General features: G+C 60.4%; 52 protein-coding genes and 5 pseudogenes (1 of these 57 cut by a window edge). 24 read left to right on the forward strand and 33 right to left on the reverse strand.

Going from position 1 to position 57,241, the window contains the following annotated elements:
• Positions 1 to 5,034 (reverse strand): AAA family ATPase (locus tag ABIA90_RS44880; RefSeq protein WP_354122298.1); only part of this gene is annotated, 5,034 nt, incomplete at its 3' end.
• 787 nt (positions 5,035 to 5,821) lie between these two features.
• On the opposite strand from ABIA90_RS44880, the gene ABIA90_RS44885 reads away from it, so the two are divergent.
• The 3 genes from ABIA90_RS44885 to ABIA90_RS44895 all read left to right on the forward strand — a co-directional run bounded on the left by ABIA90_RS44885 (position 5,822) and on the right by ABIA90_RS44895 (position 7,214).
• On the forward strand, positions 5,822 to 6,037 hold the full coding sequence (locus ABIA90_RS44885) for a hypothetical protein (protein ID WP_354122297.1): 216 nt from the start codon (positions 5,822 to 5,824) through the stop codon (positions 6,035 to 6,037).
• 354 nt (positions 6,038 to 6,391) lie between these two features.
• Positions 6,392 to 6,577 (forward strand): hypothetical protein, encoded by a 186-nt coding sequence (locus ABIA90_RS44890; protein WP_354122296.1) that lies wholly within the window; start codon positions 6,392 to 6,394, stop codon positions 6,575 to 6,577.
• A gap of 16 nt (positions 6,578 to 6,593) precedes the next feature.
• Complete coding sequence (locus ABIA90_RS44895; RefSeq protein ID WP_354122295.1) at positions 6,594 to 7,214, forward strand: methyltransferase domain-containing protein; 621 nt, start codon at positions 6,594 to 6,596, stop codon at positions 7,212 to 7,214.
• 380 nt (positions 7,215 to 7,594) lie between these two features.
• Here ABIA90_RS44895 and ABIA90_RS44900 read toward each other — a convergent pair whose 3' ends face one another.
• Entirely contained in the window at positions 7,595 to 7,837 is a 243-nt protein-coding gene (locus ABIA90_RS44900; RefSeq protein WP_354122294.1) for a hypothetical protein, read from the reverse strand.
• A gap of 365 nt (positions 7,838 to 8,202) precedes the next feature.
• Here ABIA90_RS44900 and ABIA90_RS44905 point away from each other — a divergent pair, with 365 nt between their 5' ends.
• Both ABIA90_RS44905 and ABIA90_RS44910 read left to right on the forward strand, forming a co-directional pair.
• Positions 8,203 to 9,576 carry a helix-turn-helix domain-containing protein gene (locus ABIA90_RS44905; RefSeq protein WP_354122293.1) on the forward strand — a complete coding sequence of 458 codons (1,374 nt, stop codon included), beginning with the start codon at positions 8,203 to 8,205 and terminating at the stop codon, positions 9,574 to 9,576.
• A gap of 561 nt (positions 9,577 to 10,137) precedes the next feature.
• The gene (locus ABIA90_RS44910; RefSeq protein WP_354122292.1) at positions 10,138 to 10,938 is read left to right on the forward strand and encodes a YiiX/YebB-like N1pC/P60 family cysteine hydrolase; all 801 of its coding nucleotides are present in this window, start codon (positions 10,138 to 10,140) and stop codon (positions 10,936 to 10,938) included.
• Between the two features lie 286 nt (positions 10,939 to 11,224).
• On the opposite strand, the gene ABIA90_RS44915 is transcribed toward ABIA90_RS44910, so the two are convergent.
• Both ABIA90_RS44915 and ABIA90_RS44920 read right to left on the reverse strand, forming a co-directional pair.
• Positions 11,225 to 14,404 (reverse strand): efflux RND transporter permease subunit, encoded by a 3,180-nt coding sequence (locus ABIA90_RS44915; RefSeq protein WP_354122291.1) that lies wholly within the window; start codon positions 14,402 to 14,404, stop codon positions 11,225 to 11,227.
• Entirely contained in the window at positions 14,401 to 15,540 is a 1,140-nt protein-coding gene (locus tag ABIA90_RS44920) for an efflux RND transporter periplasmic adaptor subunit (RefSeq protein ID WP_354122303.1), read from the reverse strand. Before ABIA90_RS44920 ends, ABIA90_RS44915 begins: the two co-directional genes overlap by 4 nt.
• Before the next feature lie 1,261 nt (positions 15,541 to 16,801).
• Between ABIA90_RS44920 and ABIA90_RS44925 the strand changes: the two genes are divergently transcribed.
• The 5 genes from ABIA90_RS44925 (at position 16,802) to ABIA90_RS44945 (ending at position 20,705) form a co-directional block, all read left to right on the forward strand.
• Positions 16,802 to 17,311: an OsmC family protein gene (locus tag ABIA90_RS44925; protein ID WP_354122290.1), complete on the forward strand. Its 510-nt coding sequence runs from the start codon at positions 16,802 to 16,804 to the stop codon at positions 17,309 to 17,311.
• Positions 17,312 to 17,846: 535 nt separating this feature from the next.
• Positions 17,847 to 18,764, forward strand: coding sequence for an NADP-dependent oxidoreductase (locus ABIA90_RS44930; RefSeq protein WP_354122289.1), 918 nt, complete (start codon positions 17,847 to 17,849; stop codon positions 18,762 to 18,764).
• A 184-nt stretch (positions 18,765 to 18,948) separates the two neighbouring features.
• Positions 18,949 to 19,584, forward strand: coding sequence for a nitroreductase family protein (locus ABIA90_RS44935; RefSeq protein ID WP_502916700.1), 636 nt, complete (start codon positions 18,949 to 18,951; stop codon positions 19,582 to 19,584).
• A 35-nt stretch (positions 19,585 to 19,619) separates the two neighbouring features.
• Positions 19,620 to 20,165, forward strand: a complete 546-nt coding sequence (locus ABIA90_RS44940) for a carboxymuconolactone decarboxylase family protein (protein WP_354122287.1) — start codon at positions 19,620 to 19,622, stop codon at positions 20,163 to 20,165.
• Between the two features lie 258 nt (positions 20,166 to 20,423).
• A complete protein-coding gene (locus ABIA90_RS44945; RefSeq protein WP_354122286.1) occupies positions 20,424 to 20,705 on the forward strand; it encodes a DUF427 domain-containing protein in 282 nt (93 codons plus the stop codon).
• A gap of 119 nt (positions 20,706 to 20,824) precedes the next feature.
• Here the strand turns inward: ABIA90_RS44945 and ABIA90_RS44950 are convergent, their stop codons facing one another.
• From ABIA90_RS44950 to ABIA90_RS44975, 6 genes and pseudogenes are all read right to left on the reverse strand, one after another.
• Positions 20,825 to 21,019 carry an L-histidine N(alpha)-methyltransferase gene (locus ABIA90_RS44950; protein ID WP_354122285.1) on the reverse strand — a complete coding sequence of 65 codons (195 nt, stop codon included), beginning with the start codon at positions 21,017 to 21,019 and terminating at the stop codon, positions 20,825 to 20,827.
• A gap of 2 nt (positions 21,020 to 21,021) precedes the next feature.
• Positions 21,022 to 21,338 (reverse strand): annotated as a pseudogene (locus tag ABIA90_RS44955) (L-histidine N(alpha)-methyltransferase).
• Positions 21,339 to 21,511: 173 nt separating this feature from the next.
• Positions 21,512 to 21,919, reverse strand: a complete 408-nt coding sequence (locus ABIA90_RS44960; protein WP_354122284.1) for a cupin domain-containing protein — start codon at positions 21,917 to 21,919, stop codon at positions 21,512 to 21,514.
• Positions 21,920 to 22,233: 314 nt separating this feature from the next.
• Complete coding sequence (locus ABIA90_RS44965; protein ID WP_354122283.1) at positions 22,234 to 22,767, reverse strand: peroxiredoxin-like family protein; 534 nt, start codon at positions 22,765 to 22,767, stop codon at positions 22,234 to 22,236.
• A 182-nt stretch (positions 22,768 to 22,949) separates the two neighbouring features.
• Entirely contained in the window at positions 22,950 to 23,867 is a 918-nt protein-coding gene (locus tag ABIA90_RS44970; RefSeq protein ID WP_354122282.1) for an NADP-dependent oxidoreductase, read from the reverse strand.
• 424 nt (positions 23,868 to 24,291) lie between these two features.
• The gene (locus ABIA90_RS44975) at positions 24,292 to 24,747 is read right to left on the reverse strand and encodes a DUF3788 domain-containing protein (protein WP_354122302.1); all 456 of its coding nucleotides are present in this window, start codon (positions 24,745 to 24,747) and stop codon (positions 24,292 to 24,294) included.
• Between the two features lie 256 nt (positions 24,748 to 25,003).
• On the opposite strand from ABIA90_RS44975, the gene ABIA90_RS44980 reads away from it, so the two are divergent.
• A complete protein-coding gene (locus ABIA90_RS44980) occupies positions 25,004 to 25,345 on the forward strand; it encodes a hypothetical protein (protein ID WP_354122281.1) in 342 nt (113 codons plus the stop codon).
• Between the two features lie 274 nt (positions 25,346 to 25,619).
• On the opposite strand, the gene ABIA90_RS44985 is transcribed toward ABIA90_RS44980, so the two are convergent.
• From ABIA90_RS44985 to ABIA90_RS45005, 5 genes are all read right to left on the reverse strand, one after another.
• Positions 25,620 to 26,564 carry a hypothetical protein gene (locus ABIA90_RS44985; RefSeq protein ID WP_354122280.1) on the reverse strand — a complete coding sequence of 315 codons (945 nt, stop codon included), beginning with the start codon at positions 26,562 to 26,564 and terminating at the stop codon, positions 25,620 to 25,622.
• Positions 26,565 to 27,117: 553 nt separating this feature from the next.
• Positions 27,118 to 27,519: an SPW repeat domain-containing protein gene (locus tag ABIA90_RS44990; protein WP_354122279.1), complete on the reverse strand. Its 402-nt coding sequence runs from the start codon at positions 27,517 to 27,519 to the stop codon at positions 27,118 to 27,120.
• Between the two features lie 322 nt (positions 27,520 to 27,841).
• Positions 27,842 to 28,387, reverse strand: coding sequence for a DUF1993 domain-containing protein (locus tag ABIA90_RS44995; protein WP_354122278.1), 546 nt, complete (start codon positions 28,385 to 28,387; stop codon positions 27,842 to 27,844).
• 372 nt (positions 28,388 to 28,759) lie between these two features.
• Positions 28,760 to 29,422, reverse strand: coding sequence for an antibiotic biosynthesis monooxygenase family protein (locus ABIA90_RS45000; RefSeq protein WP_354122277.1), 663 nt, complete (start codon positions 29,420 to 29,422; stop codon positions 28,760 to 28,762).
• Between the two features lie 663 nt (positions 29,423 to 30,085).
• Positions 30,086 to 31,114: an ATP-binding protein gene (locus ABIA90_RS45005; protein ID WP_354122276.1), complete on the reverse strand. Its 1,029-nt coding sequence runs from the start codon at positions 31,112 to 31,114 to the stop codon at positions 30,086 to 30,088.
• Positions 31,115 to 31,951: 837 nt separating this feature from the next.
• On the opposite strand from ABIA90_RS45005, the gene ABIA90_RS45010 reads away from it, so the two are divergent.
• Positions 31,952 to 32,326: a DUF1003 domain-containing protein gene (locus tag ABIA90_RS45010; RefSeq protein WP_354122275.1), complete on the forward strand. Its 375-nt coding sequence runs from the start codon at positions 31,952 to 31,954 to the stop codon at positions 32,324 to 32,326.
• Positions 32,327 to 32,432: 106 nt separating this feature from the next.
• Positions 32,433 to 32,846, forward strand: coding sequence for a cupin domain-containing protein (locus tag ABIA90_RS45015; protein WP_354122274.1), 414 nt, complete (start codon positions 32,433 to 32,435; stop codon positions 32,844 to 32,846).
• A 24-nt stretch (positions 32,847 to 32,870) separates the two neighbouring features.
• Here ABIA90_RS45015 and ABIA90_RS45020 read toward each other — a convergent pair.
• From ABIA90_RS45020 to ABIA90_RS45030, 3 genes and pseudogenes are all read right to left on the reverse strand, one after another.
• A pseudogene (locus ABIA90_RS45020) lies at positions 32,871 to 33,068 on the reverse strand (peptide-methionine (S)-S-oxide reductase); the annotation flags it as partial.
• A gap of 22 nt (positions 33,069 to 33,090) precedes the next feature.
• A pseudogene (locus tag ABIA90_RS45025) lies at positions 33,091 to 33,270 on the reverse strand (IS630 family transposase); the annotation flags it as partial.
• 149 nt (positions 33,271 to 33,419) lie between these two features.
• Entirely contained in the window at positions 33,420 to 33,962 is a 543-nt protein-coding gene (locus tag ABIA90_RS45030) for a hypothetical protein (protein WP_354122273.1), read from the reverse strand.
• Positions 33,963 to 34,039: 77 nt separating this feature from the next.
• Here ABIA90_RS45030 and ABIA90_RS45035 point away from each other — a divergent pair, with 77 nt between their 5' ends.
• Positions 34,040 to 34,177, forward strand: a complete 138-nt coding sequence (locus tag ABIA90_RS45035) for an HAD family hydrolase (RefSeq protein ID WP_354122272.1) — start codon at positions 34,040 to 34,042, stop codon at positions 34,175 to 34,177.
• Positions 34,178 to 34,698: 521 nt separating this feature from the next.
• Here the strand turns inward: ABIA90_RS45035 and ABIA90_RS45040 are convergent.
• The 3 genes from ABIA90_RS45040 to ABIA90_RS45050 all read right to left on the reverse strand — a co-directional run bounded on the left by ABIA90_RS45040 (position 34,699) and on the right by ABIA90_RS45050 (position 37,083).
• Positions 34,699 to 35,793: a DUF7482 domain-containing protein gene (locus ABIA90_RS45040; RefSeq protein WP_354122271.1), complete on the reverse strand. Its 1,095-nt coding sequence runs from the start codon at positions 35,791 to 35,793 to the stop codon at positions 34,699 to 34,701.
• Between the two features lie 66 nt (positions 35,794 to 35,859).
• The gene (locus ABIA90_RS45045; RefSeq protein WP_354122270.1) at positions 35,860 to 36,435 is read right to left on the reverse strand and encodes a cytochrome P460 family protein; all 576 of its coding nucleotides are present in this window, start codon (positions 36,433 to 36,435) and stop codon (positions 35,860 to 35,862) included.
• Between the two features lie 9 nt (positions 36,436 to 36,444).
• Entirely contained in the window at positions 36,445 to 37,083 is a 639-nt protein-coding gene (locus ABIA90_RS45050) for a cytochrome P460 family protein (protein ID WP_354122269.1), read from the reverse strand.
• A gap of 349 nt (positions 37,084 to 37,432) precedes the next feature.
• On the opposite strand from ABIA90_RS45050, the pseudogene ABIA90_RS45055 reads away from it, so the two are divergent.
• The 4 genes and pseudogenes from ABIA90_RS45055 to ccmB all read left to right on the forward strand — a co-directional run.
• Positions 37,433 to 38,326: pseudogene (locus ABIA90_RS45055) on the forward strand (transposase); the annotation flags it as partial.
• Positions 38,327 to 38,921: 595 nt separating this feature from the next.
• Positions 38,922 to 40,172, forward strand: a complete 1,251-nt coding sequence (gene hemA / locus ABIA90_RS45060) for a 5-aminolevulinate synthase (protein ID WP_502916701.1) — start codon at positions 38,922 to 38,924, stop codon at positions 40,170 to 40,172.
• Positions 40,173 to 40,471: 299 nt separating this feature from the next.
• Complete coding sequence (ccmA, locus tag ABIA90_RS45065; RefSeq protein ID WP_354122267.1) at positions 40,472 to 41,098, forward strand: heme ABC exporter ATP-binding protein CcmA; 627 nt, start codon at positions 40,472 to 40,474, stop codon at positions 41,096 to 41,098.
• A gap of 127 nt (positions 41,099 to 41,225) precedes the next feature.
• Entirely contained in the window at positions 41,226 to 41,897 is a 672-nt protein-coding gene (gene ccmB / locus ABIA90_RS45070) for a heme exporter protein CcmB (RefSeq protein ID WP_354122301.1), read from the forward strand.
• A gap of 186 nt (positions 41,898 to 42,083) precedes the next feature.
• Here the strand turns inward: ccmB and ABIA90_RS45075 are convergent, their stop codons facing one another.
• The 8 genes from ABIA90_RS45075 to ABIA90_RS45110 form a co-directional block, all read right to left on the reverse strand.
• Positions 42,084 to 42,566, reverse strand: coding sequence for a cytochrome c-type biogenesis protein (locus ABIA90_RS45075; protein ID WP_354122266.1), 483 nt, complete (start codon positions 42,564 to 42,566; stop codon positions 42,084 to 42,086).
• Entirely contained in the window at positions 42,563 to 44,560 is a 1,998-nt protein-coding gene (locus ABIA90_RS45080) for a heme lyase CcmF/NrfE family subunit (RefSeq protein WP_354122265.1), read from the reverse strand. The genes ABIA90_RS45075 and ABIA90_RS45080 overlap by 4 nt, the downstream gene beginning before the upstream one ends.
• Positions 44,561 to 44,602: 42 nt before the next feature.
• Positions 44,603 to 45,058, reverse strand: coding sequence for a cytochrome c maturation protein CcmE (gene ccmE, locus ABIA90_RS45085; protein WP_354122264.1), 456 nt, complete (start codon positions 45,056 to 45,058; stop codon positions 44,603 to 44,605).
• 73 nt (positions 45,059 to 45,131) lie between these two features.
• The gene (ccmI, locus tag ABIA90_RS45090; RefSeq protein WP_354122263.1) at positions 45,132 to 45,950 is read right to left on the reverse strand and encodes a c-type cytochrome biogenesis protein CcmI; all 819 of its coding nucleotides are present in this window, start codon (positions 45,948 to 45,950) and stop codon (positions 45,132 to 45,134) included.
• 212 nt (positions 45,951 to 46,162) lie between these two features.
• On the reverse strand, positions 46,163 to 46,786 hold the full coding sequence (locus tag ABIA90_RS45095; RefSeq protein ID WP_354122262.1) for a DsbE family thiol:disulfide interchange protein: 624 nt from the start codon (positions 46,784 to 46,786) through the stop codon (positions 46,163 to 46,165).
• Positions 46,783 to 46,932, reverse strand: a complete 150-nt coding sequence (gene ccmD / locus ABIA90_RS45100; protein WP_354122261.1) for a heme exporter protein CcmD — start codon at positions 46,930 to 46,932, stop codon at positions 46,783 to 46,785. The genes ABIA90_RS45095 and ccmD overlap by 4 nt, the downstream gene beginning before the upstream one ends.
• A 7-nt stretch (positions 46,933 to 46,939) precedes the next feature.
• Complete coding sequence (locus ABIA90_RS45105) at positions 46,940 to 47,713, reverse strand: heme ABC transporter permease (RefSeq protein ID WP_354122260.1); 774 nt, start codon at positions 47,711 to 47,713, stop codon at positions 46,940 to 46,942.
• 482 nt (positions 47,714 to 48,195) lie between these two features.
• Complete coding sequence (locus tag ABIA90_RS45110; RefSeq protein WP_354122259.1) at positions 48,196 to 48,354, reverse strand: ATP-binding protein; 159 nt, start codon at positions 48,352 to 48,354, stop codon at positions 48,196 to 48,198.
• A 1,261-nt stretch (positions 48,355 to 49,615) separates the two neighbouring features.
• Between ABIA90_RS45110 and ABIA90_RS45115 the strand changes: the two genes are divergently transcribed.
• Complete coding sequence (locus ABIA90_RS45115; protein WP_354122258.1) at positions 49,616 to 50,437, forward strand: caspase family protein; 822 nt, start codon at positions 49,616 to 49,618, stop codon at positions 50,435 to 50,437.
• A 356-nt stretch (positions 50,438 to 50,793) separates the two neighbouring features.
• Here ABIA90_RS45115 and ABIA90_RS45120 read toward each other — a convergent pair.
• Positions 50,794 to 51,320: pseudogene (locus ABIA90_RS45120) on the reverse strand (transposase); the annotation flags it as partial.
• 169 nt (positions 51,321 to 51,489) lie between these two features.
• Here ABIA90_RS45120 and ABIA90_RS45125 point away from each other — a divergent pair.
• From ABIA90_RS45125 to ABIA90_RS45145, 5 genes are all read left to right on the forward strand, one after another.
• Positions 51,490 to 52,023, forward strand: a complete 534-nt coding sequence (locus tag ABIA90_RS45125) for a hypothetical protein (protein ID WP_354122257.1) — start codon at positions 51,490 to 51,492, stop codon at positions 52,021 to 52,023.
• A 47-nt stretch (positions 52,024 to 52,070) separates the two neighbouring features.
• The gene (locus ABIA90_RS45130) at positions 52,071 to 52,229 is read left to right on the forward strand and encodes a hypothetical protein (protein WP_354122256.1); all 159 of its coding nucleotides are present in this window, start codon (positions 52,071 to 52,073) and stop codon (positions 52,227 to 52,229) included.
• A 232-nt stretch (positions 52,230 to 52,461) separates the two neighbouring features.
• Positions 52,462 to 52,923 carry a hypothetical protein gene (locus ABIA90_RS45135; protein ID WP_354122255.1) on the forward strand — a complete coding sequence of 154 codons (462 nt, stop codon included), beginning with the start codon at positions 52,462 to 52,464 and terminating at the stop codon, positions 52,921 to 52,923.
• 290 nt (positions 52,924 to 53,213) lie between these two features.
• A complete protein-coding gene (locus ABIA90_RS45140) occupies positions 53,214 to 53,399 on the forward strand; it encodes a hypothetical protein (RefSeq protein ID WP_354122254.1) in 186 nt (61 codons plus the stop codon).
• Between the two features lie 122 nt (positions 53,400 to 53,521).
• Positions 53,522 to 54,055, forward strand: coding sequence for a cytochrome b (locus ABIA90_RS45145; RefSeq protein WP_354122253.1), 534 nt, complete (start codon positions 53,522 to 53,524; stop codon positions 54,053 to 54,055).
• 353 nt (positions 54,056 to 54,408) lie between these two features.
• Here ABIA90_RS45145 and hemC read toward each other — a convergent pair whose 3' ends face one another.
• The 3 genes from hemC to ABIA90_RS45160 all read right to left on the reverse strand — a co-directional run.
• On the reverse strand, positions 54,409 to 55,386 hold the full coding sequence (hemC, locus tag ABIA90_RS45150; RefSeq protein WP_354122252.1) for a hydroxymethylbilane synthase: 978 nt from the start codon (positions 55,384 to 55,386) through the stop codon (positions 54,409 to 54,411).
• An 86-nt stretch (positions 55,387 to 55,472) separates the two neighbouring features.
• Positions 55,473 to 56,837 (reverse strand): MFS transporter, encoded by a 1,365-nt coding sequence (locus tag ABIA90_RS45155; RefSeq protein ID WP_354122251.1) that lies wholly within the window; start codon positions 56,835 to 56,837, stop codon positions 55,473 to 55,475.
• Between the two features lie 99 nt (positions 56,838 to 56,936).
• On the reverse strand, positions 56,937 to 57,241 hold the 3' portion of the coding sequence (locus tag ABIA90_RS45160; protein WP_354122300.1) for a redoxin domain-containing protein. 205 nt of this gene lie beyond the right edge of the window; 305 of the gene's 510 nt are visible here — the last part of the coding sequence; its start codon lies off the right edge, out of view; its stop codon occupies positions 56,937 to 56,939.

The raw sequence follows: 57,241 nt of genomic DNA on the forward strand, positions 1-57,241 counted from the left end.
GCGTGCTTCGGTCCCATAGGGAACGCCGGCGGCGATCGATTTTGTGAAGACTTCAGCGAGATGGGGAAGATCATCGGGATGTATCGTTCCGTTTGCGCCCCAGTTCCTCAGCTCTTCCAGTGACTGACCGCAATACTCAAAGATTTGATGATTTACGGCTTCGAGGTCACCATTCGGGGCCCAGACCGCAACGAGGCCCGGTATCCCGTCAATTGCAGAGCGCAAACTTCGCTCGCTTTCACGGAGCGCCTCCTCGGCACGTTTGCGTTCGGTCAAATCGAGCACGAATGCGAGGCCCTCGTCGCCTCCTTCTTTGAACAGAGTGGCGCCAATAAGCACAGGAACGCGGCTACCGTCTTTCCGAACATACTCCTTCTCGAAGGGCTGAACTATTCCGGTTGAGTTCAGTTCTGCCCGGGTCAACATGTCGCGCTCGCGCCATTCGGGCGGGGACAGCTCGGTCCAGTGCACGCGGCCCGAAACCAAGTCCTCGCGGTCATATCCTACGATATGTAGAAACGCGTCATTGGCCTCGAGGATCCGCCCTTCGCGGTCGGCAATGAGGATCCCAATGATGTTAGCATCGACCAAACTCCTGATCTTCCCTTCCCGATCCGCGAGGTCGTCATAAAGCCGCGAATTTTCGAGCGAGACTGCCGCCTGCGACGCAAGTACCTTCAACACTGTGACGCGGTCAGGTGTGAAAACGCGGGCCGTCAGGTTGTTTTCGAGGTAGAGTACACCGGCCAGTCTGCCGTGTTTGAGCAACGGCAGGCAGAGAATTGAACGGGCGTGATGCTGATGAATGTACTTATCGGCAGAAAACGGGTTCGCGGCTGCGGCATCGTGGAGAAGAACGCTCTCTTTCGTCCGGATCACGTAGTGTAGGATGGATTCCGGCAGATCCGCAGCGGTTACACTTGCTTGTCGCAGACTAACGGTCACCGTGTTATTGCCGGTCGTGACTTCCGCCTCAATCCGATACCCAATACCTACCGCAAGGATCAACAGACCTCGCTCGGCACCAGCGTACTCAATCGCTGTGCGCATCAGCGTGTCGATCAGCTTTTCTAGAACGATCTCGGCCGACACTGCTTGCGAGACTTTGATAACAGTAGCTAGATCCAGTTGTTCGACGGGTGCCCCGATCGTGCTTGTGGGGCCGGCAACCGGCTTTTCCTCCCTGAGGTGCGGAAACAACTCGTCGAGTTGGCGTACCTTGCCGTCGGCTCCCCAACGGATGTATGCGTACCGCGCGTCCTGCAGATAGGCATGCGCGATCTTCTTGAACCCGCGTGCGGCATAAAAGCGAGCGGCGACTTCGTTAGCGAGTGCCTCGTTGTGGACCAAGTCGTGCGTGTGTGCCGAGTGGATAGCGTGCTCGTAAAGACGTTCGGCATCGAGCGCGCGGCCTTCGATCCGGGCGATCTCCGCCCCGACGAGTGCGGCCCGGTTCTCGAAGTTCTCCGGGCAAGCCGTCGCCCAGACCTCGAGCTGTCGATGGTGCGCGGCTAGTGCCTTGACATGCTCCTGCCATTGGCCGGCCGCCGCGGGCTCGCAGGATGCCGCTCTGGAGAGCGCGCTGTAAAAGTGATATTCCGCGCATTCGAAAAAAGACGCCGATGTCGGCTGCAGCTGTTGCGCCCTCAATGAGGCCTCGAGAGCACCCGCATAGTCGCCAGCAAAGAAGCGTGCCTGCAGCTTGCGGGTCCAATACGAGCCCTCGGCCAACGCCAGATCCGGGTTCTTGCGGAAACGGGACTCCAGTAGGAGTTCGTCAAACTGCCCATCGTCAAAGCAACCGAAAATCGGCGTCAAGCCGCGGAGTGTCCGAATCAACCCAAGCTGGCCGGCGATGGAGTCAATCGCAAAGCCGAACCGCATGTTCCGCGCGAACGCAAGACCATGCTCGACCTCGACTTGCACGATATCGAGCGGGTCGCCCGCCGCGAGAAGATACGTGTTCAGGTGGGTGTAGTAGTACGCCGCAAAAGTGAGGTCACCTATCTGGTTTGCCGTCTCAAACGCACGCCGCAGCAGATCACGACCTTCCCGGACATGTCTCGTCCAGAACATGAGTAAGTATCCAAAGTTCAAATAGGTCCTAGCCTGGAAGCGCTTTAGCCCGCGCCGTTCGACCAGTTCATAGCCGAGACGGCCGAATTGAAGTCCCGCCTGGTAGTCGCCGAATTCCGGTCCAGCAAGCCTGGCAAGCACTGCATAGGCGTAGCAGGAGCCGTCACAATTGCCGCCCTCGAGGCTGAGATTGACTGCTCGACAGATGACCATCGAACGTAGTTTCGCATCCGTATAGTGGGCAGGCGGCCCGAGCTTCGTCAGCACATCGAGGGTCGCGAGCGATACGTCATCACTCATCAAAGGCAGATCAATCAGGCTTTCTATCGCGCGGGAGCCGAGTTGGGACCAGATCCGGTCATACTCGCGCCGAGCCTCGTCTTCCGTCGGGTGCGCCGACCAGTCGATACCCAGGTGGCGGAGATAGTCGAGACCGACTGCGATCGCGCGGCTGCCCTGATCCAGGGTCGTGTAAAGATCCACCTGCAGGCACGTGACGCGGGCTCGTTCGATCGTCGTTGCGGCACGGGCCGACAGCACCGCCAGGCGCTGCTCGGCTTCCGCCAGTGCACCAGTGAGAAACTCGCATTCGGCCCGGTGCAGCTCCAGCTCAAAGATCAGGTCGTGCTGGCGCTCCCAAGAGACTCCTGGCAACAGCGCCGCGCCGGAAAGCAGATAGCTCAGCGCCGAGGCATACGCTGTCGAGGTCTTGGCGCGTCTACCTGCTATGAGATTCAACCTCGCGACCCGCTCAAGCTGCTCAATTGACGTGATGAGATGGGAGCCGCGGTTGAGCTGATTGACGATTTCGAAGATCGTCTCCTCCAGCTTCTCCGGAGGGGTCTGCGCTGCGAGCAGCATCCCTATTCGGAGATGGGCTTCGGCACGCGATTCTTCCGGGATCAAGGAGTAGGCGGCTTCCTGGACACGGTCGTGGAGAAACTTGTAGGAATCTTCCGAACGAAAGATCAGCCCTGCTCGCACCGCTTCCCAAAGCTGGCCATGCACCTCCTCATCGGAGTCCTGGTAAACGATCCGCAACATGGTGAACCCTGCGCCGTTGCCAAGGCAGGCGAGCTTCTGCAACGCGTTTCGGGTTTCGGCGGACAGGCGGTTCAGCTTCCCCACCATAAGGTCCACCACATTGTCGGTGTAACCTTTGGCATAAATGCGATTCAGGTCCCAGCACCATCGCGCCTCGCCATAATCGAAAGTGAGCAATGCTTCGTCGGCGAGCGCAGAAATGAACTGAATAGCAAAAAGCGGATTGCCGGTTGTCTTCTCGTGGATCAGCTGTGCCAGCGGCGTGATTCTCTCCGGTTCGCTATGAACAGAATCCGCGATTAGTTGTCCCAAGTCTTCACAGGTTAGGGGTGCCAATACGATGTCCTGCAATATCGCTCCAGCTTGGCGCATCACTTCGAGCTTGCGCATCAGCGGGTGGATGGGATCGACTTCGTTGTCGCGGTAAGCGCCAATCAGCAACAGGTTCTGCACATCCGGCCGGGTCAACAGATCCTCGAGCAGATCGAGCGTTGCTGCATCGAGCCATTGGAGATCGTCGAGGAACAGGGCGAGCGGATGTTCCGGCCGCGCGAATACGCTGATAAATCGCCGAAACACCAGCTGAAAGCGACCCTGCGCATCCTGTGGCTGCAGCTCGGGGACCGGTGGCTGTTCGCCAATGATGTGCTTCAATTCCGGGACGAGATCAACAATGAGCCGACCGTTCGGTTCGAGCGCTTCGAGCAGCGCCTCCCGCCATTGCCGCAGCTCCGCTTCGGTCTTGATCAAAAGCGGGCGGATCAGGCCCTGAAAGGCCTGCGCAAGCGTGGCGTAGGGGATGTCGCGCTTGTACTGGTCGAGCTTGCCCGATGCAAAAAGACCGCGGGGCGGAACAAGTGTCTTATGAAGCTCGTTGACGACCGCGGACTTGCCGATGCCGGAGAATCCGGAAACCAGCACCAACTCCGGCCTGCCGCCGGCGACGATACGGTCGAAGGAGGCAAGCAGGGTATCGATCTCGGCTGTCCGACCATACAATTTCTCGGGGATCAGCAGCCGGTCCGGAGTGTCGTGTTCCCCGGGCGGGAATTCGTCGATATCGCCTCGGGTTTCCCATTCAGCAAGGCAACGCCGTAGATCTCTCTCGGCGCCTGCAGCCGTCTGGTAACGCTCCTCAGCAGTCTTGGCGAGCAGCTTCATAATGATCGCAGAGACGGAGCCTGGGAGGTTTTTTAACCGCTCGCTGGGCGGCACCGGCTTTCTGGCAATATGGCAGTGCACCCACTCCATCGGATCGGCCGCCGTGAAGGGCAGAACGCCCGTGAGCATCTGATATAGCGTGACGCCGAGGGCGTAGAGATCGCTGCGGGCGTCGATCGAGCGGTTCATCCGCCCGGTTTGTTCGGGTGCCATGTAGGCAAGCGTACCGGCGATGGTCTCGGGCGGCTCGGGCGCCTGCCGCTCGCGAGACAGGCGCGATGCGATGCCAAACCCGGTGAGCCGCACGTGTCCATCCGCGCAGTCCACCACAATATTAGCTGGCTTGATGTCTTTGTGGATGAGCCCGCGCTGATGAAGCTTGCCCAGAGCCGAGATAACAGCGATGGCCATGCGCAAGAAGCGTCCTACCTCCATGGGCCCACCGAGCAAACGGACGAGCGGCTCGCCGCCCGGATCATCGAGCACTAGCACGGTCCGACCGCCGTCGCGCATGAGGGCCAGCGGCCGCACCGCCCATGCGCTGTCGAGCTCATCTTTCAGCTCGTATTCGTGCGTGAGGCGATCGAGTCTTGACCGGGACGGGTTTTCGGCGGCAGGGGCGACAAGCAGCACGGCGAGCCGGTTGCCATTGTCGTCCAGTCGCCAGCCACGGCTGATCACGCGCTCGCCGTCCTCCCACAACACCTGAGAGCTACCGCCCGAGTAGGCGACGTCCAGCGACTGCTGCACCATCTGTCAGACTCCGGCGTCGGGCGTCGGCTTGAAGTCGGCTGATCGAGCTCTTCATGCGCTACACGCGCGGCCTCTCGCCGTCCTGGAGAAATCGTACTCCATCGCCCGAGAAATGCCAGCCGTCCCTTGGTCTTGCCGGATACGGCGGATGCGGATCCTCCTTCATTTTAGCAGAACTTTGGGGCGATTTGCCCGGCTTTGCTCGCTACGGCGGCCGCCGCTTACGCGTAGCTAGAGGCGACGATCCGCCCGAGAAACAGCACAAATGTGATGTGTGGATCGCAGCAAATCCAACGTTCTTGGTGCGGCGATTTTGAAGCCAGTGCTTGTAGAGTTGGAAATCCGTGCGGATGGCAGCCGGCGTGCCACGATGCTCTCGGTCATGTCTATGTTCGCAATCCTGATTGCCGAGAGGTGCAGGGCGTCGGCTGCGGTCTCGCGCCCCCCTCACGGCAGCGAGCGTTATTGCCGTGAAATTCGCTGGTAAAACTAAGATCTCAATAGCCGCGTGTAATACAGGAGCCCGGGTGATTGGAGCGTGAAGACCTCTTCGCGGCGGCCAAGAGTTCCGCTCGCGCGAAGCCTCGTGGAACGAGCGCCCGCACTCACGCCGCATGACCCCAGGCGTGCTTCAGCCGTTCCGATAACGGTCGGCTATCAACTCCATGGCGAGAGGTGATTTTCCTTTCAACCGGCTTGAACTCAATCTGCAACCCATCGTCGTCCGCCCTCGTCTACGGGCCGAAGTCGGCGTTCCGTTGAACGATTGCAGGCCAGGAGGCCCGACATGCAGATCAGAGAGACAATCGACAACCCCTCCACAGCCTCGACCGAGAGCCCGCCGGAGGATCTTATCGTGCTCGTGCACAGCGCCGGGATCCCCCTCGAAAGTGCAGCGCGCGTTCAGCGCGAAAGTGCGAGCCTGAGCCAATCCGGCATGGCTTGTGATCGAGGCTTTCGCCGGACGAAAGCGGTCGCGGGATCGCAGCGGGCGAAACTCTAGGACTCGTCCCGAGCCTTCGTATCACCGTCCCGCCCCTTTGAATTCCCGATCTCAACCTGCGCTCAATTGAGCCATTGGTGACAATCCCCTTAGTCTTAGGGCATCCGATCCGCACACAGGCCAAAAGGAGAGAACAATGTCTTACCTCTTGGAAAGTCACGGGTCCGACAAAGCCATGCGATGCGCAGTCTGTCAGGACGAATTTGGTCTGGTCCAGCGTTATTCGTGGCGAACGCCGCTTTGCTCTAGGAAGTGCGTCGATCGCTTCAAGGCGCGCCACCAGAGTGACCACAATTGGATGGGCTGGTTCCAACTCGTTTTCGACCAATCGCCCGAAAACCGCGCGAGGGCGTCATGACGCTTCAGATCTCACAACGAGGCAAAGGATATTTGAGGACCGCGCAGACTTTGCTTCGCACTGCCAAAGCCATGACGGACCGAGTGATTGCTGCTCAGCTAAAGGCCCTTGCCGACGACTACGAGCGGCGAGCCGAGAAGGCTTCGCTCGACGCTGCAGGGGATTGCTCGATCCGCCGCTAGCGAGCGAGGCAAGAACATGACGGTCCCGCAAGCTTTGATCGAGGCTGCAACTGCCTATGAGGCACTCTCCGCTCCGGCTCTTTTCCGGCAATGGGCCCCAATCGTGGCAGAAGCCGCGCGCATTAAATCTGGAGATCGTGTCTTAGATGTCGCGTGCGGCACTGGCGTGCTGGCCCGCGTGGCGGCAGCGCGTTCGGGTCAGACCGGCCATATCGTCGGCATTGACCCCCATACTGGAATGCTGGCGGTGGCAAAGGGTGTTTCGCCCGCAATCGACTGGCAAAAGGGCACAACCGAGGCACTGCCGCTCCCCGACTGCTCCTTCGACGCCGTTGTCTGCCAGTTCGGGCTCATATTCTTTTCTGACCGCAACATGGCCGTGCGTGAAATGTTGCGCGTGATGGTTCCCGGTGGACGCTGCGCGGTCGCGGTTTGGGACACCCTAGAGAATGCCCCTGCATTCGCTGCACTTGTGTCCTGCTCGACCGCATCGCCGGACAAGGCCGCTGACGGGCTCCCTTCGTGCTCGGGGACCGACAAGTGCTCGCCGAGTTCTTCGGCAGCGCAGAAGCCGAATCTATCAATGTCGCGACTCATCAAGGCACAGCACGGTTTCCCTTCGCGCACGAGTTCGTAGAGGCGGAGATTAAAGGCTTGCTGCCCGTGATGGGCGTTATGCTGCCGGAGCCAACAATCAGCCGTATCCTGGCAGAGGCGTAGAACGTTCTTGCGCGCTACGCTAGGTCGACGGGTGGCTTAGCGTTCGATGTATTCGCGCATGTAGTCAACTCGACGAAGCTCTAGCTGCCTCGACTTCTGTTGCCGGTCAAAAGCAGCAGTCAACGCAGCTATCGTACGAGGTCCGGTCCAGACAGGCGACGTGATCGGAGCGACTGTGGGCAGTGGCTGAAACGCGGTGCACGAAGCTCAAACAGCTTCGCCATTCCCATGCTGCGGCGGTTCACCGCCCTTTCTGCGCATTGGGCACGCGTCGGTCGCATGGGCAGGAGGGTGCACCTAAGCAACCACGGAATTAGCGCTCGGCGGCGCCTCGAGACCGCGGATCCGGTAAATCACGTCGCTGGCTAGATAGGCGTTCCTCACGATGCAATCGACCGCTTCTCGTACCTCGCCCAGGTCCGGCGGTCGATGATCCAGAAAGCGCCGAACGGCCTGGGCGTTAGCGACTATCGTCGCAATGCGTTGAGTTGCTTCAGCAATATTGTTTGATGCGGCGCCCACATGTCCAGTGTCGATCATAGTGCCCTCCATTGCATGTTCGGAGCGAAGAAGACCGCGAAGGTATGTCTGAAGGTGAACATCCCACGAATGATCTAGCTTCTCTTGGAGGGATTTGATCCGGCCCGGAGGCTCTTGCTTTTTTACCGGGACTTTTGATCTATTGTTGTGTCGGATCAGCGCTGCCAATAGGCGAAAAGAGTTCCGTCAGTTGCGGTGATTGCGCGGGTACTCCGCGCGGTGTACGTTGAAGGCGCTTAGACAATGCTTTTTTTGGTATCCGCGGTGCTTTGAGGGCGCCGTTCGCCACGACAGCGCGTTTCGTCATAGTCGCAAACTGGATGGCGCGCCGTTGCTATAAGATACCTCGTCAACCAGGTGCGGAGATGGGACTCTCGGAGCGCTCTGCAAGGTCGTTCAACACTATCGTGGGGCACGTTGAACACGTTTGCTCAGTTGCCGAAGGAGCGACGCCTCCGCCGGGGATAGAAGCGGTATCAAGTTCCTGGCAAAGATCAGCAAAAAAATACGGCCTCGATCCAATCGATAGCAAGTCGCCACGTATCCTCACGCCTGTTGAGCTGAAAAATTTTTGCGAACCGCTCGATAGGCTCATCTTCAGCGCCCAAGAAGAGATAGATCAGTTATACGAGGTTGTTCGCGAAGCTGGATATACCGTCTTGCTCTGTGATAGCTCGGGCGTCGCAGTCGCGCATCGCGGCGAACATACCCGAGCGAGGGAGTTCCAATATTGGGGAACTTGGCTCGGCGGGGTATGGTCCGAGGAGGTGGAGGGCACAAACGGCATCGGCACCTGCATCGTCGATGAACGGCCTGTTACTGTTCACAGAAGCCAGCATTTTAAGTCTAGACACATTAACTTGAGCTGCTCTGGCGCACCGGTGTTCGGAGTCGATGGGCGACTGATAGCAGTCTTGGACGTCTCCGCCATCGATCCCGAACTCTCCGAACGAGCGCACGCGCTGACCGGCGCGCTAACAGTACGATCAGCGCGCGCGATAGAAGAGCGATTTTTTCGTGAGCAGTTCCGTCGAGAGTGGATCGTCGCGGTAGCGCCGCCGGAGGGAGGGGATGCAGGCATGCTGCTGGCGATTGACGGCAACCAACGCATTGTCGGCGCAAACCGGGTCGCGCGCACGTCCCTCATGCTCGATGATCGTGGGCTCCGGGCGGGTATCAGCTTGTGGTCGATCTTCGAGCGGGACGTCGACCTCTTCCGGCGTCAAGACCGGACCGATATCACTGCGCGATTGCTGATCGCCGGCAGCAATGACAGTCGGCCCGCGCTTGTGACCCGCCCCGATCACCCTATGCGTGCCTCGAGCAATCCAACGAACTGCAACCTGCACACACGCCCGCGCATAGGCTCGATTGATGTTTCGACGCTGCCGCCAGCCCCGCAAGCATGGGGCGGATTGTCGCCCCGCGCGATGCGTCGGGTGCGGGAATACGTGGAAGTGCATTTGGGCGAACGTATCGATCTGTCGATATTGGCTGGAGTCGTAGGACTATCATTGCATCATTTTGCCCGACAATTTAAGCAATCCGTCGGGACGACCCCGCATGTCTATCTCATACAAAAGCGAATCGAGCGCGCCCAAGAGATGCTGGTTCAGACGGATCTCTCGTTGGCGGAAATTGCGATTGCCGTGGGCTTTTTCGACCAAGGTCATCTAGCGCGCCATTTCCGTTATATGCTCGGTACTACTCCTCGAGACTTTCGGTGGTCGCAACGCTAGAAACAAACGACGCTTTGGATCGCATTTGCCGAGATTTCGCTGAGGAGACGCGCCTGCGATCGTGATCCTGCAACTCGAACGTTAAAGTCTCTTTTGGGTTATTCTCGACGGAGCCAGGCTGTCCTGCCTGCCAATGGATGTTCGCTTTTACCCTGAAGCCACCTGATTATTGCGCGCACGCGAAGTGACGCGGAGGGCCAAAACCCGCAATCAGCCCCAATGTAAAGCCGGTAGACGCGCCGTGTGTCTTGATTTGTCGCTTCGGTCCGCCCCTGCGACCTTGCAAGCGCACTCGGGTGTAAGAGCAAGGCCACTTTTTTGATGGACCGATACCGTCGGGTGGCTGCCGGACTAAGTGCGACATTCCCCTCACTGGGAAGGGTCCGGGTCGTCAATTGTAAACCTAGGTATGGTCGTCTCAGACAAATGCAGCGCACAGATCGACCTCCGTGCAATGGCCCGGTCCATCTTTCCTGACTACGCTTGGATAACGACGGGACAATCGTCTGGAACTGCCATACGGGAAAGCGCCAAAAACGCAAGGAACGAGTGATGGGTTGGATGTTCGACAACGTCGAACACTTGATTGCCCGGCTGCAGAAGCCGGCCAATCACTGTGAGCCGCTCATCCCGGATGATGCGGCGAGGGCCTTACGCGACGCGCTTCGACCCGGTGACGTCCTGCTCGTCGAAGGCAAAGGTCGTATTTCCGGCGGCATCAAATATCTCACTCAATCGACATGGTCGCATTCAGCGTTGTACGTCGGGCCGTCGATAGCGGGCGCCGGAACCGGCGGCGAGCCCCACGTCCTGATTGAAGCCAATGTCGACGAAGGTGTCGTCTCGGCGGCTCTGTCGAAGTATTTGCATTGTCAAACCCGCATCTGCCGGCCAGTTGGCCTGAGCGAAGCGGACTGCGAACAGGTCTGCCGCTACGCATTCGAACGCATTGGTCTCGGATACGATTTCAAGAACATCATCGACCTCATGCGCTATCTATTCCCATGTCCGCTGACGCAGCGTTGGCGTCGCCGGGCCATCGCGCTCGGCTCCGGCGATGCGAGCCGCATCATCTGTTCGTCGCTGATTGCGCAGGCATTCGAGGCCGTGCGTTACCCGGTCCTGCCCAAGATCACGTACATCGAGAATCAGTCCGCGCGGCGCGAAATCGCCGCGATCCGTCACTCATCACTCTACGCGCCGCGCGACTTCGATTTATCGCCCTACTTCATGGTGGTGAAGCCCACACTCGCGCGCAGCTTCAACTATAAAGACATGCAGTGGGCCGATCGTCTTCCGGTTCACGCCGAGCAAGTCACATCTACGCCGGAGATAGAACGCGCGATCGCCGTAGTGGCATAGCCCGAATTTCCGGTGAGGTGAGGCCAGACTATTGAATGCCAAACCAGTTGAGTAGTTGCGTTGCCCGTCCGTCAACAAATTACCGGTGGCATCAGAGGTCTGCCCTGATAGATTGGTGAGCTGGTTAAGATTATTATAGTTCGCAGCTCGCGTCAGAGCGCTCGGATAGACGACCGAGCTGTCACTGCTCTCGGATAGAGCATTAGTGAGGTTCCCGCGCGCGTTCCGCACTCCTCAGGGTGATGCAGATAGTATTCCGGTCGTCGCGCATCGGCGTCACCACGACTCATTCCGCCGCGGCCGCGGTCGTCTGGATCGGCTTGCCCTCGTTCTTGCCTTCCGCGAGGTTCCGCACCACCACATAGAAGATCGGGGTGAACAGCAGGCCGAACAGGGTGACGCCGATCATGCCGAAGAGCACGGCAACGCCGACCGCCTGCCGCATCTCCGAGCCGGAGCCGGACGATATCACCAGCGGCAGCACGCCGAGGATGAAGGCGAAGGAGGTCATCAGGATCGGCCGAAGGCGCAGGCGGCAGGCGTCGATCACGGCCTCCAGCCGCGGTTTGCCTTCCTTCTCGATATCGCGCGCGAACTCGACGATCAGGATCGCGTTCTTTGCAGCTAACCCCACCAGCACGACGAATCCGATCTGGGTGAGGATGTTGACGTCCTGCCCCATGATGCGCACGCCGATCGTGGCGGCCAACAGGCACATCGGTACGATCAGGATCACCGTGAGCGGCAAGGTCCAGCTGCCATATTGCGCGGCGAGCACGAGATAGACGAACAGCACGCAGATCGGGAACACGAGCAGGCCTGCATTGCCGCCCGTGACCTGCTGGTACGACAGATCCGTCCATTCGAAGGTGAAGCCGCTGGGCAGGGTGTCGTCCGCGAGCTTCTTGATGGTGTTGAGCGCGGTGGTCGAGCTGGTGCCCGGCGCCGGCTCGCCCTGGAGCTCGGACGCCGCATAGAGATTGTAGCGCGCGACGCGGTCGGGGCCCGAGACGTCCTTGAACTCGACCACGCTGCCCAGCATCACCATGTCGCCCGAGGCGTTACGCGTGCGCAGGCGCGAGAGGTCGCTGGGTTCTTTTCGGAACGGGAAGTCAGCCTGCGCGGTGACGTGATAGGTGCGGCCGAACAGGTTGAAGTCGTTGACGTAGGTCGATCCGAAGTAGGTCTGGATCGTGTCGTTGACGTTCGAGATCGGCACGCCGAGCTTCTGCGCCTTGGTGCGATCGATGTCGACGAAGAGCTGCGGCGTGTTAGCCGAGAACGGGGAGAACACCGTGGGGCCGAGCAGCAAGGGCGATTTGCGCGCCGCGGCAACAAGCTCGTCGGTGGCCGCGGCGAGCAGCTCCGGCCCGCGGCCCTGGCGGTCCTGGATGCGGATGGTGAAGCCGCCGCCGGTGCCGATGCCGGGCACGGCCGGCGGCGGAATCACGATGATGAAGGCGCCCTGGATTGCGGCCAGGCGCTTGCGCAGTTCGACCGTGATGGCGTTCGCAGACAATCCCTTCTTCAGCCGCGCTTCGGGCTCGTCGAACACCGGAAACAGCGCCGCTGCGTTGCCCTGCTGCGTGCGCGTGGCCCCCGAGAATCCGGCGAAGACGGCAACACGGATGATGCCCGGGGTATCCAGCGCAATCCGCTCGATCTCGCGCACTATCTCGGTGGTGCGCGCGAGTGACGCCGCGCCGGGCAATTGCACGGAGACGATGACGTAGCCGCGATCCTGCGCGGGAATGAAGCCCTGCGGCGTGGTCGCGATCAGCCAGCCGGCGCTGCCGATCAGCACGACGTAGATCAGCAGCATCGCGACGGAATGACGGATCACGAAATTGGCAAGGCCCGCATAGCCATGCGAGAGCCGGTCGAACACGCGGTTGAAGACGCCGGTGAAGGCACCCCACGCCCGCGCGATGACGTTCCAGGCAGCCGGCGGTCGCTTCTCTGCGTGCGGCGTGAGGATCAGCGAGGCCAGCGCCGGCGACAGCGTCAGCGAGCAGAAGCAGGAGATCGCGGTCGCCACCGCGATGGTGACGGCGAATTGCTGGAAGAATTGCCCGGAAATGCCGCCGAGGAATGCCGTCGGCACAAACACGGCGCAGAGCACCAGCGCAATCGAGACCAGCGCGCCGCCGACCTCCTCCATGGTTTTGAGTGCCGCATCGCGCCGGCTGAGGCCGTGCTCGAGATGCCGCTCGACATTCTCGACCACCACGATGGCGTCGTCGACCACGATGCCGACCGCGAGCACGAGGCCGAACAGCGTGAGATTGTTGATGGAGAAGCCGAGCGCCGCCATCACCGCAAAGGTGCCGACCAGCGAGACCGGAATTGCGATGATCGGGATGATCGCCGGACGCCAGCCCTGCAGGAACACGAGCACCACGACGACTACGAGCAGCATGGCCTCGTAGATGGTCTTGATCAGCTCGTGGACGGATTGCGCGATGAACTCGGTCGGATTGTAGCCGATATTGTAGTCGAGGCCTTTCGGAAAACTCTCCTTCAGCTTGACCATGGTGTCGGAGATGCTTTTCGCGGTCGCCAGCGCATTCGACCCGGGCCGCTGGGTCACCAGCATGCCGACCGCCGATTTGCGCAACAGGAAGCTGTTGGTGGAGTAGGAGAGCGCACCAAGCTCGATGCGGGCGACGTCGCGCAGGCGCACGGTTCGGCCGTCCGAGCCGGCCTTGATCAGGATATCCTCGAACTGGCTCTGATCCTTCAGCCGTCCGGTGAAGACGAGGTTCGGCTGGAAGGCGCGGTCGGCGATCGGCGGCTCGGCGACCTGGCCGCCCGCGATCTGGATGTTCTGCGCGCGGATCGCGGCAATCACCTCGGTGGAGGTCAGGCCGAGATTGGCGATGCGGTCGGGGTCGAGCCAGAGCCGCATCGAATAGTCGCGTGCGCCGAAGATCTGGATGTCGCCGACGCCGTCGATCCGCAGCAGCTGGTCACGGACCTGGAGCAGCGCGTAGTTGGAGATGTAGAGCTGGTCGAACGTATCGTCCGGCGACAGCATGAACACGACCATCAGGATGTCGGGCGAGTTCTTGCGCGTGACGACGCCGTTGCGCTGGACCTCCTCGGGAAGCCGCGGCTGGGCGATTGCGACGCGGTTCTGCACCAGCACCTGCGCCTTGTCGAGATCGGTCCCGAGCTTGAAGGTGGCGGTGATGGTGAGCTGACCGTTCGAGGTGGCCTGGCTGTAGAGATACAGCATGTCCTCGACGCCGTTGATCTCCTGCTCGATCGGAGCTGCGACCGTGTCGGACACGGTCTGCGCCGAGGCGCCCGGATATTGCGTGGTGACGACGACCGTCGGCGGCACCACTTGCGGATATTCGGAGACCGGCAGCGTCGTATAGGCGAGCGCGCCGACGATCAGCAGCACGATCGACAGCACCATCGCCAGGATGGGCTGGTTGATGGAGAGACGGCCAAGGTTCATGACTTGTCACCGGACTTGGCCGGCGCTGGCGCGGGAGACGGAGCGACCTTGGCGCCGACGCGGGCGCGCTGGATGCCGTTGACGATGACGCGGTCCTCCGCCTTCAGCCCCTCGCGGATCACGCGCAGGCCCTCATCGAGCGGACCGAGCACCACGGGGCGGGCCTCGACGGTGTCGTCCGGCTTCACGACGAACACGATCTTGCGGGACTGGTCGGTCGCGACCGCGACGTCGGGAATCAGCAGCGCCTCATAGGGCGCGCTGCCGATCAGCCGGACGCGGCCGAACTGGCCCGGCAGGATCGAGAGATCGGTGTTCTTGATCACGGCGCGGCTGCGCAGCGTGCCGGTGGAGACATCGAGGCGGTTGTCGAGGAAGTTGATGGTGCCCTCATGCGACGGTTTTGTCTCGCCGGCGAGCGTCACCTGCACCGAGTTCGCGGTGTCGCGCGAGCTCGGGCGGCGGCCTTCGAACCACAGCTTGCTGTATTTGATGAAGGTCGCCTCATCCATGTCGAAATAGACGTAGATCGGGTCGAGCGCGACGATCGAGGTCAGCAGCGTCGAGGTGCCGGTATCGCTGCCCTGCACGAGATTGCCGGGGCTGACGAGATGGCGGCTGACGCGGCCGGTGAGCGGCGCGGTCACATGGGTGAACTCGATATTGAGCCGGGCAGCCTTCAGCGCACCTGCGGCCTGCGTCTCCGCGGCATGAGCGGCCTGCAAGGCCTGGCGGCGCTGGTCGACAACCTGCTCGGAGACAGCGCTGGTCTGGACCAGAGTCAGCCCACGGTCGAGTTCGCGCTTGGCAAGCTCCACCTTGGCACGCGCGTCGGACAACTGGCCGTCCGCCTGCTCGGCCACCGCCTCGAACGGGCGCGGGTCGATGACGTAGAGCAGGTCACCCTGATGCACGATCGCGCCGTCCTGGAACTCGACGGAGTTGACGAAGCCGCCGACACGGGGGCGCACCTGCACCTCCTCGACCGCCTCGAAGCGGCCGGTGAACTCGTCCCAGTCGGTGACCGTACGCTTGACCGATTGCGCGACTGTCACCGACGGCGGCGGAGGCGCGGCCTCCCGCGATGATGCCTTCTCGTCGCAGCCAGCGAGCGCCAGCGCGAACAGCAGACTGATCGGTGCGCCGCCGCATCTTGGAAGGCGACGAAACGAACCGCGATCGAGCCGAGCTGCCGGAGCCGGATGCTCCGTTCTGTCAGTCGTGGTCACTTCCGTCACTCCAAGGACCTAGAATGTTGCACTCAAATTTGACAGGTCGCACTGTTACCGTCGGCCGGTCTCGATACCGGCCGCAGCGCTCGCATCGCTGTTCCGACGCCGATCTCGAACTTGAGTTCAGTGCGGCCGAGACCAAGACTCGGACCTTGGCTCAACCGGCTTCGTCGTCAAATTGGATTCGAGTGCTTGCCAATGCACTTCCCGTAATGTCAGCGTGACCATAGCGCGACGATTTCGATTACGTCGTTGCTTTGCATATTGACCCACTGCCTTCTTATTCTTCCATCGTGTTCCGCGTGTCGATCGCGGAACCGCAAGTTTCGACTCGACGCTGCTCTGGAGAATAACCTTGCAACGCCGGCGACGGAAATCACCTCTCGCCATGGAGTCGATAAACGGTCGTTATTGCCCGCTCGCCGCGCTTGCGTAATGCCGTAGCGAGGAATGCCACAAGCCGCATGGCACTCGAAGCCCGCGACGCTTTACTTTTCAGAGACTTCTAAGTCGCGTTCCAGTCGCTAACTCGGCAATCAATGCCGTCCCGGCCTGCACAACTGGCGCCACGAGATTCGCGTAACTAGCCCCGAGAGAAGCTCGTACATGGCGTACGAGAACGGCAAAACGCGCACGAGACACTATAGGCCATTCATGATTTGCATGAATGACTCAAATGCATTTTCTATCGCCTCTTCGACGAAGAGGTCATTTTACGCCAACAACTCAAAGATCATTCAGGAGACCACCCCTCATTATCGGCCCCGCCCATTGAGGACCGAATTGTAAAGCGGTGTGCTCGTTCGCATTCTGTCTGACTGCGACTTCGGTTCTCTGGAGAGTCAACGCATTGTTCGTGAACTGAAACACCATTAAGCCAGTTACGCGCGTTCGCGGATTTGATCACCGCGGGGCCCCGACGCGGACCTCACGCAGCATTCCTACCGGTTATGGATATGATAGCTTTACCCGAATGGTCTCCGAGTTTAATTACTAAACGCACGGGCTGGAGCATGCGGCGATGAGATTTCGCACGAGTTCCGATATTGCCGTCGATGGCACGCTAATGGCAGAGTTTGAAGCCGCCTTGATCAAGGCCGATCGGTTGGCAGTTAGCGACGCCGCTTCGCATGACCCGCTCTCACAACGGAAGTAGGAACACGCTATGACACCACAGGACAAGGCATCCAAGCTCCGAGAAGTTTTCGTCGCGAGCGACCCGATCAATCATGGCGCGCTGGTTGGTCGCGTCGACGCATCTCAATTTCCCATCGGCGGTCCAGATGGAGTCGGCCACGTATATCCCGGTCCCAATCCTTACGACCTCCTTAGCGCGTCTCTCGCCGCATGCACCGCTATGACTGTTCGTTTTCATGCCCGGCGCCGAAAATTTCCGCTGGAACGGGTAGAAGTGGGCGTCAGCTTCCGCCACGGCGCCCAAGGCGAAAGAGATTCGTTCGAGCGCACTCTCGTGCTGGAGGGAGAACTCGACGTGCAACAACGCGCATTCTTGCTGGAAGCAGCAAACGTCTGCCCCGTTGGCGAACTTCTCGGAATTGGCGCGGATATTCACACACGCCCGGACGCGACTACTTTCGGGCACAACGCAAGCACTCAAGCCAGATACGAGGATGATCTGGCTCAACTCCCGATCCCGAATATCACTCCGGATTGAGCGTCTCTCGCGCCGTCGATCAACGCGCCCGGCCCCGATTATCGTGCCCGCAGGGTCTCCAGTTCGGTTGAACCCATGACTCTGGATGCCCCGTCTGTTTAAAGCCTCTCGATTCCTGTCGTACAGGCCATGGCCGATCCCGCCGAACCCGACCTTGTCGTCTGCGGAAGCGTGATCCCGACCTCGGATGGAGCAGCTCGCGCGAAGCCCGGCTCGACGCGAGGCTTAATCCCAACGTTCCCGCATTCTCCGTCGTCCTTGCTTGTTCGACCAGCATGACCGCGGCGTCCATTAGCGGTTCGTTGACAGCAATCCGGCTGACTCCTGATCTTGGCCAAACACCGGTCTCTCTCGCGTCTTCAGTGGCCACCCCGGTTCAGGCCCGCGTTTGACCCGCTTTTATTTTCGCGCGCAGCGTCGATGGCATCGATTCCATAACCACAGGTCATTGGACCATCGAGTTTCGCGGTCGTACTTTTGATCCATCTCCAAAGAACTTCGGCAGATAACGACCAAACACACAAGGAGGTGGACGTTGAAGGCAATCGTCGTAACGGACCAGGCTGCGGGAACGGCCGGGATGACGCTCGTGGAGCGGCCCGCGCCGCAGGCAGCGATCAACGACGTCGTCGTTCAGATTCATGCGTCCGGATTTGTCCCGACTGAGCTGACGTGGCCCTCGACCTGGACCGATCGCCTCGATCGTGACCGGACACCGTCGATCCCTGGGCACGAGCTGGCCGGAGTAGTCACCGCCCTCGGCTACGGCACGACGGGGCTGTCGGTAGGACAGCGGGTGTTCGGCCTCGCGGACTGGTATCGCGACGGCTCCCTGGCGGAGTATATAGCCATGGAGGCACGCGACCTCGCGCCGCTGCCGGGCGACGTCGAGTTCACGGTGGGCGCGAGCCTGCCGGTCTCGGGCCTGACCGCATGGCAAGGGCTGTTCCGGCACGGCCGCCTTCAGGCGGGGCAGAGCGTCCTCGCGCACGGTGCGGCCGGCGCAGTCGGGTCGATGGTGACGCAACTCGCACGAGAGGCCGGCGCCTACGTCATCGGCACCGGACGCGCCGCCGATCGTCAGAAGGCGCTCGACTTCGGCGCGCAGGAGTTCGTCGACCTCGACAACGACGCGCTTGAAGACGTCGGTGGCGTCGATCTGGTGTTCGATGTCATCGGCGGCGACATCGGGAAGCGTTCCGCGCGCCTGATTCGAGTTGGAGGAACACTGGTGACCATCGTCGGGCCGGCCGAGGCGCGGCCCTCCGACGGTTTGACGATCGAGTTCGTGGTCGAGTCCGATCGCGCCCAACTGGGTGAGATCGTCCAGCGGGTGCGGGACGGACGACTGCGGACGAACATCGGCACCGTCTCAACCCTCGACGACGCCGTCGCCGCCTTCAACCGGACCGAGCGACGCAAGGGGAAGACGATCATTCGCGTTCGCCCGTGAACTGCACGCGTCTTCGATGCCCACGGGCCGGCCGCGTCCCATCGGACGCGCCGGGGTAACCTGGGAAACTATCCATGGCCCTTGGCATGAGATGTCGAACGGGCTTCATCCTTCCTGCATTTCCAGCAAAGAGAGCGAAACCACTCGTGCATCTCAATCTGTCCCTTCACGCCTAGGAATCACCATGACTAACGGAATTACCATGACCAACGCCGTCATCGAATGTATCCTGAGCCGCAGCGCCGCCAAGTACTATGACCCTGCCGCCACTTTGAGCGACGACCAAATCCGCGAGCTGGTGCGAATCGGCACTACTGCACCGACATCCTTCCATTTGCAGAACTGGCGCTTCATCGCCGTACGCACGCCTGAAGCCAAGGCTCGGCTGAGTCCGATCGCCTGGAAGCAGCCTGCGATCACTGAAGCCGCTGTTACCTTCATCATCTGCGGCCAGTTGGCTGATTCCAGTGTAGTTCCGGACCGCCTGGCGCCGGTGGTGGAGGCGGGGATTATGCCGGCAAAGTTGATACCGGATTGGGAAATCCCCGCACGCGATCTCTATAAGGACTACCCGCAGCGCCAGCGCGACGAAGCAGTGCGCACCGGCGCCTTCGGCGCAGCGGCGATCATCTATGCGGCCCGATCGCTAGGCCTGGGTTCGACGCCGATGATCGGTTTCGATGACAAAGCGGTGCACCGCGAGTTCGGGCTGGCCGAGGACGAAGTACCGGTCATGCTGTTGTCCGTAGGGACGGAGCGTCCGGGAAACTGGCCGCAGAAGCCGCGCCGCCCGGTGGGCGATGTGCTGGATCTCATTTAATTTATTTGTGAAACCGATAACTTACGGAGTTTATGATGCCAAGAATTGCAGCTCTAAAGCCGGAACAGGTGCCGGCCGATTCGAAACCGATCCTCGATGTGTTCACCAAGAACATCGGGTTCACTCCAAATATGATGGCGACCTTTGCGGCAAGTCCGATCGCGTTCAGCGCATGGGCCAACCTGCTCGGTTCCTTGAGCAAGGCGCTCGACGTGAAGACGCGTGACAGCATCGGCCTCGCTGTCTCCGAAGTGAATGGCTGCAACTACTGCCTGACGGTCCACAGCTTTACGGCCGATCAGATGGCCAAGCTGCCGGCCAATGAAATCATTCTCGCTCGGAAAGGCCATGCCAGCGACCCGAAGCGGGACTCCGCCATCCAATTTGCACGCAAAGTCATCGAGACCCGCGGCAAGATCAGTGACGCCGATCTGAAAGCCGTCCGCGATGCCGGCTACACGGATGCGAATGTCATCGAGATCGTCGCGCTTGTGGCCATGTACTCTCTGACGAACTTTTTCAATAACGTGTTCGATCCCGAGAAGGACTTTCCCGTCGTTGCGCTGGCCGGCTCGATCTGAACTTTATCCGGTCGCAACGACCATCTCTTAGGGTGATTGGAGCCCTTATGTGACGCGAGCATGACGCCAGAGCCCGGATGACTCTTGGGAATGCGTCCCGACTTTTGGTAAGTGCCGACAAGGTTAGGATACGGCATGAACTCCGCCTCATTGAGGCGATCGAGATCATCTTCAACCCCTACCGGACGACCTATCGAGTCGAACGGTTTGAGCCCGGGTTGGATCGGCTCGAACTCATAGCATGGAAAGGAATGAGAAATGGCAGTCGCGACATGGAACGGGACAGTGATAGCGGAATCGGAGCAGACCGTTGTCGTCGAAGGCAACCACTACTTCCCGCCCGAGTCCGTCAATAAGCAATATCTTAGGCCGAGCACGACGACCAGCCGATGTCCATGGAAGGGCCTTGCAAATTGCTATTCGCTAATCGTCGATCGCAAAACTAATGAAGACGCGGCATGGTATTACGCCAAGCCCTCCGACGCAGCAGCGGCCATCAAGGGCCACATCGCATTCTGGAAAGGTGTGGATGTTAGGTAATCGCCTGACCGCCGTCATCACCCGAATTTCCGCCCTAATACGATGCATTCAGCCAGCACATGAATGGGCAGCAATTCGACGATCGCCTGTTCAGTAGCGAATGAGTCCGACCAGGCCGATTAGCCCTCCGCATCCTGCCAAGCCTCGGCAACCCTCCATCCGCCAGGGCGTGCAAGCCGCTCGAAGCTCTCCGCAGTATATTTTCGGGAGCTCTCAGTGTGGATGGTTTCCGACGTGCTGGAATGGGACGTGCTGAAATGGAACGTGCACCCACAGAGTGTAACGCTCTGATCGCATAAGCTCACCAGGTGCATCTCTACGGCATTCTCGATGATGGGAAGCGCGAAGCGATCCTCTTCGACGTTTCTGCAAGGAAGCCGTCGGCGATATCGATCGGCACGTAGCCTCGTGGGTCACGCAGCCCTGCCAGCACAAGCTCCGTCTTAATGCCGGCTCCGGCACCATACTCGATGAGAATCGCGCCGGACTCTACAAAATCGGCGATGTCACTCTGCCGTCTCGCAGGATCGACGTTTCGCCTCGAGTCAGGTAATACTCATCCTGCCTCGTTATCTCTTCAAAAAGTGCAGACCCACGCTCGTCGTATAACCAACGGCTCGGCAGTGTCTTCACATCAGCGGATAATCCGCCGACGACATCTCGGGCAAATGCATTTTTAACAGGGCAGATGCAGTTTTTTTTACGTGAGGCATATCTTCCGCTTTCGGTGACACGGCGGATGACGGCCGCGGTAAACTCGCGGCCGATATCAGTACCGTAGATTCTTGCCTAGCGCAGCGAGTAGGTTATTTGACGGGCGTGGTCAGCACTTTGTCATTGGTGTCGACGACGAACACAGCGAGCAGCTTTGCCGGCTCTGTCTTGCTCGCGTTGCGGCTGATCGAATGGAGCGCGCCCGGCCGTTCGGACCAGCTCTCGCCTGCCCGATAGATGCGCGTCTCGCCGTCATTCACCTTCGACTCGATGGCGCCCGAGATCACGTGGGCGTAAATGAAAGCCGACTTCGCGTGGGTGTGGGACGGAGAGGCCGCGCCCGGCGCGTAATCGACCTCCAGGGCAATCAGCGACTTGCCAGGGATATTGGGAATGGCCGCCTCGAAGTTCTTCGTGACGGTCTGCGCTTTGCCGTCACGGGCAACCATCGAGAAGGCGAAGGCGGCGCAGGTGGCGGCGATGATGGTTTGGATCTTCATGGGCTTTCTCCTTCTGAGTATCGGTCTTCGTTCTTCGCGGACCCTGCACCTATGCCCCGACGGGTTTCGCACCGTACTTTTGATAGTAGCTGCTCCTGATTTCGTCCTGACTTCGAGCTGTTGACCTTCACCCCATTGGGCGGCGGGGCAGAAAAGAGTTGCAGCCGATCAGGGTATTGCGCCGGCCGGCGCTTGAAAATCGGATGATCAAGCGTCACTTTCTCCGTTCCCCTAGACTTGTCGGCACATACGAGCACCCGAGACGTGTTTGGGTGCGTCCGGCTTTTGGCGTTAGCTGTTAAGTCGACGGACGCTCAGACAGGACCGTCATACTCCCCACGCGCCGGATAGTCTTTGCTGATGGTGAAGTCGATCGCCTGAAGTAATTCCGAGAACAACGGACGCGCGAACGGCATGGTTTGAACCGAGCCGTAGTACAAAGTACCGTCCGGTCGGACGAGGAATACGCCCGGCTCCGAAAATAGCGGCGGCTCTTCGACGTTAATCGAGGACTTTCCGCGCGACGACGAAATATAGAGCCCCCATTCGCGCGCAACCGTGAGCGGTAGAGAATATCCGAATCGCAAGCGGGTACCGACCTTGTTCGCCATTTCCTGAGCGCGCTCGGGAACGTCAGAACTGATGGCGATGACCGTTGTGCCGCGACGCTCATATTCATCGATCAGCTTTTCAAGGTCGCGCAGATACTTGAGACAGACCGGACAATGGAGTCCGCGATAAAAGCATATCAAGGTAAATAGCTTCGGCGCTTCGGCGGCAAGATCAAAGCCGCCATGAGTAAGGGTCGGCACGCGCAGTTCGGGGACCGGTCGACGAGGCAGCAGCATTCTCTTCTCCGCAGTTATTGACTACAAACAGCGCTCGTCGGTTCAGATAACGTTCAATTCCGAAACACGCGACTCTGGCCGAAGCTGATTGTTGTCGTATTGGGCGACGATCCGCGTGCCCCGTTGTGCTCGAAAATGGCGGGCAAGGTCGAGGGCAGATCCTCTCGCCCTCCCCCAATCCTTCACGGGCGAACGCGAATGATCGTCTTCCCCTTGCGTCGCTCGGTCCGGTTGAAGGCGGCGACGGCGTCGTCGAGGGTTGAGACGGTGCCGATGTTCGTCCGCAGTCGTCCGTCCCGCACCCGCTGGACGATCTCACCCAGTTGGGCGCGATCGGACTCGACCACGAAGTCGATCGTCAAACCGTCGGAGGGCCGCGCCTCGGTCGGCCCGGCGATGGTCACCAGTGTTCCTCCAGCTCGAATCAGGGCTGCGGACCGCTTTCCGATGTCGTCGCCGAAGACATCGAACACCAGATCGACGCCACCGACGTCTTCAAGCGCGTCGTTGTCGAGGTCGACGAACTCATTCGCGCCGAAGTCGAGCACCGTCTGACGGTCGGCGGCGCGTCCGGTGCCGATGACGTAGGCGCTGGCCTCACATGCGAGTTGCGTCACCATCGATCCGACGGCGCCGGCCGCACCGTGCGCGAGGACACTCTGCCCCGCCCGAAGGCGGCCGTGCTCGAACAGTCCCTGCCACGCGGTCAGACCTGGCATCGGCAGGCTCGCGCCCACCGTGAAGTCGACATCGCCTGGCAGCAGCGCGAGGTTGCGCGCCTCGACGGCGGCGTACTCCGCCAGGGAGCCGTCGCGATACCAGTCCGCGAGGCCGAACACCCGCTGTCCTACCGACAGCCCCGTCGTGCCATAGCCGAGGGCGGTGACTACTCCGGCCAGCTCGTGCCCAGGGATCGTCGGTGTTCGGTCACGATCGAGGCGATCGGTCCAGGTCGGGGGCCACGTCAGCTCATCCCAGGTGAATCCCGATGCATGAACCTGAACGACGACGTCGTTGATCGCCGCCCGCGGCTCAGGCCGCTCCACCAGCTTCATCCCAGCCGTTCCCGCGGCCTGGTCCGTTACGACGATTGCCTTCATGTGAATTGTCTCCTCGGTTGCTTGTCCCTTTGTTGGATCTGGTCCAGCGATAAAAGTCCGTTCGACGTCTCAAGCCGGGAGCCATAAGTAGGAGCCATTGGTAGCCTCCGAAAGCGAAGGTGGAGCAGCGCATCGACGCCATGCCCGCTTCTAGGCGGTAGATGTGGTTTCCTTGGGATTCGTCGCGTCGAACCATTGATCGCAGCGCGGGACGAAATTTTCCAATAGCCGGCACGTATTGTTTCCATACCGGCGGGGAATACGGTCCTCTCTGCCATTCGTCTATCAAGGCAAGGTGCGCAGGCCGCGACGGCATCCCGCCGCGCGACGAGCGGCAATAACGATCGTCTATCAATACTATGGCGAGAGGCGATTTCCCTCGCGCGCTGCCGACTTGGTCGGGAACTCAGGATTTCCGCGATATTCAACCGCGTGACCGTGGCGGGCGCTTCATAATCAAAAGCTCCGTCACCTCATGCCGATCAGCTGCTGATGAGATTGCAACTGTCAGAAATCTCCCGTCAGGGTATGTTTTGGCTTCATCGTAGAGCTTGACCAACTGCGAGCGCCAGGCATAACGCCGCTCCTCAAACTTCTCTCGTTCCGCTCCCCCAAAGACCACCACGACTGAAAGCCGCATATATTCGGGCAGGAAGGTGCAGAACGCCTTGGTCTTCTTGTAGCGCAGGGACCAACCGCGTTTCTTGCCACCATAGAGCCATTCCGGCGAGAAAACGCCGGGGTAGTATACCTCGATCCAGCTCCGCAGCTCGGCCCAATGCTCGGACGCCTTCGGCCCGATCCAGTTGCGGACGGTACCGTCATCAGGCGGTGATGATTTGTCGGTGATCCTGTCGCCGATCTGGGGGGACTGTTCCATGCCGCGTTCCTTCCACCACAACTTTATCAAGTACGATCCGGAAGACTTGGCAGCCCGCACCTTCATCTTGCGCGACAGATGTGTCGCCATCTTCCCGAGGTTTGAATCGGTGGTGCGCCAGATATTTCTTCCGTGCTCAGCCCGGCATTGAGGCGTAGGCGGGTTGCCCGTCAAGGGAGAAAGCCGAGACGCGGATTCGCGGACACGGAATCTGGACTTCCGCCACGTTCTTGGAGGACAGGCCTATGCTCGCGGATTGGCAGCTGATGCCTCGTCACGAATTCATCGATGTCGATCGTGCGCACGGACTCGACAGCAATTCGTCAAGCTCTACGGAGTCACCTTCGCCGTCAGCGAGCTACGTCTTGAAGCTGAAGATGAGGACGCGCGCGGCAAGATCCGCGCCGAACGCGCCACCGCAGGCCGCCCACACTTCGCGGTCGATCGCGGCGCGCTCTTAGCCGTGCTCATTGTCGGGGCTACCGGCTTTCTTGCTTACTCTGCGCACAACCGCCACCACGCGCCGTTGCGCGCTGACTATGCCACCCACGGAATGCGCGCAGCAGAACAAGTGCCGATGGACGAGGAGACCGAATGACCGGCTGTTTCTATGATAAACGGAAACTCGCGTTTCCAGTCGAACGCGTTGGTTTTAACCGGGTCGATTTCAGCGATAGTGTCGTTTGAGACGCTTTGAAACAATCGTGTTCGACGAGGCTGTTCCGCACTTGATGTTGCTACCCAGCTCCGGCAAAGCGCAAATGGCCCGCTGGAGCCAAAGACGCCGCCGCGCAAGGGTGAGCGGTTGCACGACAAGATCGAGGCGCAGTTGGCTCGTCTCAAGGCTGCGCCCCGGCTCATCCAGTCATTCTTCAGAGCGCCGAGTGTCGCTGATGAGTAATAAAGCTGTATGCTCTGGTGGACGCGATGAGCGCGGTGGCGCCCAAGAACACCGAGATCGGATACCAAAAGGTGGGATGGACGATGACAAACGGTATCAAACCAACAGCGAGGGCAGGCGGCATATGGACTTTAAACATCCGTAAAATGGCAATCGAGCAAAGCATTGTAACCGTCACGCCCAACAATTCCGTGTGAAAGCCCGTGCTCAAAAGTAAGCCGACGGACGCGGTGAGGAAGCATACGAGAGGAAACAATACCGGCCGTGACATCCAGCCAGGAAGGTCCGGGTGACCGAATAATTCATAGGCTACGACGATCAGCGGAGGGAATAACAGGAAGCGCAATCCCGTTGCTTGGGCCACCACTCCCAGCGCGAAGACGAATGCCGTCAGTGCGAAGATCCAGAACCGATCTCTCGGCGGAGTTTCGGCGGTCTCAATAATCCGGCTCTCCTTGCTCCCGTCAGATAGGTAACGATGGGGATCAAGGCGCTTCCAGAGCGTCAACGCAATGGCGAGTACTGCGACTCCCGCCAGAATGGCGGCGGGGTAACCCCAACTCATCACGCCGAGGGTCATTGGAAGCACACCGGCAGAGATCGCTGCTCCGATGTTCGATCGGAGCAATTTAATGCCAAATAGGCTCAGGAGGGCAACAACAGTTACCGCGAGGGCGCTGTATTCCCAGTGTCGCGTAATCATCACCCCTAGGATCGCGGTGATCGTAGGAGTAGCAACTAGTCTGATTGGTTGGCTTGCCCATTTTCCACGGGGGCGCGTGAATACATCATACGCTAAAGCGGCAATCTCAGGAAACAGGATAAGAGATATGCCCGTGGTGTCGACCGCAAGGCCAATTCCTCCCACAAAGGCAACCGCAAGAAATTCGGCAAATAATCTCGTTGTGTATTTCATAATAGTCTGGCGGCACTCGTTTCTGAGTCTCTTGACGAATACATTTCCATTATTCGCAATCTTATGATGAGTAGTAGGTTTCAAATGCCTTTGTGTATTTCAGGCGATGATGAGGCGCACTGCCAGCACGGCTGCCAAGAGACTCGGTCGAGTGGATGCACACAGAGCCGCGCTCGACGTGCCAGCAAATCATGACGCCGCATCCGCCGTAGCGGCCGCTGCAGCCTTCATGGAATGCAGCGGCAGCGCCTGGGAAGTCGCCCCTGCCCGACGGCTCAGTGCGCAAGCCATCCGGGTTCTGCCCGGGCAAAGTCGGCTGGAGCTCCTTGTAGGCGATCGTGCCATCGGGAAACACGCTTGTCTTCTTGTAGGGCCTCGCAAGCACAGGGCTCGATTTACACGTTCTGATACTCGGGAAGTTGGCGTGGCCATCGTTTCCTTTATCGTCCACCTGCCTATGTGTCGGAAGTCGTCATCTTCCGAATTCCTTTGCAGACAAGACGAAAATAGGAAGGCGAAACTCGATGGTGCCGCGCTAAAAACGAAGCGATCCTCACGTGGCAGTCCGCGTGTCGACGTTCGCTCGCTGGGCGGCGCTCACCTCGGGCGCGTTGAGAACCGAGGTCGTCAGCAGGACCGCGGCGGCGAGAACCCAGTAGTACCAAGCGTCAAGCCCAGTGAAATCGAAGGCGAAGGGGGCAATGATGAAGACCGCACCCACGGCGCGGTCCACCCAGAGATGCAGCCAGTAGGGGATGACCCGGACGAGCCCCGTCGGATGGTCCGTGAGAGCCGCCAGCAGCAGTGCCGCGACGCCGGTCACCACCGAAAGCCACATCGCGACAGGGTCGCTCTGGCCGAGGTTCAGCAGGAATGGCGTGGCCATCAAGAGGATGGCGACAGGATAGTCGATTATGTAGGCGTGGATGGATTTTGTGATGAAGCGGAACGGCATGGCGTAACTCCTGCGGTCGATCGAGTTCTTGCGACACCGAGAGTAGGGCTGCGCATACGAACGGCAGGTCGACCGCGTTGTCATCGATAGGGCCACCCGCGCTGCCACCGAGTTATCCCGATGAGGTGCACGGGGAGAGTATTCCCGTCTGCGCGCTGTTAGAAATGCCGGATCGTTATCGTTCTCATTCCACTCCGGGGCCCGCGTCCATAAAGCTTTCAGATGCCAACGATCCCCGCGCAGGGTCAGGGCAAGCGCTCGAGTAGAAATCTCTTCCATTCGAACGCTTCCGGTTTGTCCAGCCGCGCACCGTGCCCGCCTCTCACGAGTAGTCACCGCCGCTCTGCTGAGCGATGCTGCCGAGGTAGTCGCGCTTTCCGATCTTCGCGCCGAGGCGCCGAAGGATCGCGTGCGCAATCGAGATGTGGAAGAAGAAGTCGGGCAGCACCAGGTGCCGGATGTAGTCTTCGCCGCCAAACCACCCGCGCACGATAGGCGGCGTCAGCTCGTATGTGTGGGACTGCGCGCCGGCAATCTCGTCCGGCTGCACGTTTTGCAGGAAGCCGCGCGTCTCGAGGAGCCGCCCCTTCAATGCCGGGTACATCATGGGGGTGTTGTGGGGTGCCGGCGGGTCGCGTTGCATCAGCTTCGCCATATGCGCGTCGACCTTGTTGCAGCTTATGGAAAACTGCTCTCCGAAAGTCAGCATGTCGGGCGCGAGCCGCTCGCCAAGGATCCTTCCAGGCTCAAATCCCCTCGTTCGCTCGAGCGCTTGGGCGTGGTCGAGATAGTTGTCCATCACGTTCAGTCCGTGCACCATGACAGGGACCGTGATGTCATAGACCGAGAGGGACACGTCGAACTCCATGCGCTCGTTTGTACTCTGAACGTCGGTCGGACCCGAAAGGTCTATAACCGAAATGAATGGTCACAATAGGACGCACGGACACGCTTTCAGGAATTTCTGAGAGCCGGACCAGTGCGCTGTGAGGTGGGCGAGAACCGGACGGGCCGCCGCGCCGCGCGTACGCGATCCCAAGGCATGATCATCAGCGCTGAGATCATCGTTCGACAACAAGCGGCGCAAGCCTCAACGACAACTCGTCAACCGCCAATACGTCTGTTTCTCACGAAGCCTGGCTAAATGCGGACTGGGTGGCAGGGCGAACGCAGAGTCCGAACTCGCAGCAGGCCGGCCCTTCCCGATGGAGCGGTGTCAGGCGTAGAGGGTCTCGCCGCGCTAGGCATCGGCGTAGTATTGAGGCGCCTCGCGACGGTCGTATTTCCCGTAGTCGCGCACGATCCGCACCCTCCGGACCCTCGCGTTGTCATTCGGCGCGGAAGCGTCCTCGTAGGCCCGCGCTGCGGCGGCGTCCTTCCAGGATATGAGCAGAATCAGGTCGCCAGGCGTGAGCATTGCGTCGAAGATATCCCAGGACGTGCAGTCGGCGGCCCAAGGGTTCAGTCCGAGCCACTCGGCGCAGTCGTACGGGTTGTTGGTCTGCTTCCACTCCGGGGGGCGCGTCGCGTTGATCAGGGTGACCGTCGTTCCCTCCCCGACTTCGGTTTCATCGAGCCGCTGCTCCGTGAGGGCGTGCCCCGCGGGCACCTTATCGTCGGCAGTGATCTGGCCGACGCGGAGGTGGTAGTCTGCGAGGATTTCGTCGCGGCCCTTCTGCTGGACCTCGTGATGGCGCATGCGGATGCGCCAGCGGACGAGCGACTTCTCGTCCCGCCAGTTCGAAAGCGAAAGGATCCAGCCCTCGCGTGTCAGGCTCTTATAGCGGATGTTGTCGACGAAACCTTCGACCTGCTCCAGCTCGGAGCGCAGCATGTTGGCGTTGTTGAGGTAGTCATCCCAGTTCTCTTTATTGGGGAGGACTTCGAAAATCACAGAAAACATGGTCGTATCTCGCTCTTGAGTGCTGCGCCGTAGTCGATTCGATGTCGAAGTTGCCCGACCACGCGCCGCGTTCACGGAAGACAGGTGTTGTGCGCCGCATGAGCGCGGTACCGCCGGAGTGTGGGATTCCGCGCGGCGAATGGGAAATCACGTCATGCTATGAAGTCGATAGCCGCGCATTATGATCGCCATCTGAGTGCCGAGAGCCGATCGTTCATCGCTCGGTGCGCTTGCGGCGGGCTACCGGAGTCGGACAGTGCGAAGGCTGTCAAGACGAATGTATCGGATGCTCGGACACGCATTTCGGATCTCTGGAGCGACGGAGTTGCACGTGTGGGCGGGTGCAGGCCTGGCGAGCGGCATGTTCCTGCGCCGGATGTCATCGCACGCAATGTTGGATTTGCGGACGCCATGCGGATACGTGACGCGTTCATCCGCATGTTTGGTTCGCCACCAGTCTAGGAGAATGATGACTTACTCAAGCGCCGACATCCCGCGACGTGGCATCGTTCGAGTCGATCTTTCACGACACCGGGTCAACCGCGCCGTTCAAGACGGCGCCGCTCCGCAGCCTCGCGCTTATTTTGCTCGTCGCCAGATGGGAAGCCCCACAGGCCTGTTCCCGCTTTTCCGCATATCCGGCCTTCCGTCACACCGCGGTAGTCACTGACCGCGGGGAATTTTTGGTGACGGCGTGTCCGTGATCTCCGTACCGAAAAGGCTGCTCCGGACCGCCGCATCGTCGACACGCGGGAGAATGAGGCGCACCAGCGTGCCGACACCTCGCTCGCTCTCTATATCGATCGCGCCGCCCCGTTCTTCGGCGAAGCGCCGAACCTGTGGGAGCCCGATGCCGCTCCCAGCCGCCTTTGTCGTGAAGTACGGAAGGAACGCCTCCAACAGGACCTCCTCAGGCATGCCCTCCCCTTCGTCGACGACGACAATCTCAACGAACCCGCGGTCGGCGCTGGCGGACGGCTCGACATTCCGTGCCGCGACGGTGATCGTGCCGCCGTCCGCCATAGCATCGTCCGCATTTCGGCAGAGATTCAGGAGTGCAAAGTACAGCTCTTCCGGATCTGCATTGAAGGTCCATAAGTCAAGGGCGATCTCGGTGCGGACAGTGATGTCCGGACGCAACGCCCAGTCAAGCGTACCCGCGATCGCTGCGAGACGACTGCCTGCGACAAAGCCGTCAATCGACTTGCGGCATGGTCGCGCAGTGTCGAGGAGCTGACGGTTGAGCAAGGCGCCTCGCGCAATCGCCTCCTGCATTTTGCCAACAATGGCCTTTCGATACGGGGCGTCGCTCGGGCACTCGAGCAGCCGCAGGCCGCGGCCGATCACGGCGAGAACGTTATTGATGTCGTGGACGACGAACTGTGGCACGTCCCCGATCGGCCTCACCCCCTCCGGACCGCGGGAGAAGACCACGACGCGCGTGCCGGACCGTGGGGCGGTCCGGCACAGGACCCCGGTGATCTCGCCGTCGGACCCGACGAGCGGAATCTCCACGCGCCTGGACGCGATGACGCCACCGCGGTGATCGCGGACGTTCCGCACCCTCGCGCAGAATGGGCGCCGTACCCCAAGCGCGACGCCGGCGCTGTCCGCGAGTACCACTACGTCCTCCGGTGGAGGGCTCTCGACCGCGCCGGGAAAGGAAACATTGGATAAATATTTGATCTGCATCTGAGGAACTCCTGGCCTGCGATCGTTCAACAGGACGCCACCTTCGGCCCGTACGCGCGGGCGGGCGACGATGGCTCGAAGATTGGGTCTAGGACCGCAAAATGGAAAATCACCTGTTGCCATGGAGTCGATAGCCGACCGTTATCGGAATGGCTGAAAGATACTTGGCACGTCGCGGCGCGAGTGCGGTGCTTCCCTCTGTGTTGACTCGCCGGAGCGGAACTCCCCGTCGACTGCGAAGAAGTGTTCACGTGTATCCTCGGGGCCTGCGTGGATTACGCGCGGTTATCGAGATCATAGCTTTACGAGGCAATTCTTCGCCAACAACGCTGTGTGTGCGAGCGGGCGTGAGGGCCACGCGACGGCGTGCACCCCGCCGCAAATCAGAATTGCGAGCGAACTCATGACCTAAAGCATTGCGATGCCAGCCCCACCACAGGATGAATCCTGTTCACAATAACAGTCGGAACGATCGCAGTGAAACTCCTGTGTCCTGGTCACCGAACATCGGAAAAGTAGCTGGCACCGGCGTGCGCCTACACATAACTCTTGTGCTATTTCTCGCGTGGGCCTTCGCTTCAAACTATGCATCGAGCGGCGCGGCGACGGCGTGGAACAGCCCGCTCTTCATGGTGCTTTTGTTCTTATGCGTCCTGCTGCAGAATTCGGGCACATCTTCACGGCCCAGGCTTTCGGCGTACCGACACCGTATGTGCCGCTGCTGCCGATCGGCGGCGTCGCGCAGCTCGAGAACGCATTCCGGAGGAGCCGTGGGAGGAATTTCTCATCGCGATCGCAGGTCCCGCGGTCAACGTCGTTATCGCCCGCGCCACCGTCATGGGATCGTGGAGTTTCATCATCGTCCAGAGCGCGATCCTGCTCGTCTGGATAGCCGCCAACCTGGTCGGCGCGCTGAGGGGCTCCTACCCCTTCATTCTTCTCAATCTCGCGCCTTCGTTCCAGGCGGCCTACGCTGCGCCGATCATCATGATGAGCCAGAACAGGCAGCAAGATGTCGATCGCCAGGCCGCGGAGAACGACTACCGGATCAATGTAAAGGCGGAGCTCGAGTTGCTCCATGAGAAGATCGACCAACTGCGCGAGCGCGAAGTCCTGAAGCTAACGGAGGCCGTCAGGATGCTGACCGAGCTGCTGGAGCAGTCGGCGTCGGGTGCACGCGTGTCCGATGCGAAAAGCGAACGGCCATCATAACGCTCGGCTATTGACTTCATGGCCTGACGTCATTTCCCATTCGCCGCGCGGAATTCCATGCTTACGCGGTACCGGGCTCATCCGGCGCACAATCAGGAGGCTACAAATGTCAGTCCAAAAGCCGGTTCTCACGGCACCGCAGGGCGGCGAGACGGTGACCTCGAGCGGGGGCTCGAGCGTCGAGATGAAAGTGGAGAGCAGCCAGTCCGGAGGCGAATATGGCACTGTCCTGTGGACGGTGCGGGCTGGGGAAGAACCGCCGCTACACACCCACACGCGCGAGGACGAGCTGCTCTACGTGGTGCAGGGGAAGCTAATCGCGCGGGTCGGCAATGCCCGTGTCGAGGTGGGGCCGGGCGCCTACGCGGCTCTTCCCCGCGGTGTGCCGCATACGATCGAGGTGGTCGGCGACCAGGCGACCCTCCTGCTCAGCTTCGTGCCGGGTGGGTTGGAGCGCTTCTTGGTCCCCCGGAAAGGCGAGCAGCCCGATCCAGCCGCTTTCGGCCTGACGTTCCCCTAGGGGCGGGGACCGCGGCGCGCGGCGGATCTGGAAAAAGAACTCCAGCAGGTCGCGGTCGGATCGAACGTGATCTCGATCGCTTCCGCGTGCGTGGCGTGGTTGTGGTAGGTGGCGTTCTTGACATAGCCGCCCGAGTAGCCGACCCGCGTCGAGACCGACGCCTGGCAAGCGCCGCCGAAGGTTGCGCCGGCCGTCCCGACATCGCTTCCAAAGAGTGCGCACGCGCTTCTAGAGCATTTTCCAATCAGCTTGGCTCGTAACCTGCGGCTTTGAAGTAGTTGACGCATTCGTTCGGGGTGAAGAGATCGATGACGCGCCCGATAGCGCTCCAGAGACCGTCGACTGAGCGTACGGCGGCTTTGCGCAGAAGTGCTTTGAGTTTGGCGAAGGCGTTTTCGATGGGATCGAAGTCTGGGCTGTAGGGCGAGCAGTTTCGCGTACGACGGTGGAAAAGGATGATCGACAAACAGCAACGATAGAGGAGACTACGATGCCCCATTGCTCCGATAATCTTAGATCTGGCAGTACCGCACGATGCGCAGTTTGTGATGGCAAGTTTGGTCTCGTCCGGCACTACTCGTGGCGAACCCCGCTCTGTTCCAAGAAGTGCGTCGATCGCTTCAGAACTCGCAGGGAAAGTGACCGCAATTGGGTGAGCTGGCCCGAAATCGCCTCCGACCAACTGTCCGAGAACCGCGCGAGGGCTTGACGAACTTCATGAACAGCGCGGTGCAGACGCCGATCGATTTCCCGGTAGCCAGCCCGGCCGAAGCCGCGTGACGGAGAGGCGGCGGCCCTCCCAAAGAGGCAGCAGGAACTGCCGGTCAGCGCGATCATCTCGACGATGTTGGCGTCGGTCAACCCGGCGTCTTTCACCGCCGCGAACTGGGCATCGGACACCTTGCCACGCGTCTCGATAGGGCCTTCGCGAACGCCACCGCGGCCTGTCGCTACGGGGCGCTCGAGCGGCCCTGCCGGTTCAGCGCAATCTCCTCCGGGGGATCTTCGCCAGTCGAAATCGATGTTAATGAGACTTTGATCGACTTCGAATCCATTGCGTCGTTGTTCGAGCCTATGCTTGGCCATAAGCACGTGCTTCGCGGATGGCTCGGCCATCTCATCATGTATTTTATGACTATCACGCTTTCGGACCGTATAAAAACTATTGGGACCTTCGCCAGGGATTATTCCGCATGATTGGTGCGATCCACGGCGTTGCAATCGAGGATGCAGATGTCGATGCATTGAAGAAGGGTATGATGACGATGCTAGCCCACGCGGACTCGGGGCTGAAGATGCTCAAGGACGCGGGATTTCGTATGGTGATCTGACAAATTCGCCTCAAGTCCCCGGCGGGAAGAGCCCGCTGGAGAACGCCCACCTCAACAAGTATTTCGAGCTACAGTTCAGTATTGAGGCGGCACGCGCCTACAAGCCGCACAGGTCGTTTACCACACGGTAGCCCAAGAGCTCGATGTGCCCCCACAAGAATGCTGTCTGGTGGCGACACATGTTTGGGACACAATCGGCGCGCAGAGCGCGGGCATGGCGGCCCTCTCGCGCGGCCGGGCAATGCCATCCTGCCGATCGCAAGTCTCCCGCAATCGAACCTGGTAGCCCCCGATCTGCCCACTCTCGTACGGAAATGATTGACTCGTTTGAGCCCGCGCCCACAGGGGTGCCTGAGACATAGCACTGCATCAATAAAGTCGCCGGGGACGCATCGCACGACGCTAACGGAATACGCTTGATTGCGATTAGGCTGCCGAAGCGATTGCTGGATTTGTACAAACTACCAACGACTCACCAAGCTACTGTGTCGCATTAATTTGACGTCTCCTTCGTCGAAGAATCATTCATTGGTGAAACCCACGACTGGGCAGTTCACCAGATGTCCGGTCGTTTTAACCGGACCTCCGACAGGGCTTACCAACAAGCCAGCTTCGCTTTTTGCTACAATGTCGTTACCGTCAGCAATTAGCTTCCGTTGATTGTTCTCAACAGCCTCTTTGGTCCACTCGGCCAGTTGAACATCCCACATCGGTGAATATCCGGCGCTGATCTCCTTGAAATTCGCAAGGATGTCGAGTGTAGGGCCTTCGCCACTGAGCGCGCTGTTAAGCCCTTGGCGCTCAGGATCCTTCGGACCGGTCCTACCATTTACGATTGTGTAGATAATCTCCGTCGCGCCGCTTTGGAGGATGTCGCTTTCCGCAGGCGCAAAGGTAGATGCCTCGAGCGCCGCTGATTCCTCGGAGTTGGCGTCGAAGCTGAGGTATCGCAGGTGCTTGCCGTCCGCAAATCCGAAGCGCAGCTTCAAGTCGACGGTACCATTGTCAGGGCAGATGCTTGCCACCGAGTCGGTCACAACCGAGTAATCGGGATTGCCGCCGCAGAACGAGATCTTCTCTGGTCCGACGTTGAAGGCGATCATGGGGGCGTTGAAAACAATGTCATTACGGTTTGCCACGCGAACCAACGGGCTGTAGTGCGCATCCCCGACAGACCCGGCCCGCGCCAACCTAGGCGGAAAGAAGTTTGGCGTTTCTCCGGCCATCAACATTTGAACTGGTGAGAAATCGATCCGCCCCGATTTGAAGGTGAAGTTATTGGACTCATCCATTTCCGCGACCCGCGTGCTCGCGAGGTCTTTTGCCTTACTGAGGCTCGGCGCCCATGTGAGGCCCATTTTCTTGGAAGTGGCGAAATCGCTTACGTCGGTGAGAACGAACCAAACTGTCTCTCCGGACGAAAGGCGACCGCGATGAAGCGGCAATCTTACCACCTCTCTTGCAAGATCGACTTGGCCCGAGGCGAGAAACAGCTTGGTGATTTTCTTTTCGGTGGATGTGTCCGCCGCCGAACTCCCCTCCATCAGGAGGAAGGACACAAACAGGGCCATCACCGGCTTGCAAACAGATGTTCCAAGCAGCTTGCTTGATTTCATGATCGCTCCGATCACTGGAGTTGATAGCTGGCCTCGGCCAGACCGCTACTTTTGGCGATTTCGCACCTACTTCTTCAGCTCGGGATAACCGGAGACATAGATCCAATCCGTCGCCTTGGCTGGAATGTGGCAGCCCAGACAATCAGTACGAAAATCCTTCGAGGTGGTCTTGACCTTGTTGTCAGCATCAAACCAGGACCAGCCCCAGCCGTTACCCCACAGCTTGTTGTCAGGGTGGCTGTTCTTGCTGTCCTTCACCATCATGAACCAACCCTTGAGACGATCTACATGACTGACGGTGCCCGTGGTCATTGCTGCAGTCGCTGTGCTCTGGACCTCTTTTACTAAGACCGATCCATCAGGGAAGTTGCCCGTGGCGCGATAAGCTTCCGCAGCTCCCGGTGAGGCGTAAACGGTGTGCATCTCTTTCGCACCCTTCTCATCGCCTGCGACAGACCAACTTCCCAGGTATTCATAGTTGATGCGGTAATTGTCCGGTATGTGCATATTGCCTGCCGCATCGACGAGTTGGGCCTGCGCAGAGCCGGCCTGACTGCCCGCTGGCAGCGAAACAAGGCATCCAATGCCCGTTGCGATTATGGACGCCGACAAAGCCGCCATCGTTGGCCTGAGACTCTTCATCGCAGCCTCCTACTTCTTTTTTTGGTCTGCGGCGACGGGTACGCTATCAAGCAGGCCATAAAACTGCGTCCATACGTCATCCCGTTTAGCACTAGCGATATGACAATACGCGCATTCCTCCAGTGGCCTGACTTTGGCGGTGGCGGCCTTCGGCTCGAAGTGGTTGAAGTTGTAGTAACCCCAGCCATTGGTCTCGGTGTACCGTTTGGTGTCTTTGACGGTTACATCGGCGCCGTTAAAGGGCCCGGGAAAGAACCCGCGGCCAGAGGGCTCTAGCCTCGAGCCGTCCGCACGATCGGCGGGCAGCATAAGTTGTAGCTCCTTTACGAATATGGTTCCTTCGGGGAAAACGCCCGTCTTCTTATAGATTTCATAGGAACCCGGCTCGATGTATACATTGTGGAATTCCGGGAAGTTTGCTTTCCCATTGTTCAATATGTTTGGTGTGAGAGGCGAGCCAACATAAACCCATTCATGGAAGTTTTTCGGTAGCACGAGAGCACCATCACTCGTGTATTCCGGAAGATAGCGCCCAGTCGCATGCCAGTCGTCGGGTGGAGGAAGCTTTGGTTGCTGCGCGAATACCGCCGTCGTGATCGCGCCGACAGCTAGAACGCTGGAAAGTAATACTGACACCGTGTGCTTCATGATTTTTTCTCCAGTCAAACCGCGATTCGCTCGCGGCGGGGATGAGAATGACTTCGTCTGCCCAGCAAGATTTAACCCAGGTGCCTGTGTCGCGAAAATCGAATGTTGGCATCGAACCGATGCCCATTGGGAATGCGGATCCGGGCAGTTTATCGTTCGAGACACGCTACTCTTAGCCAGGCACCTTGCCTCGCAAGGCTGTGGCAATTGTGAATGTTGCAGCTCCGACGAGGCGATCTCTGCGCTTAACGTCGAGAGAGTGCACCTAGTCCAGCACTCGCTAGCAGTCTGCTGAAAAATCCCTCGCTGTAGTTATCATGATTGGTCGAAGCTCGTATGCAGGGCGAATTTGTGGATCAGGGCCGGCTGTTTCGTACATCTCGCCGAGACGTTGGTGCCGCCGAACCGTCCGCTGAGAAGGATTCGGGCGCTTGTCTGTGATGTGCTGGGCGAGCTGAACCGTAGCTTTGGTCAGCTCTGTTCGAACGAAGGATGCCTCTCGATCCCTCCGGAGCAATTGCCGTGCAGGCGTTCTACGGCATTCGGTCGGAACGACCGCTGGTGGAGCAATTGAGCGGCTGCAGAACGGCAACATGTTTACAAAGCTGTTGAACAAGAGCCATCCTCACATCAAAGTCGCGATTGTCGGACGAGCATTTTCGGTGGCCCGGACCTTGATTGAAGTCTGTGCTTCACAGAAGAGCTTCCGCCCCAAGGACGGAAGCGACGATGGCGACGGGGCGAACTTTCACGACCAGAAGCGCAAGAACGACACGCATGCGAGTACTAGCGATCCCGACGTCGCCTTCGCAAAGCCCGCTGGGCGGAAGGCAAAGCTCGCCCACATGGGCCACGCCACCATGGAGAACCGGTATGGCCCGCATGCTCACTCTCGCCACCGGCACCGCCGAGCGTCGTTCCTCGGAGGGGATGCTTAAAATCAACAAAGCCTATGATACGGCCGATCATAAGGCCGATCGTCGCGCCCTCATCGTCACGCCACACGTGACGCAGAACAACGGCATCACCAAAACTGGCAAGAACCGCCGGAGTGCCATCGACGAACGGACCACGCGCCGCCAACGTTATGGCATGCCGCAATCGCGCCGGGCGATGATCGAAAGCATCTTCGGTTGGGGCAAGCAGCATGGCACGATGCGCAAATCGCGTCATCTGTCGCATTGCAGCCGATTTCGTGCTCAACCTGATCGCCTACAACCTGATCCCCGTTCCGAAACTCGTCCCGACCCGCCCAGCAAAATTACCCCGAACAATCGACCGCATCACCAGGGCCACGCCTACAAGAGAAAAACCAATGCTGTTCCCCGCCAATTTCAATTTCAAGGCGGCGGTTATAGACGTAGCCAAGCATGTCGACCGCCCATGGTGTGCACCCAGTGGGATTGACCGGCGTTGCAGCCTCCGCTGCTGAACCGGTTTTTTTTCAGCAGACCGCTAGACAAACTGATCGACTGCCGACGCGCCACAAACGCGACCGCGCATGTGCTTGCGACCGAGCGCAAGGCAGCGGACTGCATGCTTGTCATTGAGGTGGCTGGATCGTGCTACTTGCCTTCTCAAGCTCACACCAAAGATCGCATTTAGCCGACGCGCATGGCAATAATCAGAGGGCATACAAACAATAACTTGTGCGAGACGAGAGGGCCTGAAAGATAGCGAGCCACGGACAACCCTGGCTTCAGCTTTAGGGCCTGATAAAGATGGCAGATCATATTATAGAGGCGGAATTGCTGGCGAGACTTCAAACTCGCGAGCGTACCGGCAAAGCACGTCCGTGCTTGGGCGCGATGTCGGGGCAAGGAGCGCCAGCCGTGCACTTGCCCGCAAGGGTGGCGTCCAGGCCGGAGAACACGAAGGGCGCGGACCAAGCGTACGAGCGCCACTTCCGCGAGGCCCTCGATCGCCTGCACGATGAGCGGCGCTACCGTGTTTTCACCGACATCGAGCGCATTGCTGGCCGCTTCCCGGTCGCCAAGTGGCGCCGGCCCGACGGGATGATCACCGAGATCACGGTCTGGTGCTCCAATGACTACCTCGGCATGGGGCAGCGCCCTGAGGTCGTGGCCGCGATGATCGAGACTGCCCGGCGCTGCGGTGTCGGCGCGGGCGGCACGCGCAACATCGCCGGAAATAACTCGCCACTGGTGGACCTTGAGCGCGAGCTCGCCGACTTGCACGGCAAGGAGGCGAGCCTCGTCTTCACCTCGGGTTACGTCTCGAACCAGGCCGGCATCTCGACGATAGCCAAGTTGATCCCGGACTGCTTGATCCTATCCGACGCCTTCAACCACAACTCGATAATCGAAGGTATCCGTCAATCGGGCTGCGAGAAGCGGATATTCCGCCACAACGATCACAGCCATCTTGAGGCGTTGCTACACGAGGCGGGCGACCGCCCTAAGCTCATCGTGTTCGAGTCCGTCTACTCCATGGACGGCGACGTGGCACCTATCGGCAGGATCTGTGACCTTGCGGATCAGTACGGTGCGATGACTTACCTCGACGAGGTCCACGCGGTCGGCCTTTACGGCCCCCGCGGCGGCGGGATCAGCGAGCGCGACGGAGTGATGCACCGCGTGGATGTAATCGAGGGCACCCTCGCCAAAGGCTTCGGCTGCATCGGGGGCTACATAGCGGCCTCGCCGACAATCTGCGATGCGGTACGCAGCTTCGCTTCGGGCTTCATCTTCACCACAGCCCCGCCGCCTGCGGTTGCCGCCGCTGCCCTCACTTCCGTGCGCTACCTCAAGCACTCGAATGCCGAGCGCACGGCGCACCAGCGACAGGCCGCCGCAACGAAGGCCGCGCTCAAGGCCGCCGGTCTGCCGGTGCTCATCACCGACACTCACATCGTGCCGGTGATGGTCGGTGATGCAGAGCGGTGCAAGGCGGCTGCCGATCACCTGCTTGAACGCCACGCCATCTACATCCAGCCGATCAACTACCCTACTGTCCCACGCGGCACGGAGCGTCTGCGCATCACGCCCTCGCCCTTCCACGGGGCGGCACACATAGCCAAACTAACGGCCGCGCTCGTCGAGACCTGGGATACTCTGGCTTTCGATTGAGCCGTGTCCCTGGGCGAGCTCGGTCCTCGACAGCGGGTTGCTCGGCCACACGTGAACAGGGCGCTCCGATGGTTGGGCCAAGAGGTGAGCTGGGCCGAGCCACCGAAGTTCCGCCATCGATGGGGTCGGGGTCATCGGCCCAACTGTGGCGTCACGTCTGGCACCTGTGTCGCAAAGTCGGGTCTGTCACACGATGTGATGCCAACCTGGGCTCGCGCCGCGCCGCGACGAGCGAGAACCAAGCAGGGGGGCGTTCTAAAAACGCGAGCGGCGCGGGGCATAGCTGACTGAAAGCGAAAATGAGTCACACACAATCCTGCCACCTCCTAGTCGCGGACCTCTGGGTCATGCGCGGTGGGCGCACAGTACTCCGTGGCGTATCGTTACGGCTGGACGCCGGACAGCTTGGCGAAGTAACGGGCTCAAATGGTGTGGGCAAATCAACCCTGCTGCGTGTGATCGCCGGCTTCTTACCCCCGGCGTCCGGCCGCGCGTCGTGGAACGAGTGGGGAGCCAAGGATCCGACACCTCTCGCGGAGCGCGTCCACTACGTGGGTCACCTCGACGGGTTGAAGTCTGCGCTGACCGCTCGCGAAAACCTCCAATTCGGTCTGACCCTTTCAGGGCGGGCCCGGCTGCCCCCTCGGGAGGCGCTCGACCGCGTCGAGCTCGCCCACGTTGTCGACCTGCCGGTCGGCTATCTTTCGGCAGGTCAGCGCCGCCGCGTCGCCTTGGCCCGGCTCCTGGTCGCTGACCGCCCTCTGTGGCTGCTCGATGAGCCCTTGACCGCACTCGACCGGGCCGCACGTGTCATGCTGATGGGCATTGTGGCCGATCATCTCGGACGCGGCGGCTTGGTGCTTGCGGCGACCCACGAACCACTCGGTCTGCCAGGGACCCGCGAGCTGAGGCTTGAGGCGCAATGAGGGCAGTGCCATGGCGCCTTACCCACCTGCTCCGCTTCAATGCGCCCCGGAGCGAGAAACAAGGCCGGGCCGATCCTTTTCTTCAAGGGAGACCGTCACGCCGCTATGGCGGCGGCGGATGAAGGCCATGACAGATACTCTTCTTGCCGTCTTTTACCGCGATCTCGTGCTATCGCGTCGCATCGGCGGCGGAGGGCCTCTCGCGATAATCTTCTTCCTCGGTCTCGTCACGATCGTGCCCTTCGCGATCGGACCCGACTTGAACCTGCTATCGCGAATCGGTCCGGCCATCCTGTGGCTCGGAGCATTCCTGGCGACCCTGCTAGGCCTTGACCGGTTGTTCCAAGCCGACCACGAGGATGGTTCGCTGGACCAGATGCTTCTGTCACCGGCACCTCTAGAACTCGTTGTCCTGGTAAAGTGCCTAGCTCACTGGTGCGTCACGGGGCTGCCGCTGGTGATCGTCTCTCCGCTGTTCGGCCTGATGTTGGCCCTGGATGGCCCGACGCTCGGGGGAGTGACCGCGAGCCTGCTAGTAGGCACACCAGCTTTAACTTTTCTGGGCGCGATCGGCGCAGCCCTTACCGTCACGTTGCGACGCGGCGGCCTTCTGCTCTCGATTCTCGTCGTACCGCTGGCGGTGCCAGTGATGATCTTTAGCGTCTCGGCGGCCTCGGCGGCGGTGAGTGGCACGGTGTCATTCCTAACGCCCTTTCTGATCCTCTGCGGGCTTGGTCTCGCGTCCTTCGCGCTCGCCCCGATCGCTGCAGCCGCCGCGCTTCGCGGAGCGGGGGAATAAAGGATACAATCGATGGAAATAAGTTCGTTCCGAAGCGGATCACGTCAGTGAAACGACTCCAATATGTGGACTATCTGCGGCGCGGTGCGACTAACGGCACCGTTTCGAGTCGAGGCTTGAAGCGAAGAAGTGAAATGCATCGGCACGTGCATCTCGCAAGATAAAACGATCCGACTAATGCCAAAATCACTCAGAGGGAGTATCGGCGTTCAATACCGACGCCAGCCGGTCGCACTCGGCTTGGCTCAGCGGATCAGGCAGTGGGGACTGCCTGCGGCGGCGCAGTCCGAGAAGAAGCGAGATCGCGCCTACCGCAAACAGGAGGGCCGGCGTGCCCCAGAGTAGGGCGGTTTCCGAGTCGAATGGCGGTTTCAACAGGATGAAATTTCCATAGCGCCGCACCAGGAAATCGCGCACCTCCGCGTCGCTGTCGCCCGCCTTCAGACGTTCGCGAACCAGTAGTCGGAGATCCCGCGCAAGCTCCGCGCTCGAATCGTCGATCGACTGGTTCTGACAGACAAGACAGCGCAGACCAACGGAAATTCCACGCGCGCGCGCTTCGAGCTTTGAATCGGCTAGGATTTCGTCGGGCTGCACCGCGCTCGCCAGACCGGGCGCGAGACCCGCGAACACGACCAAAAGAATGATAAAGCGACGGAGCGCGGTCATCTTGCGGGCTGCGGCGCTACAGGATCGCCAGAGAGGCGGCCGTGAATGGCGCGACGCGCAAAGCCGATCCTGAGACGCCGATCGGACAACGACACAATTCCTCCGATCGCCATCACGATCGCGCCAATCCAGATTGTCGTAACGAGCGGCTTCCAGAACATGCGGGTATCGATCGAACCATCCGGGTGCTGGTCCCCGAGCGAGATGTAGACCTGCCCGAAACCTAGGGTCACGATGCCGGCTTCAGTTATCGTAGTCTGGCGCACCGGAAACGTGCGCTTGGCCGGTTCAATCGTCGTCACCGTCGACCCATCCCGGCTGATAATCGCACGGACCACTATTTCGGAATAGTTGGGGCCGTGTCGCTCCTCAAACTTGACTATGGTGGCTTGATACGGTCCGAGATCGACCGTCTGCCCCGGCTTGACCGCCGCAATCCGCTCCACGCCCCAACCGGTTGCGGCGAGCCCCAACAATGTCACGCCGAGCCCCGCATGGGCGATAGCCGTGCCCCAAGCCGAACGCGGAAGCCCAGTCGCGCGGGCCAAAGTCGCCCGCCAGGCCGGCCCTTTGCCCCAGATCCGCAACACCAGTTCGCTGGACGATCCGAGGATCAGATAGACCGCCAAGCCCACGCCTATCGGGGCGAGGACCGGGCCGCCACGCAGGGCCGCCGCCAGAACTACTGAAAGGGCCACGCCCGCCACCGCCGCAACCATCACCCGTTGCGCTGCGCCCAGAAAGTCGCCGCGCTTCCAGGCAAGCGACTGGCCGATCGGCATTAGCAGCAGGATGGGGATGACCAACGGGCCGAAGGTCAGATTGAAAAAAGGCGCGCCAACCGAGATCTTGTCGCCGGTCAAGGTCTCAAGCACCAGAGGGTAAAGGGTACCTGTGAGGACGATCGCGCAACAGATGGTCAGCATTAGGTTGTTGATTACGAGCGCACCTTCCCGAGACACAGGCGCGAACAGGCCGCCGGGTCGCAAGGCCGGAGCGCGCCAAACGAAGAGAACGAGCGACCCGCCGATAAATAGGATAAGGATCGCGAGGATGAAGAGGCCGCGTGATGGGTCGCTGGCGAAGGAGTGCACCGAGGTAAGCACGCCCGAGCGGACCAGGAACGTGCCGAGCAGCGAAAGCGAGAAGGTGAGAATCGCGAGGAAGATGGTCCAGATCTTGAGCGCGTCTCTCTTTTCCATGACGGCCGCAGAATGCAGCAGCGCCGTGCCCGCGAGCCAGGGCATCAGTGAGGCATTCTCGACCGGGTCCCAGAACCAGAATCCACCCCAGCCCAGGGTGTAATAGGCCCAGTAGGAACCCATCGCGATGCCGAGCGTCAGGAAACTCCAAGCGATCAGCGCCCATGGTCGAATGTATCGGGCCCAGGCGGCATCGACGCGGCCGCTAATCAGCGCCGCCGCCGCGAAGGAGAACACAATCGAGAAGCCGACATAGCCGAGATAGAGCAGCGGCGGATGTATCGCGAGGCCAGGGTCCTGAAGCAACGGATTGAGGTCTTGCCCCTCGAAGGGTGCGGGAAATCCGCGCGCGAAGGGGTCGGATGTGAGCAGAATGAAGAGCAGGAAGGCAAACGCGATCCAGCCCTGGACCGCCAGCGTATTGGCCCGCAGTTCATCTGCCATGCCGCGGCCAAAGCTCGCCACCGCGGCTCCGAAGATCGCAAGGATTAAGACCCACAGTAGCATAGAGCCTTCATGATTGCCCCAGACGCCCGCGATCTTGTAGACGAGCGGCTTGGTGGTATGCGAATTCTCGACGACCGTTACGAGACTGAAGTCGGACACTACATGAGCGTAGGTCAGCGCCCCAAAGGCATAGGCCACCAGCGCAAATTGGGTGATCGCGGCAGGCACCGCCACGGAGGCGAGCCCGAGATCGCCGCTACGAGTACCCCAGATCGGCAAAACCGACTGCAGCAGTGTGACGGCCAAGGCGAGGGCGAGCGCATAATGTCCAGTTTCGACGATCACCCTGTCACTCCTTGTGGCTGATGTGAACCATAAACGGCAACTCTATTGTGTCTGCGCGGATTTCTCGCCGTCACGCCAAACGCCCCCCCGTTTGAGCCTGTCGGCAACGTCCTTGGGCATGTAGCGCTCGTCATGTTTGGCGAGCACAGTGTCGGCATGAAAGAGGCTTGGGCCCTCCACCGTGCCCTCGGCCACGACACCCTGCCCTTCCCGGAAGAGATCGGGTAGCAATCCTGTGTAGATGACCTTGATGTGCTTCTTAAGGTCGGTCACCGCGAAAGTGACGGTCGACGGCCCCTCATGGATCAGTGAGCCCTGCTCCACCAGCCCGCCGATGCGCAGCCGGGTTCCCAGCGGTGGCGCTTTTTCGGCCATTTCGGTTGGCCCGTAGAAGAAAACGATGCTGTCGCGTAGCGCAAAGAGTACGAGACTCATCGCGATCGCCAAAGTTATGCCGGCCGCGCCGATGAGGAGGAGGCGCCTTTTCTTTCTTGCCAAAATTTATCCTTTCAGCCTGAGCTGTTTGACGAGCCCATCAACGCGATGCCAACGCGTCATGTTGCCCGAATGCCTAGCCCGCGAATTTGCCACGGCCACCTCGACCTTCTTGCTTAGACAGGACCGCGTAGGCCCTGATCAATCGCAGCCACCCGTCAAGATCGTGATCGTCCTTCGCGGGCTTCTCAGCGAGCCCCTCCACCATCCCACTGGTCGCCTCTGTCCTCTGCTCTGGATGCGGCGCCGCAACGCCAGTCCTCTCTAGGCCGGACCGCGCGGCCTTCACGGCCGGCTGCGGCGCTCCGGCAACAGCAGCCAAATGCGGATGTACAGCATCCGTCCACGGCGCGTCGGCTGGCGAATCCGCTCGTAGCGCCTCCCAGAGTTGCCTCGCTTTTTCTGTGCTGCCGTCTTGCTCGACCGCGATCGCCTGGAAGCCGTGTCCGTCGTTGGAGTCGACCGCGTGATGCGCTCCGAGCTTGGAGATTACAGCCGTGGGGTTGGCCTCCGCTCCCGCCCGGCGCGATGCTGGCATGTCAAGTTGGTTAGGCGCGCCCACCCTAAGATAAAGCGCCAGCGCGATAAACGGCAGCACCACAACAACCGCCAGAACGGCGCAGATGCGCCTCGGTCGCGCCGATGCATGCGGCCGATCCTTCGGCACGGAGACGACGGAGGCGAGCAGCCGGCGCGCAATTTCGGCTCGCGCCGCCGCGGCATCCTCAGCCGCGACTAAGCCTCGGCGGACATCATCATCCGTTTCAACCAATAAGCTTCGATAGAAAGCGATGTCAGAAGCGCGCGGGTTACGCTCTTCGTGCCGCGACGAGAGCGGCCGGAGCAGCGCCAGCGAGACCGCCGCCGTCATCATTGCGAAGGCAAGCCAAAGCATGTCTCAAGGTCCTTTACAGCCGACTTCCGCGAACGCGTGACCTTGCAACGCATGGTACGTTCGCCATTCTCCACGACCAAAATGTTCCTGCAGTGCAGCTCCTTCGAGCTGATCGATTGCCGGCCCGTGGCGCAAGCCAGTGACGCCGCGCGGAGACAAGATCAGACTTTTTGGACCTGTTGTATATGGATCGAGACTTGGCAAGGTAGCCGTCATGGCGATTGCGCGCTTGCGATTGCCGCCATCAAAGCGGGACGCGTCGCGTCCGAGATGCCGCCCACCAGCTTGTAGGCGATGGTGCCATTTCCTTTGACTACGTAGGTCTCGGGGACGCCATAGACGCCGAAATCAATACCGGTCCTGCCGGACGGGTCAATGCCGACCCGTACGAACGGATTCCCCTTGGCATTGAGATAGCTCCGCGCCCTCCCTGGGTCGTCCTTGTAGATGATGCCGGTAAGCTTTACCCCATGCTGCCGCAGCGCCGGTTCGCGCGACAAGGCCATGAGCGCCTCGTGCTCGTTATGACATTCGACGCACCAGGACGCGAACACGTTCACAAGCGTCACATGTCCCGCCTTCAGGTCCGCGGTCGACAGGCCGGGCGGCCCGGGCGTGGCGAACCCTTCAAGCGGCGCCAACGCGAATTGCGGCACCGGCCTGCCGATCAGGGCCGAAGGCACGAGCGACGGGTTGTCGACACCGAGCCGCACCGCGAGCAGTGCGGCAATTCCGAGGAAGACCAGAATCGGGACCGCCGCCACAATGCGGACCAAGTGGTGCCGAGTGGCCGCGACATCGGGCGAGAGGAATTTCGAGGGAGGAGTGTCGTTCATGAGCGATTGCCGACACGGCCTAGTGCAAGGCGGGCCAGCGCATGGAGTTGAAGTCGATAGTCGAAGACGACGGCCGCGATCGTCCCGATCAGGATCGTGCCCGTCACCAGATAAGCCGCCACGATGAACCCGCCATGCTGAGCCATCGCACCCTCAGGAAACCGCTTCGACCGATTGCATTCGGGCCCCAGCAGATTCGCCAACGGCCGCCAGCATGATCGCGAGCCGCTGAGCGCGGCGCCGCATGATTTCGTTGCGGATCGCCATAACGTGGAGCGTCGCGAATAGGAGTGTGTATGCAAGCGACATGACGAGCAGTGGCCAAAGCATCGGGCCGGCGATTGTCGAGCCTTCAATCCGGAACACGGAGGCTGGCTGGTGGAGGGTATTCCACCAGTCGACCGAAAATTTGACGATAGGAATATTGATGAACCCGACCAGCGTCATGATCGATGCAGCTCGCGCGGCCCTGCTGGTGTCCTCGATTGTCTGCCAGAGTCCGATCAGACCGAGATAGATCAGGAAAAGGACCAGCATGGAAGTAAGCCGAGCGTCCCACACCCAGTACGTTCCCCACATCGGCTTGCCCCAGAGGGAGCCGGTGACAAGGCAAATAACAGTGAAGGCGGCACCGAGCGGCCCGGCAGCCTTCTGCGCCGCATTCGCAAGCGGGTGGCGCCAAACCAACGAGCCGACCGCCGAGATCGCCATCAGCATATAAGCCAGCATCGCCACCCAGGCGGCCGGAACGTGAATGTACATGATCCGCACCATCCCGCCCTGCTGGTAGTCGGGTGGTGCCGTGAACGCACCGAAGAGGCCGAGCGCAAAGGTTAACGCCGTCAAGCCCCACAGCCACGGCAGCAGCTTCGCGGCAATGTGCAGAAAATTGTTGGGATTGGCGTAGGCGATGAAACCGACCTTCAAGTTTCCGATCTCCTGAAATTGACAGCCCCGGATGTGTGGTTGAAAGCTCTTTCGAGACTGGTTGCCAACAGCTAGTACCCAATTGCATCATCAGCACAGCTGGTGATGTGCCTATTGCGTAATACAATGCATCCGCGGCAACTTCGCCAATTACAATCAGTTATCGTTTCGATGCCGTTGGCGTATCTGAATGGAACCCTTTGCCACGTGTCAGCGCAGTCGAGTGGCATGACCGGCTTAACCGGTTTTGACATCTGCGAACGATGGGCGTTGAGCGCAAGCGAGATCTACTGTCGATGGCGAGATCGAACCGAGCACGGCCTCGAAGCTGACCTTCCGCCTGAAGCTTTGTGCGGATGGACCAGACGTGTCTCGGGCGAAGTCAGCGGCTTCGCTCTGTGACGTTGTTCGCACGCCTAAGCAGCCTGCCTTGTAAGCAGATGGAAATACTGTAACGCGCCCTGAGCGCTCCTGGCTCTTTCTCATAGCGGCAGGGCTAACCGGATAGTCAGGCCGCAATCCTCATTCGTTTCCGCCCAGATCCGTCCACGATGCGTCTCTATGATGCGCCGGCTTATGAATAGGCCGAAACTCATTCCAGAGTCTCTTGTGGTGAAGAATGGATCGAGCAAACGATTCATCTCGTTTGTGCGTGCCTTTCGCCAAGTGCATGGATACGTCTCGGCAACATCTGAGGGTGATGGACAGGACTCCGATTGAAGATATGGCGAGGTGGCCACGGCAGTCGCAGCAGGCAAGGCCGCTGCGATGCGATCGCGTCTGAATTAAGGTCCATGATAAATGGTTATCGGATAGATAGTCACAGGCTATTTCCCTTTATCCGGCGGCGGCGACATCCTCCAACTAATTCGCAGTATGCGTTTCAGGCCGCTGTTCTGTGGCACACGGCCTCGGGTGGTCGGCCGTCGCCAGAGTTGGAGGAATAACGTGGAGAGAGCAACTTCGTATGTATGCGACCGATCGCGGCGGGCCGTACAGAATTGCGCAGAGGCCACGCCGGCCGGGGCTGCTGCGTTGGGCCTTGATCCACTGTCGTTTCGACTCACGGAAGCACTTGCCAAAGACGGTGTGGTCGACCTCGGCACCGACGACATCTTTATCTCGATGGATCAACGGAAACTGATCACTGACGGTGACGATCTCGAAGCCAAGAGTGCGTCAGGCTTACCGGTGAGCCCTGCGGGGGGCCGGTGAAGACGACGAGGAATCTGGTGAATTGTTCGGTCGTAGGCTTCACCAATGAATAATCTCCTGGCCCCATAGCTGCGCTCCTCTGTTCATGCGGGGGAGCGCGATCGGTCTCTCAGTCACTGACGCTTACGAGCATGCTCTTGGCCGGTGATGGCGATTACCTCGGTGGGCGCCAACGCTCGAACACATGGCCTGCTTTAACTAAGTTAGGAGAACTATCGTGACAAAGCGTTCGCTTCTCATCGCGGCAACTAGTTGCTTCATTGCCTTTGCGCCGGCAGCATACGGACGCTCAGCGTACGACGGCTCCTGGGACCTCGTCTTCGTAACGCAAAGAGGAACCTGCGATTCCAGTTACGGGTTTACTGTCGATGTGACCAACGGAATTGTCACGCATCCCAACCTCGTGAGATTTCGAGGTTACGTCGCAAAATCCGGCGCGGTTCGCGCTTCGGTGACGGTCCAGGATAAATATGCCTCGGGTGCAGGCAAATTGTTCGCAACGTCCGGCCAGGGGACCTGGAGCGGCCGCTCAGGACCTGCGAGATGCTCGGGTTACTGGACGGCGCGACGCAATTGAAGGACGCAACGGCGGCACGCTACCGGGTGCGACTGTGGCGCGAATGCTGGCAGCGCCAAGCCATCTTACGGAGAGGAGCGGTTCCTCGGTGAACTGGAGCTCATAATGAGATGACAGTTCCCAGAACACTAGTCGGCGTTGCAGTCCTGCTCGGCTTGCTCTCGACCGGCCTCGGCAAGACAATGCGGCTGGAGAAGGCTCATGACCAACCCATGAGCGCGCCCAGCTGGTTGGGTGAATCCGCACCCATCGATACTAATCGGCTAGCTCTGGTGATTGGCAATTCAAACTATCCCGATGCCGACTCTCCGCTTCCCCAAATGACACGCGATGCGGAAGGTTTGACAAATGCTCTTCGCAGAAACGGCTTCCTGGTGGACGCCGTTGACAATGCGACGCGCGGCGACATGACCCGAGCAATCGATGATCTAGGGGCAAGAGTACATTTGAACTCGATTGTGCTAATCTATTTTGGAGGTTACGGCGTTCAGTCTGACGGTCAGAATTATTTAATCCCAGTCGATGCGAAGATCTGGTATGAAGAGGATGTTCGTCGACAAGGTGTGAGCGTTGACCTGCTCCTTTCGAAACTCAAGACTTCCGGAGCACGCGTTCGGCTCGTAGTCATCGAAGCCTCACGCCGCAACCCCTATGAACGACGTTTCAGGAGTTACTCACACGGACTTGCACCCATTCAAACGAGTGAGAACACACTCATCCTGAGCTCAGCAGCGCCTGGCCAGGTCGTCGAAGACTCGGATGAATTACATAGTCAGCTGATGACCGTTCTTCTTACGCAGATGAATTCTTCGAAGAGGATCGAGGAGGTCTTCAACAACACCCGAAAGGCGGTGGCGGCTGCTACTCAGGGCCAACAGATTCCAGCTGTGTCATCTACGTTAACCGAAAGTGTGACCTTTGGCCGGCGCTGAGCATTGTCGCGCGCGACGGCCATGCTCCTGTTTGCTGCGGAACGGACGGTGGTCCCCGCTGCGCGCCTCGGACGCGCTCTCGGCGCGCCGATGAGGGTGCTGCCGGATCGGGGAGAACTCATCGTCGAGATCGAAAGCACACCGTGTCACAGATCGTTCCCACGAAGTCACTTGGCGTGGCACGAACAGGGGTGCTGGCCATCAAAACGGTTGTGGATCGGCTGTGCGAAGGAACGCCCGGCGCAGTGTGGCAGCTGAACAATCACCCAGCACAGCGAGGTAGCGGCCGCGCGCGATCTTCTCGAACGCCTGGCTGTCTTCTGCAGCCCACGCAGCGATCGCGCCGGTCGTGCAGCCGCGCGGCTGGCGCTCTTCGGATCACGATCCTTATGCCAGTCCTGACCCGCGATCGAGCGTTGCTTGTTGGCGTCAGCCTGGATCAGGCTCGCATCGACTGCAAAGCCTTCGCCACCAACCAGACCGGCCGCGATGCACGCCTCGACGACCCGCTCGAATACGCGGCGGAAAACATCCCCCTCGCGGAAGCGCTCGTTGCGGGCACGTGAGAACGCCGAATGATCCGGGATATCATCCTCGATGCCAACCAGAAACAGCGATATGCAAGGTTCACCTGCACCTCACGGCAGATCAGCCGCTCCGAACGGATCGCAAAGACATACCCAACGACCAGCATCCGGATCATCAGCTCCGGATCAATCGACGGACGAACCTATCGACGAATAATGAGGTGCAAGTTCGCTGCGAGGCCAGGACAGATCGAGGGCGGTGTCGATCTTCCGTACCAAATGATCTTGGGTACCGCGTCACCAAGATGAAACTCGTAGAACAGCTGACCTTGGTCACTCTTCTGACGGTCCATCATGGATCGACCTCGCTGAGATTCGCGTCAACACAACGGAATCACGCTCCGCGGTCAGCCTCAACCGACTTTTGCAACACAATCGGCCAAGAGGCGACGTAACGCGTCCGGGTCAGCTCGGATCGAGTGGCGGGTCGGGGGACTTGGCTTCGTGCCACCACCAGAGCTGAGTGTGCAAGAACAGCTTGGTCGTTACCCACGTAACGCAATTCCGGATTTTCGAACGTTTTCTGTAGGCATCCTGCCCCATCTGCAAAATGGCGATGCCTTTCCCTCTCTTACCTCGGTCCGGCATCCCATCGGCGACGTGGCGCGACAAATCCACCATAGGAGCGGCGTCATGGTCAAGGACTGCAGCGCGTTGGCACGCGCAACCTCGATTGGTCCAAGCGCGGTAACGGGTTTAGAAGTTTCTGCAGATACGGCTGGTGGCAATCCTCGCTACGGCATCACGCTGCGCGGCGGCAATAACGACCTTCTATCGACTCTATGGCGAGAGGTGATTTCCCTCGCCGGCGTTGCAAGGTCATTCTCGTCGGGTAGTGGACAGTCATCCTTTACACGAACAGGAGCCATCATGAAGATCCAAGTCTGCAGCCTCGCGATTGGGCTCGCAATTGCTGTTCCTATCGCAGTGGCCGCCACGGCCAAATCGTCTGCTGCGCCATCAATGGCGCGTCGATCAAGGCGGCGGCACCAGCCGTGACGACGGACGTGCGCTATCGTGTGCGGCGGGATCGGGGGACACGCGGCGTGCAACGCACGCCGAATGACTATCCCTACCCTTCGTACTGGGGCTATTCCACCTATAATTCGTACTGGGGCTATCCGACCTATAATTCATATTGGCGCTATCCGACCTATTACTATCCCGACTCCTCTTCCGGCTGGGGTGACTACAACGGGTGGTGACACCAAAGCTTGGCAGCGTGCGGTTCCCTCGAGCCGCCGCTAGCCAACATGTATTTGAGAGATTTTAGCGTTCCTCGGTCATGCGCTCGTCGCTCTTGGGTTACGAGCGATAAAGTTCAGATTGATCGCGATCTGTCCGCTTGGCCGTTGGAAGCTGACATCTCTGCCTTTAGTACGCGCCCTGGTCACAAAGCTCAGTATCAGCCCTCTACACAACTGAACAGGCAATCCAATGCCCATCCTGAAGAACAATAAGCAAGAACTGTTCGCTCATCCCGACTACAACTGTGCAAGATGGCGCCACCGTCACGGAAAGCCCGGACGGCTAGGTTTCGATCGATCTTTCACGTCGGGCCACTGGCCGTCCGTCGTCGATGACAAGTTCTATGCGAACTTGGCTGCGAAGATGGATGAAGGCGAGCTGAACACCATTGCGAGCGAATTGCTCGAAGGTATCAGGCGCGATGACGAGTCCCGCCGCGAGCATTTGGAGATGTTTCCCGAGGGCTTCAAGCTGCTCGGGCTGGTGATAGAGACTGCCACCACAACGTCGGTTTCATCCTCTGCGCCGCTGGAAGGCATGTCGACGGTCCGCCATCCGCTGTTGCTCGAAGCGTGCTCGCTGTTCCAGGCGAATGCCATGGGCGAGATGCTGCCGGCGGCCGGTGCCGTGAAGGTTCGCGATGATCGGTAGCAGAAGCCGAATGGCGCCGACATGATGGGCCACAATGACGGTCCCGCGCTCGTTGGCACCAACCCGTTCTCCACTCCGCTGGCGCCGCAAGCGCCGGCACAAGCTACGCCGGGAATCCCCACCCTCCGCCCGGCGTCGGCGCTCCCGGCGGCAGTCCCCCCGCGTCCTCCCGCTGCCGCCGGGATGGGCCCTCTGCGACCGCCGATTGCCCGGCCTGCCCCGACGATGGGTGCGCCTGCCGCTCCTGGCCCTATGCCCGGTGCTCGGCCGGGCGCCTCCTGGCGCCGCCCATGCAGGCAACGCCCGTCATTCCGGAGGAGGAGCAAGAGCGCGACGCGATCGAGGACGCGCTTGAAAAGGACATGAACCACTATTTGATCTTTTTGGCGAATGCCCCCAATCTCCGCAGCCGCTGCGATGATCATCTCCCTCTTGCAGTCCGGGTTGAAGGTACCGGACGCTCGGACGCCGATTGAGGACACTTGGGCAATGGGTTCGTCATAAGGTAAAGTTAGGCGCCGGGGGAAGCACTCAAATCTCTAGCTACGCGCCGCCGCTGTTCGTCAACTGCGGCGGGCTCAAGATCGGAGTAATCGGTTTGCGCAGCACTTCCTCTCGCTACGGCGCCGGCGCCCAGGCGTTCCATTGGCTGACCGTCATGCTGGTTCTCGCCGCCTATGTGCTGAGCAAGGGCGACCCCGCTTCGCTCTATTCCGCCGGCGCGGACGGGCTCCGCAGGATTCACGAGACGCTCGGGGTGCTCGTCTTCATTATCGTCGTGCTCCGGCTTCTATGGCGGCTGATCGACAGCACGCCCGCGAAGCAGCCGATGCCGCGATGGATGGCTGCGGCCGCGAAGCTCGTCCAGTTTGCGCTTTATGCGCTCCTCATCGCGATTCCAGCAACAGGGGTGCTCGGTACCTGGCTCGTGGGGATTCCCGTCACCCTTCCCGGATTCGACATCGCCCCCCAGATCGCGAAGGCGCGTGGACTAGGGCAGCTGATCATGGAAATACACGCCACCCTCGGCAACGCCATCCTCTGCGTTGCAGGCGTGCATGCAGCTGCGGCTCTCTTCCACCACTTCTATCTGCGCGACGAAGTCTTTCAGTCGATGGCTCCGGGCGGATGAATGATTAGTCCGAGCTATTGCGGCGAGGCGTTTTCCCTCTGAATCCGCCGAGGTGGCCCGGCAGAATGACTCGGTCTCATGTCGCGCTGCCCTTCAAGGAACGGTAGTTCCTTGGGACGGCTCGCCGCCACAAGCCCGCTATTGGTCTTGCCGACGGTGCAGCCCATGCCACCTTGCGCGCCGCGCGTGCGGTCTGCAATCTCGCCGCCCGCAACTGGCCCCGCTTCTTGCTGCGGTCCGAGCGGAGAAGCCCTCCCATGCCGCTTTGTTGCGCTCGAACAGTGAGACTTTGGCGTGCTGTCCCCGAAAGCTCTGGATTGCTTCGTCGCTTCGTTCCCCGCAATGACGCTCTATCACACCGGCCGGCCGCGCTCGATGATCTCGGCAGCGCCTCTGGCGAGCAGCTCCATTCCCACTGCGCGGCCGAGTTCGCGCGGGTGGCTTGCTCGACCAACACGCGAGGCCTCGATGATCCGACCGCCCGCATGATCGAGCACGGATGCGGCGAGCTGCATCTCCGTGCCCATGACTTCCGCAAATCCCGCGATCGGCGAGTTACAATGGCCGTTGAGCACCCACAGCGCCTCGCGCTCGGCGTTGGCGCACGCGTGGGTGGTAGCGTCGTCGATCGCTGACAGAATACGGCGCGTCTCGAAATCGCGCGCGGCGCATTCGACTGCGACGATCCCTTGCCCCACTGCCGGCAGCATCTCGGCAATCGAAAATTCGTACGCGATCCGGCTCGTAAGCCCGACGCGCTCGAGGCCTGAGCGCGCCATGATCAACGCATCCGCGGGCCCCACCGCATCGCCATTTGGCAACTTCTGCTTTGCGCCCCAGTCAAGTTTGCGCACGCGGCTGTCGGCGGCGCCGCGGAAATGGATGACCTCGACCTCCGGAAACAGCCGCCGCACATAGGCCGCGCGGCGGACAGAGTTGGTGCCGATCTCGAATCCTTTGCCACGCGTGCGTTTGAGCTCTTCGACCGAGGTGCCCGGCCGTAGCACCAGGACGTCGCCGGGCGGATCGCGCGAGAGCGTCGCGCCGATCACAAGACCGGGCGTGTCCTCATTGCCCGGCACGTCCTTAAGCGAATGCATCGCGGCATGGAGCCTTCCGTTAAGCACCGCCTCGCGAATCTGCGCCACGAAGGCCCCACCTTTGCCGCCATGCGGCAAGAGCTTGCCAACTTGGTCGATGTCGCCCGTGGTCTCGAACTTGACGATTTCGACCTCGGTGCCGATGGCATTCAAGCGCCGCGCGATCTCCTCAGTCTGGGCGATCGCCATTGCGCTTTTGCGCGTGCCGATCCGCAATCGATCCGATGCCATACGTATTCCATTCAAGGCCGCGTCACTTCGGTGAATGGTGTCTGCCAGGCTTAGGAAATATCGAATCTGGTTGAATTCCATGCTTTCTAAGCCCCTCCCGAGCCGCCCGCTTTCGCCGCGGCCGGCGTCGGGATTATCGCAGCTGTAAGGGCGCCGCCGATCGAGGTCGCAGCGGCTACGGCGAGACCCACCTCGTAGCCGGACTCGAAAGACGCGACACCGGCGGCCAGTGCGACCCCGGCAAGCTGCGCAATTCGGCTCGTCGCATTGTTGATGCCGGAGGCGAGCCCTTCGTCCGTCTGGTCAACGCTCGACATGACGGACGCGGTGAGCGGTGCCACAAGCACGGCGAAGGACAGGCCAAGCAACGTCATGGGTACGATCACGCCGAGCATCAAAGATTCTTCATGAGCGAGCGCCATCCAGACATAGGCGAGTGCCGCACCTGCCGGTCCCGCGATGAGCATGGCCCGCGCGCCAATCTTGTCCGCCAACCCGCCGAACACGCCCGACAGGAGTCCGACGGCGAGCGTGAAGGGCAGGAATGCCATTCCGGCATCGGTCAACGACAGGACGCGACGATCGACGAGGTCAAAGGGTAGCAGAAAGAACATGATCGAAACCCCCGCATAGACCATCAGGGTCGCGACGTTCAGCCCAAGGAAGGCGCGGTTCTCCACGAGGCGAGGTGGCGTCATCGGGTGTTCGCTTCTGCCCTCCCAAAAAACGTAGACGGCGAGCCCGACAATGCCAAGCCCAGCGACGATCGTGAGCACCGTGCCCATCTGGGCGGGAGCGTCCGCGGCGGCCCCAGTTTGACTAGGGCCGATCTGGCTGAGCGCCCAGGCGAGCGCCCCAATCGCCGAAGCGAGGATCGCGGCGCCAATCACGTCGAACCTGCGCCGGATGCGGCCATCTTTGGGCGCGAAGACCAGCAGAATTCCCACTGCGACGAGCGCGAGCGGCGGGTTGATCCAGAACACGGACGGCCAGCCGAAAGTCTCGGTCAGCCAGCCGCCCAAGACCGGACCGCCAGCCGTGGTCAGAGCCGATGCCGCCGCCCATACGCCGATCGCCCGGTTCCGCTCCGCGCGCGGATAGGTGGCCCCGATCAAGGCGAGGCTGGCAGGGGTGACGACGGCTGCGGCCGCTCCCTGCACGACGCGGGCAGCGATCAGCCACGCGGGCGAAGGCGCCAGCGCGCAAGCCGCAGACGCGAGACCGAACAAGACGCAGCCGAGCGCGAGCATGCGCGCCTTGCCATAAACATCCGCGAGCGCGCCGCCGATCAATGTCAGCGAGGCGAGCGCCAGCATATACCCGTTGAGAACCCATTGAACGGAGGCGAGGTCCGTAGCGAAATCAGCGCGCAATCTGGGTAACGCAACGAGCAGCGCTGTCCCATCGATGAACGCCATCGACGACGCAAGCACGCAGGCGGCGAGCACCATGCATCGACGCCGAGGCGGCGCTTCCCGCCCGAGCTCTCGCGGGCAGGGTTGTGCATCGATAACGCCGCGGCTGCACGGATCTACAAACGGCTGCGCCATTCATCGACCTCCCCGCCAATCTGCCACTGTTTCCTCGGTTCTTTGCCGAAGATATGACGTGCGGACCAGACCCAGCACATCGTCAGGAATCAGAGGGCCGATCGCGCCGATCGAATAGACCGCCGTTACGATCGGTCCTTCGAGAATGAGGACAAAGCCGGTTGCCTGGAGATAGACGGGCGCGTCAATGACGAAAGCGCCGGTGAACGCGGAAACCGCTCGTGCATCGGCGCCGTAGGCGACCGGGGAACCGCGCTTGCGCTTTTCGACGAGCGCCTCCAACTTTTCCCGATCGTCCACCGATA

Origin of the sequence: Bradyrhizobium sp. LA6.8 (assembly GCF_040547935.1) — a bacterium.
Lineage (GTDB): Bacteria > Pseudomonadota > Alphaproteobacteria > Rhizobiales > Xanthobacteraceae > Bradyrhizobium > Bradyrhizobium barranii.

Coding starts and splice junctions, on each gene's coding strand:
- ABIA90_RS44895 (WP_354122295.1), top strand. CDS start 6,594: ATGACGGTCCCGCAAGCTTTGATCGAGGCTGCAACTGCCTATGAGGCA.
- ABIA90_RS45005 (WP_354122276.1), bottom strand. CDS start 31,114: ATGCAGATCAAATATTTATCCAATGTTTCCTTTCCCGGCGCGGTCGAG.
- ABIA90_RS45075 (WP_354122266.1), bottom strand. CDS start 42,566: ATGACCGCGCTCCGTCGCTTTATCATTCTTTTGGTCGTGTTCGCGGGT.
- ABIA90_RS44935 (WP_502916700.1), top strand. CDS start 18,949: ATGACTAACGGAATTACCATGACCAACGCCGTCATCGAATGTATCCTG.
- ABIA90_RS45050 (WP_354122269.1), bottom strand. CDS start 37,083: ATGAAGCACACGGTGTCAGTATTACTTTCCAGCGTTCTAGCTGTCGGC.
- ABIA90_RS44940 (WP_354122287.1), top strand. CDS start 19,620: ATGCCAAGAATTGCAGCTCTAAAGCCGGAACAGGTGCCGGCCGATTCG.
- ABIA90_RS45140 (WP_354122254.1), top strand. CDS start 53,214: ATGCAGGCAACGCCCGTCATTCCGGAGGAGGAGCAAGAGCGCGACGCG.
- ABIA90_RS44945 (WP_354122286.1), top strand. CDS start 20,424: ATGGCAGTCGCGACATGGAACGGGACAGTGATAGCGGAATCGGAGCAG.
- ABIA90_RS44925 (WP_354122290.1), top strand. CDS start 16,802: ATGACACCACAGGACAAGGCATCCAAGCTCCGAGAAGTTTTCGTCGCG.
- ABIA90_RS45010 (WP_354122275.1), top strand. CDS start 31,952: ATGGGATCGTGGAGTTTCATCATCGTCCAGAGCGCGATCCTGCTCGTC.
- ABIA90_RS44970 (WP_354122282.1), bottom strand. CDS start 23,867: ATGAAGGCAATCGTCGTAACGGACCAGGCCGCGGGAACGGCTGGGATG.
- ABIA90_RS45115 (WP_354122258.1), top strand. CDS start 49,616: ATGACAGTTCCCAGAACACTAGTCGGCGTTGCAGTCCTGCTCGGCTTG.
- ABIA90_RS45095 (WP_354122262.1), bottom strand. CDS start 46,786: ATGAACGACACTCCTCCCTCGAAATTCCTCTCGCCCGATGTCGCGGCC.
- ABIA90_RS44995 (WP_354122278.1), bottom strand. CDS start 28,387: ATGGAGTTCGACGTGTCCCTCTCGGTCTATGACATCACGGTCCCTGTC.
- ABIA90_RS45000 (WP_354122277.1), bottom strand. CDS start 29,422: ATGTTTTCTGTGATTTTCGAAGTCCTCCCCAATAAAGAGAACTGGGAT.
- ABIA90_RS45155 (WP_354122251.1), bottom strand. CDS start 56,837: ATGGTGCTCGCCGCCTGCGTGCTTGCGTCGTCGATGGCGTTCATCGAT.
- ABIA90_RS44905 (WP_354122293.1), top strand. CDS start 8,203: ATGGGACTCTCGGAGCGCTCTGCAAGGTCGTTCAACACTATCGTGGGG.
- ABIA90_RS44990 (WP_354122279.1), bottom strand. CDS start 27,519: ATGCCGTTCCGCTTCATCACAAAATCCATCCACGCCTACATAATCGAC.
- ccmI (WP_354122263.1), bottom strand. CDS start 45,950: ATGCTTTGGCTTGCCTTCGCAATGATGACGGCGGCGGTCTCGCTGGCG.
- ABIA90_RS45030 (WP_354122273.1), bottom strand. CDS start 33,962: ATGGCCGAGCCATCCGCGAAGCACGTGCTTATGGCCAAGCATAGGCTC.
- ABIA90_RS44975 (WP_354122302.1), bottom strand. CDS start 24,747: ATGGAACAGTCCCCCCAGATCGGCGACAGGATCACCGACAAATCATCA.
- ABIA90_RS44960 (WP_354122284.1), bottom strand. CDS start 21,919: ATGAAGATCCAAACCATCATCGCCGCCACCTGCGCCGCCTTCGCCTTC.
- ABIA90_RS45015 (WP_354122274.1), top strand. CDS start 32,433: ATGTCAGTCCAAAAGCCGGTTCTCACGGCACCGCAGGGCGGCGAGACG.
- ABIA90_RS44890 (WP_354122296.1), top strand. CDS start 6,392: ATGACGCTTCAGATCTCACAACGAGGCAAAGGATATTTGAGGACCGCG.
- ABIA90_RS44950 (WP_354122285.1), bottom strand. CDS start 21,019: ATGCACCTGGTGAGCTTATGCGATCAGAGCGTTACACTCTGTGGGTGC.
- ABIA90_RS44985 (WP_354122280.1), bottom strand. CDS start 26,564: ATGAAATACACAACGAGATTATTTGCCGAATTTCTTGCGGTTGCCTTT.
- ccmA (WP_354122267.1), top strand. CDS start 40,472: ATGAGTCACACACAATCCTGCCACCTCCTAGTCGCGGACCTCTGGGTC.
- ABIA90_RS44885 (WP_354122297.1), top strand. CDS start 5,822: ATGCAGATCAGAGAGACAATCGACAACCCCTCCACAGCCTCGACCGAG.
- ABIA90_RS44900 (WP_354122294.1), bottom strand. CDS start 7,837: ATGATCGACACTGGACATGTGGGCGCCGCATCAAACAATATTGCTGAA.
- ABIA90_RS45045 (WP_354122270.1), bottom strand. CDS start 36,435: ATGAAGAGTCTCAGGCCAACGATGGCGGCTTTGTCGGCGTCCATAATC.
- ABIA90_RS45035 (WP_354122272.1), top strand. CDS start 34,040: ATGATTGGTGCGATCCACGGCGTTGCAATCGAGGATGCAGATGTCGAT.
- ABIA90_RS44915 (WP_354122291.1), bottom strand. CDS start 14,404: ATGAACCTTGGCCGTCTCTCCATCAACCAGCCCATCCTGGCGATGGTG.
- ABIA90_RS45135 (WP_354122255.1), top strand. CDS start 52,462: ATGCCCATCCTGAAGAACAATAAGCAAGAACTGTTCGCTCATCCCGAC.
- ccmD (WP_354122261.1), bottom strand. CDS start 46,932: ATGGCTCAGCATGGCGGGTTCATCGTGGCGGCTTATCTGGTGACGGGC.
- ABIA90_RS45040 (WP_354122271.1), bottom strand. CDS start 35,793: ATGAAATCAAGCAAGCTGCTTGGAACATCTGTTTGCAAGCCGGTGATG.
- hemC (WP_354122252.1), bottom strand. CDS start 55,386: ATGGCATCGGATCGATTGCGGATCGGCACGCGCAAAAGCGCAATGGCG.
- ABIA90_RS45110 (WP_354122259.1), bottom strand. CDS start 48,354: ATGAATCGTTTGCTCGATCCATTCTTCACCACAAGAGACTCTGGAATG.
- ABIA90_RS44910 (WP_354122292.1), top strand. CDS start 10,138: ATGTTCGACAACGTCGAACACTTGATTGCCCGGCTGCAGAAGCCGGCC.
- ABIA90_RS44965 (WP_354122283.1), bottom strand. CDS start 22,767: ATGCTGCTGCCTCGTCGACCGGTCCCCGAACTGCGCGTGCCGACCCTT.
- ccmB (WP_354122301.1), top strand. CDS start 41,226: ATGACAGATACTCTTCTTGCCGTCTTTTACCGCGATCTCGTGCTATCG.